This window comes from Shinella sumterensis (assembly GCF_004514425.2).
Lineage (GTDB): Bacteria > Pseudomonadota > Alphaproteobacteria > Rhizobiales > Rhizobiaceae > Shinella > Shinella sumterensis.
The window spans coordinates 166,147-221,405 of the sequence record NZ_MYFN02000006.1 but is presented as its reverse complement, the minus strand read 5'-3'; the positions used below and the strand labels follow the sequence as shown (position 1 = coordinate 221,405).

Annotated in this window: 57 protein-coding genes and 2 tRNA genes (2 of these 59 only partly in view); 36 read left to right on the top strand and 23 right to left on the bottom strand. The window is 63.6% G+C overall.

What is annotated here, in order from left to right:
- On the top strand, positions 1–369 hold the 3' end of the coding sequence (locus B5M41_RS13750) for an ATP12 family chaperone protein (protein WP_134649074.1). 417 nt of this gene lie to the left of the window's left edge; only the last 369 of its 786 coding nucleotides appear in the window; its start codon lies off the left edge, out of view; it ends in the stop codon at positions 367–369.
- A gap of 135 nt (positions 370–504) precedes the next feature.
- Positions 505–2,037: an acyl-CoA carboxylase subunit beta gene (locus B5M41_RS13745; RefSeq protein ID WP_134649075.1), complete on the top strand. Its 1,533-nt coding sequence runs from the start codon at positions 505–507 to the stop codon at positions 2,035–2,037.
- Positions 2,038–2,090: 53 nt separating this feature from the next.
- Here B5M41_RS13745 and sugE read toward each other — a convergent pair whose 3' ends face one another.
- The 7 genes from sugE to B5M41_RS13710 form a co-directional block, all read right to left on the bottom strand.
- Entirely contained in the window at positions 2,091–2,405 is a 315-nt protein-coding gene (gene sugE, locus B5M41_RS13740; protein WP_134649076.1) for a quaternary ammonium compound efflux SMR transporter SugE, read from the bottom strand.
- Between the two features lie 162 nt (positions 2,406–2,567).
- The gene (fghA, locus tag B5M41_RS13735) at positions 2,568–3,401 is read right to left on the bottom strand and encodes an S-formylglutathione hydrolase (RefSeq protein ID WP_134649077.1); all 834 of its coding nucleotides are present in this window, start codon (positions 3,399–3,401) and stop codon (positions 2,568–2,570) included.
- Positions 3,402–3,415: 14 nt separating this feature from the next.
- Positions 3,416–4,072: a DUF1345 domain-containing protein gene (locus B5M41_RS13730; protein WP_134649078.1), complete on the bottom strand. Its 657-nt coding sequence runs from the start codon at positions 4,070–4,072 to the stop codon at positions 3,416–3,418.
- The gene (locus B5M41_RS13725; RefSeq protein WP_134649079.1) at positions 4,069–4,542 is read right to left on the bottom strand and encodes a YaiI/YqxD family protein; all 474 of its coding nucleotides are present in this window, start codon (positions 4,540–4,542) and stop codon (positions 4,069–4,071) included. The genes B5M41_RS13730 and B5M41_RS13725 overlap by 4 nt, the downstream gene beginning before the upstream one ends.
- Positions 4,543–4,555: 13 nt before the next feature.
- Positions 4,556–5,029, bottom strand: a complete 474-nt coding sequence (locus B5M41_RS13720; RefSeq protein ID WP_134649080.1) for a GNAT family N-acetyltransferase — start codon at positions 5,027–5,029, stop codon at positions 4,556–4,558.
- On the bottom strand, positions 5,029–6,156 hold the full coding sequence (locus B5M41_RS13715; protein WP_134649081.1) for an S-(hydroxymethyl)glutathione dehydrogenase/class III alcohol dehydrogenase: 1,128 nt from the start codon (positions 6,154–6,156) through the stop codon (positions 5,029–5,031). Before B5M41_RS13715 ends, B5M41_RS13720 begins: the two co-directional genes overlap by 1 nt.
- A gap of 78 nt (positions 6,157–6,234) precedes the next feature.
- Positions 6,235–6,639: a helix-turn-helix domain-containing protein gene (locus B5M41_RS13710; protein WP_134649082.1), complete on the bottom strand. Its 405-nt coding sequence runs from the start codon at positions 6,637–6,639 to the stop codon at positions 6,235–6,237.
- Positions 6,640–6,793: 154 nt separating this feature from the next.
- Here B5M41_RS13710 and B5M41_RS13705 point away from each other — a divergent pair, with 154 nt between their 5' ends.
- The 3 genes from B5M41_RS13705 (at position 6,794) to B5M41_RS13695 (ending at position 11,084) form a co-directional block, all read left to right on the top strand.
- On the top strand, positions 6,794–7,744 hold the full coding sequence (locus B5M41_RS13705) for a DMT family transporter (RefSeq protein ID WP_230640084.1): 951 nt from the start codon (positions 6,794–6,796) through the stop codon (positions 7,742–7,744).
- A 75-nt stretch (positions 7,745–7,819) separates the two neighbouring features.
- Complete coding sequence (locus B5M41_RS13700) at positions 7,820–9,772, top strand: acetyl-CoA carboxylase biotin carboxylase subunit (protein WP_134649083.1); 1,953 nt, start codon at positions 7,820–7,822, stop codon at positions 9,770–9,772.
- Positions 9,773–9,839: 67 nt separating this feature from the next.
- A complete protein-coding gene (locus tag B5M41_RS13695; protein WP_134649084.1) occupies positions 9,840–11,084 on the top strand; it encodes a hypothetical protein in 1,245 nt (414 codons plus the stop codon).
- Here B5M41_RS13695 and lipB read toward each other — a convergent pair.
- Positions 11,057–11,803, bottom strand: coding sequence for a lipoyl(octanoyl) transferase LipB (gene lipB, locus B5M41_RS13690; RefSeq protein WP_134649085.1), 747 nt, complete (start codon positions 11,801–11,803; stop codon positions 11,057–11,059). The two genes, B5M41_RS13695 and lipB, sit on opposite strands and share 28 nt — an antisense overlap.
- A gap of 45 nt (positions 11,804–11,848) precedes the next feature.
- Between lipB and B5M41_RS13685 the strand changes: the two genes are divergently transcribed.
- The 3 genes from B5M41_RS13685 to exoR all read left to right on the top strand — a co-directional run bounded on the left by B5M41_RS13685 (position 11,849) and on the right by exoR (position 13,332).
- Positions 11,849–12,034 carry a hypothetical protein gene (locus B5M41_RS13685; RefSeq protein WP_134649086.1) on the top strand — a complete coding sequence of 62 codons (186 nt, stop codon included), beginning with the start codon at positions 11,849–11,851 and terminating at the stop codon, positions 12,032–12,034.
- Positions 11,999–12,083, top strand: a tRNA-Leu gene (locus B5M41_RS13680). Before B5M41_RS13685 ends, B5M41_RS13680 begins: the two co-directional genes overlap by 36 nt.
- 463 nt (positions 12,084–12,546) lie before the next feature.
- Positions 12,547–13,332 (top strand): exopolysaccharide production regulator ExoR, encoded by a 786-nt coding sequence (gene exoR, locus B5M41_RS13675; protein ID WP_202402267.1) that lies wholly within the window; start codon positions 12,547–12,549, stop codon positions 13,330–13,332.
- A 27-nt stretch (positions 13,333–13,359) separates the two neighbouring features.
- On the opposite strand, the gene xth is transcribed toward exoR, so the two are convergent.
- Entirely contained in the window at positions 13,360–14,151 is a 792-nt protein-coding gene (gene xth, locus B5M41_RS13670; protein ID WP_134649242.1) for an exodeoxyribonuclease III, read from the bottom strand.
- Between the two features lie 64 nt (positions 14,152–14,215).
- A complete protein-coding gene (erpA, locus tag B5M41_RS13665) occupies positions 14,216–14,548 on the bottom strand; it encodes an iron-sulfur cluster insertion protein ErpA (RefSeq protein WP_134649087.1) in 333 nt (110 codons plus the stop codon).
- A 217-nt stretch (positions 14,549–14,765) separates the two neighbouring features.
- Here erpA and B5M41_RS13660 point away from each other — a divergent pair, with 217 nt between their 5' ends.
- From B5M41_RS13660 to B5M41_RS13590, 15 genes are all read left to right on the top strand, one after another.
- A complete protein-coding gene (locus B5M41_RS13660) occupies positions 14,766–15,986 on the top strand; it encodes a deoxyguanosinetriphosphate triphosphohydrolase (RefSeq protein ID WP_134649088.1) in 1,221 nt (406 codons plus the stop codon).
- Between the two features lie 68 nt (positions 15,987–16,054).
- Positions 16,055–17,815 (top strand): arginine--tRNA ligase, encoded by a 1,761-nt coding sequence (gene argS / locus B5M41_RS13655; protein ID WP_134649089.1) that lies wholly within the window; start codon positions 16,055–16,057, stop codon positions 17,813–17,815.
- Between the two features lie 62 nt (positions 17,816–17,877).
- Positions 17,878–21,183 (top strand): SPOR domain-containing protein, encoded by a 3,306-nt coding sequence (locus tag B5M41_RS13650; protein WP_134649090.1) that lies wholly within the window; start codon positions 17,878–17,880, stop codon positions 21,181–21,183.
- A 129-nt stretch (positions 21,184–21,312) separates the two neighbouring features.
- Complete coding sequence (gene nagZ / locus B5M41_RS13645; protein WP_134649091.1) at positions 21,313–22,332, top strand: beta-N-acetylhexosaminidase; 1,020 nt, start codon at positions 21,313–21,315, stop codon at positions 22,330–22,332.
- 108 nt (positions 22,333–22,440) lie between these two features.
- On the top strand, positions 22,441–23,250 hold the full coding sequence (locus B5M41_RS13640; protein ID WP_134649092.1) for a segregation and condensation protein A: 810 nt from the start codon (positions 22,441–22,443) through the stop codon (positions 23,248–23,250).
- Positions 23,243–23,947, top strand: coding sequence for an SMC-Scp complex subunit ScpB (scpB, locus tag B5M41_RS13635; RefSeq protein WP_134649093.1), 705 nt, complete (start codon positions 23,243–23,245; stop codon positions 23,945–23,947). The genes B5M41_RS13640 and scpB overlap by 8 nt, the downstream gene beginning before the upstream one ends.
- A gap of 63 nt (positions 23,948–24,010) precedes the next feature.
- A complete protein-coding gene (locus B5M41_RS13630; RefSeq protein ID WP_134649094.1) occupies positions 24,011–25,114 on the top strand; it encodes an ABC transporter ATP-binding protein in 1,104 nt (367 codons plus the stop codon).
- Between the two features lie 42 nt (positions 25,115–25,156).
- Complete coding sequence (locus B5M41_RS13625) at positions 25,157–25,351, top strand: twin-arginine translocase TatA/TatE family subunit (protein WP_134649095.1); 195 nt, start codon at positions 25,157–25,159, stop codon at positions 25,349–25,351.
- 50 nt (positions 25,352–25,401) lie between these two features.
- On the top strand, positions 25,402–26,025 hold the full coding sequence (tatB, locus tag B5M41_RS13620; RefSeq protein ID WP_134649096.1) for a Sec-independent protein translocase protein TatB: 624 nt from the start codon (positions 25,402–25,404) through the stop codon (positions 26,023–26,025).
- Entirely contained in the window at positions 26,022–26,852 is an 831-nt protein-coding gene (tatC, locus tag B5M41_RS13615) for a twin-arginine translocase subunit TatC (RefSeq protein ID WP_134649097.1), read from the top strand. Before tatB ends, tatC begins: the two co-directional genes overlap by 4 nt.
- Positions 26,853–26,918: 66 nt before the next feature.
- Entirely contained in the window at positions 26,919–28,202 is a 1,284-nt protein-coding gene (gene serS, locus B5M41_RS13610; protein ID WP_134649098.1) for a serine--tRNA ligase, read from the top strand.
- A gap of 14 nt (positions 28,203–28,216) precedes the next feature.
- Positions 28,217–28,987 carry a 5'/3'-nucleotidase SurE gene (gene surE, locus B5M41_RS13605; protein ID WP_134649099.1) on the top strand — a complete coding sequence of 257 codons (771 nt, stop codon included), beginning with the start codon at positions 28,217–28,219 and terminating at the stop codon, positions 28,985–28,987.
- Positions 28,984–29,640: a protein-L-isoaspartate(D-aspartate) O-methyltransferase gene (locus B5M41_RS13600; protein WP_134649100.1), complete on the top strand. Its 657-nt coding sequence runs from the start codon at positions 28,984–28,986 to the stop codon at positions 29,638–29,640. Before surE ends, B5M41_RS13600 begins: the two co-directional genes overlap by 4 nt.
- A 246-nt stretch (positions 29,641–29,886) precedes the next feature.
- Positions 29,887–30,492, top strand: coding sequence for a biotin biosynthesis protein BioC (locus B5M41_RS13595; RefSeq protein WP_134649101.1), 606 nt, complete (start codon positions 29,887–29,889; stop codon positions 30,490–30,492).
- A gap of 139 nt (positions 30,493–30,631) precedes the next feature.
- Positions 30,632–32,191: a peptidoglycan DD-metalloendopeptidase family protein gene (locus B5M41_RS13590; RefSeq protein ID WP_134649102.1), complete on the top strand. Its 1,560-nt coding sequence runs from the start codon at positions 30,632–30,634 to the stop codon at positions 32,189–32,191.
- A gap of 69 nt (positions 32,192–32,260) precedes the next feature.
- Here B5M41_RS13590 and B5M41_RS13585 read toward each other — a convergent pair whose 3' ends face one another.
- Positions 32,261–33,145 (bottom strand): ATP-binding protein, encoded by an 885-nt coding sequence (locus tag B5M41_RS13585; RefSeq protein ID WP_268998341.1) that lies wholly within the window; start codon positions 33,143–33,145, stop codon positions 32,261–32,263.
- Positions 33,146–33,312: 167 nt separating this feature from the next.
- On the opposite strand from B5M41_RS13585, the gene yajC reads away from it, so the two are divergent.
- The 5 genes from yajC (at position 33,313) to B5M41_RS13560 (ending at position 38,062) form a co-directional block, all read left to right on the top strand.
- Complete coding sequence (yajC, locus tag B5M41_RS13580; RefSeq protein ID WP_134649104.1) at positions 33,313–33,651, top strand: preprotein translocase subunit YajC; 339 nt, start codon at positions 33,313–33,315, stop codon at positions 33,649–33,651.
- Positions 33,652–33,738: 87 nt separating this feature from the next.
- Entirely contained in the window at positions 33,739–36,246 is a 2,508-nt protein-coding gene (gene secD, locus B5M41_RS13575; RefSeq protein WP_134649105.1) for a protein translocase subunit SecD, read from the top strand.
- Positions 36,239–36,625, top strand: coding sequence for an Mth938-like domain-containing protein (locus B5M41_RS13570; protein ID WP_134649106.1), 387 nt, complete (start codon positions 36,239–36,241; stop codon positions 36,623–36,625). Before secD ends, B5M41_RS13570 begins: the two co-directional genes overlap by 8 nt.
- 21 nt (positions 36,626–36,646) lie before the next feature.
- Complete coding sequence (locus tag B5M41_RS13565; RefSeq protein WP_167719047.1) at positions 36,647–37,498, top strand: phytoene/squalene synthase family protein; 852 nt, start codon at positions 36,647–36,649, stop codon at positions 37,496–37,498.
- 114 nt (positions 37,499–37,612) lie between these two features.
- Positions 37,613–38,062 (top strand): hypothetical protein, encoded by a 450-nt coding sequence (locus tag B5M41_RS13560; RefSeq protein ID WP_134649107.1) that lies wholly within the window; start codon positions 37,613–37,615, stop codon positions 38,060–38,062.
- Between the two features lie 9 nt (positions 38,063–38,071).
- Here the strand turns inward: B5M41_RS13560 and trmFO are convergent, their stop codons facing one another.
- From trmFO to B5M41_RS13540, 4 genes are all read right to left on the bottom strand, one after another.
- On the bottom strand, positions 38,072–39,481 hold the full coding sequence (gene trmFO / locus B5M41_RS13555; RefSeq protein WP_134649108.1) for a methylenetetrahydrofolate--tRNA-(uracil(54)-C(5))-methyltransferase (FADH(2)-oxidizing) TrmFO: 1,410 nt from the start codon (positions 39,479–39,481) through the stop codon (positions 38,072–38,074).
- Between the two features lie 157 nt (positions 39,482–39,638).
- Positions 39,639–39,782 carry a DUF1127 domain-containing protein gene (locus tag B5M41_RS13550; RefSeq protein ID WP_134649109.1) on the bottom strand — a complete coding sequence of 48 codons (144 nt, stop codon included), beginning with the start codon at positions 39,780–39,782 and terminating at the stop codon, positions 39,639–39,641.
- Positions 39,783–40,122: 340 nt separating this feature from the next.
- Positions 40,123–40,266 carry a DUF1127 domain-containing protein gene (locus tag B5M41_RS13545; protein ID WP_134649244.1) on the bottom strand — a complete coding sequence of 48 codons (144 nt, stop codon included), beginning with the start codon at positions 40,264–40,266 and terminating at the stop codon, positions 40,123–40,125.
- 139 nt (positions 40,267–40,405) lie between these two features.
- Entirely contained in the window at positions 40,406–40,771 is a 366-nt protein-coding gene (locus B5M41_RS13540) for a hypothetical protein (protein WP_134649110.1), read from the bottom strand.
- Positions 40,772–41,129: 358 nt separating this feature from the next.
- Between B5M41_RS13540 and B5M41_RS13535 the strand changes: the two genes are divergently transcribed.
- The 4 genes from B5M41_RS13535 to tig all read left to right on the top strand — a co-directional run bounded on the left by B5M41_RS13535 (position 41,130) and on the right by tig (position 44,700).
- On the top strand, positions 41,130–42,233 hold the full coding sequence (locus tag B5M41_RS13535; protein ID WP_134649111.1) for a DUF2157 domain-containing protein: 1,104 nt from the start codon (positions 41,130–41,132) through the stop codon (positions 42,231–42,233).
- Position 42,234: 1 nt separating this feature from the next.
- Positions 42,235–42,825, top strand: coding sequence for a GDYXXLXY domain-containing protein (locus B5M41_RS13530; protein WP_134649112.1), 591 nt, complete (start codon positions 42,235–42,237; stop codon positions 42,823–42,825).
- Between the two features lie 134 nt (positions 42,826–42,959).
- Positions 42,960–43,044: transfer RNA gene (locus tag B5M41_RS13525), tRNA-Leu, on the top strand.
- A 180-nt stretch (positions 43,045–43,224) separates the two neighbouring features.
- On the top strand, positions 43,225–44,700 hold the full coding sequence (gene tig, locus B5M41_RS13520; RefSeq protein ID WP_134649113.1) for a trigger factor: 1,476 nt from the start codon (positions 43,225–43,227) through the stop codon (positions 44,698–44,700).
- Between the two features lie 101 nt (positions 44,701–44,801).
- Here tig and B5M41_RS13515 read toward each other — a convergent pair whose 3' ends face one another.
- Positions 44,802–45,239, bottom strand: coding sequence for a BA14K family protein (locus tag B5M41_RS13515; RefSeq protein ID WP_134649114.1), 438 nt, complete (start codon positions 45,237–45,239; stop codon positions 44,802–44,804).
- 284 nt (positions 45,240–45,523) lie between these two features.
- Between B5M41_RS13515 and B5M41_RS13510 the strand changes: the two genes are divergently transcribed.
- Complete coding sequence (locus B5M41_RS13510; protein WP_134649115.1) at positions 45,524–46,498, top strand: GlxA family transcriptional regulator; 975 nt, start codon at positions 45,524–45,526, stop codon at positions 46,496–46,498.
- Between the two features lie 75 nt (positions 46,499–46,573).
- On the opposite strand, the gene B5M41_RS13505 is transcribed toward B5M41_RS13510, so the two are convergent.
- From B5M41_RS13505 to B5M41_RS13485, 5 genes are all read right to left on the bottom strand, one after another.
- Entirely contained in the window at positions 46,574–47,350 is a 777-nt protein-coding gene (locus tag B5M41_RS13505) for an amino acid ABC transporter ATP-binding protein (protein WP_134649116.1), read from the bottom strand.
- A 16-nt stretch (positions 47,351–47,366) separates the two neighbouring features.
- Positions 47,367–48,521, bottom strand: a complete 1,155-nt coding sequence (locus tag B5M41_RS13500) for an amino acid ABC transporter permease (RefSeq protein WP_134649117.1) — start codon at positions 48,519–48,521, stop codon at positions 47,367–47,369.
- Between the two features lies 1 nt (position 48,522).
- Complete coding sequence (locus B5M41_RS13495; protein WP_134649118.1) at positions 48,523–49,731, bottom strand: amino acid ABC transporter permease; 1,209 nt, start codon at positions 49,729–49,731, stop codon at positions 48,523–48,525.
- 94 nt (positions 49,732–49,825) lie between these two features.
- Entirely contained in the window at positions 49,826–50,854 is a 1,029-nt protein-coding gene (locus tag B5M41_RS13490; protein WP_134649119.1) for an amino acid ABC transporter substrate-binding protein, read from the bottom strand.
- Positions 50,855–50,972: 118 nt separating this feature from the next.
- Entirely contained in the window at positions 50,973–51,146 is a 174-nt protein-coding gene (locus tag B5M41_RS13485) for a hypothetical protein (RefSeq protein ID WP_160871469.1), read from the bottom strand.
- A gap of 71 nt (positions 51,147–51,217) precedes the next feature.
- On the opposite strand from B5M41_RS13485, the gene B5M41_RS13480 reads away from it, so the two are divergent.
- On the top strand, positions 51,218–52,408 hold the full coding sequence (locus B5M41_RS13480) for a cystathionine beta-lyase (protein ID WP_134649120.1): 1,191 nt from the start codon (positions 51,218–51,220) through the stop codon (positions 52,406–52,408).
- Between the two features lie 67 nt (positions 52,409–52,475).
- Here the strand turns inward: B5M41_RS13480 and B5M41_RS13475 are convergent, their stop codons facing one another.
- The gene (locus tag B5M41_RS13475) at positions 52,476–53,636 is read right to left on the bottom strand and encodes an FAD-dependent monooxygenase (RefSeq protein ID WP_134649121.1); all 1,161 of its coding nucleotides are present in this window, start codon (positions 53,634–53,636) and stop codon (positions 52,476–52,478) included.
- 22 nt (positions 53,637–53,658) lie between these two features.
- Entirely contained in the window at positions 53,659–53,907 is a 249-nt protein-coding gene (locus B5M41_RS13470) for a zinc-finger domain-containing protein (protein ID WP_134649122.1), read from the bottom strand.
- A 216-nt stretch (positions 53,908–54,123) separates the two neighbouring features.
- On the opposite strand from B5M41_RS13470, the gene B5M41_RS13465 reads away from it, so the two are divergent.
- Entirely contained in the window at positions 54,124–54,909 is a 786-nt protein-coding gene (locus tag B5M41_RS13465; RefSeq protein WP_134649123.1) for an alpha/beta fold hydrolase, read from the top strand.
- A gap of 90 nt (positions 54,910–54,999) precedes the next feature.
- On the top strand, positions 55,000–55,259 hold the beginning of the coding sequence (gene cysE, locus B5M41_RS13460; protein WP_134649124.1) for a serine O-acetyltransferase. The gene runs 574 nt beyond the window's last position; only the first 260 of its 834 coding nucleotides appear in the window; its start codon is at positions 55,000–55,002; its stop codon lies beyond the right edge, outside the window.

Here is a 55,259-nt window from a genome sequence, read left to right as displayed (position 1 = left end):
GGCTGGGATCCGATCCTGCGCTGGGCGGCCGACGCCAAGGGCGCCCGGTTCATCCTCGTCGAAGGCGTGATGCATCAGGAGCAGCCGGCACCGGCGATCGATGCTTTTGCCGCAGCACTTTCCGCCCACACCGATCCGCTCGCGCTGGCCTGCCTGCACACGGTCACGACGCTGACCGGATCGGCGCTGCTGGCGCTGGCGCTGGCGGAAGGCGTTATCGACGCAGAGACGGCCTGGTCTCTCGCCCATGTGGACGAAGACTGGCAGATCGAGCATTGGGGCACCGACGAGGAAGCCTTCCGGCGCCGGGAATTGCGGCGCGAGGAGATGGATGTCGCCGCCTCTGTTCTCGCCGGCATTCCGCGCTGACCTAAGAGTCCGTTTGGAAACCCTCCGCCACCGGGTTTCCAAACGGACTCTGAGACCATCGATCTAGGCAAATCCTCTTCAAGCCCCCGGTTCCCCGTGCTAAGCCGTTGTCTGAACGGGAGGAACCGAGGGATCATGAAGGAAATTCTCCACGAGCTCGAAGTCCGGCGCGAGCGCGCCCGCATGGGTGGCGGCCAGGCGCGCATCGATGCGCAGCACAAGCGCGGCAAGCTGACGGCGCGCGAGCGCATCGATGTCTTCCTCGACGAGGGCTCGTTCGAGGAGTTCGACATGTTCGTCGAACACCGGTCCACGGATTTCGGCATGGAGAAGACGAAGATCGCCGGCGACGGCGTCGTCACCGGCTGGGGCACGGTCAATGGTCGCACCGTCTTCGTCTTCGCCAAGGATTTCACGGTCTTCGGCGGTTCGCTTTCCGAGACCCATGCCCAGAAGATCATGAAGGTCCAGGACATGGCGCTCAAGAACCGGGCGCCGATCATCGGGCTGTACGATGCCGGCGGTGCGCGTATCCAGGAGGGTGTGGCGGCGCTGGGCGGTTATGCCGAGGTCTTCCAGCGCAACGTGCTGGCCTCCGGCGTCATTCCGCAGATTTCCGTCATCATGGGACCGTGCGCCGGCGGCGACGTCTATTCCCCGGCTATGACCGATTTCATTTTCATGGTGCGCGACACGTCCTACATGTTCGTGACGGGTCCTGATGTCGTGAAGACCGTGACGAACGAGACGGTGACGGCCGAGGAACTCGGCGGCGCCTCCGTGCACACCACGAAATCCTCGATCGCCGACGGCGCCTACGACAACGATGTCGACGCGCTTCTGCAGGTTCGTCGCCTGGTCGATTTCCTGCCCCAGTCCAACACGTCGCCCGTGCCCGAGATCGAATGCTTCCAGTCCGTGGAGGAGATCGACGCGTCGCTCGACACGCTTGTGCCGGCCAATGCCAACAAGCCCTATGACATCAAGGAACTGATCCTCAAGACCGTCGACGAGGGCGACTTCTTCGAGATCCAGGAGAGTTTCGCCCGCAACATCGTCTGCGGCTTCGGCCGCATCGAGGGCGCAACGGTCGGCTTCGTCGCCAACCAGCCGATGGTGCTGGCGGGCGTTCTCGATTCGGATGCCAGCCGCAAGGCCGCACGCTTCGTGCGCTTCTGCGACTGCTTCAACATCCCCGTCGTGACCTTCGTGGATGTCCCGGGCTTCCTGCCGGGCACGGCGCAGGAATATGGCGGCCTCATCAAGCACGGCGCCAAGCTGCTCTTCGCCTTTGCGGAGGCGACGGTGCCGAAGGTAACGCTCATCACGCGCAAGGCCTATGGCGGCGCCTATGACGTCATGGCCTCGAAGCACCTGCGCGGCGACATCAACTATGCCTGGCCGACGGCCCAGATCGCGGTAATGGGAGCCAAGGGCGCGGTGGAGATCATTTTCCGGAAAGATATCGCCGATCCCGAAAAGATCGCCGAGCACACGAAGATGTACGAGGACCGGTTCCTCTCACCCTTCGTGGCGGCCGAGCGCGGCTATATAGACGAGGTGATCATGCCGCACTCGACGCGCAAGCGTATTGCCCGCGCGCTCCGCCTGTTGCGCAACAAGGACCTGGAAAATCCCTGGAAGAAGCACGACAACATCCCGCTGTAGGGGAACGTTCGACAGCGTGCCGGGAGCTTCGCCCCCGGCCGTGCTGGCGGCGTCTAGGCGACGAATTTCAGGCCGAGAATGCCGGTGACGATAAGGGCGATGCAGCCGATCCGCATGGCGGTGGCCGGCTCGGCGAACAGGACGATGCCGAGAATGACGGTGCCGACGGTGCCGATGCCGGTCCAGATCGCATAGGCCGTGCCCATGGGCAGCGTCTTCACGGCTAGGCCGAGAAGCACGATGCTGACCAGCATGGAACCGGCGGTGAGAACGGTCGGCACGAGCTTGGTGAAACCATCGGTATATTTGAGACCGACGGCCCAGCCGATTTCAAAGAGACCTGCAAGGGTGAGGAGAATCCAGGGCATTTTGCCTACTCCGTTTGAAAGGAGCGAGGCCGTCCCCGCGATCGTGACCGGATTGCCCGGCGGTAGCCGTCTACCGGGTGGGAATATCGCGCATTGGCAGGCCGATCGCAAGAGCGGGGACGGCATGTCAGCCATGCGCCCCCGCCATGGGAAGCCGTTCCGTCATCCGAGGCGTTCGGCGTGCCACTTCAGATGGTCGTCCATGAAGGTCGAGATGAAGTAGTAGGAGTGGTCGTAGCGCTCGTGCATGCGCAGCGTGAGCTTGATGTCCGTATCCTTGATCGCCTCCTCGAACAGCCAGGGGCGAAGGCCGTTGTCGAGGAAGCCATCCGCCTTGCCCTGATCGATGAGGAATTCGGGAAAGCGGGCGCCATCGGCCACCAGCGCGCAGGCATCGTATTCGCGCCAGGCGGCCTTGTCGGCGCCGAGATACTTTTCGAAGGCGGGTGCGGACCAGTCGGCCGTCGAAGGCTCCACGATGGGGGCGAAGGCGGAGCAGCTCTTGAACCGGTCTGGATGCTTGAGCGCGATGGTCATGGCGCCGTGTCCGCCCATCGAGTGACCGAAAATGCCCTGGCGCTCCATGTCCATGCGGAAATGCTGGCTAAGGAAATTCGGCAGCTCTTCCGTCACATAGCTGTACATCTGGTAGTTTTCCGCCCAGGGCGCCTCCGTGGCGTCGAGATAGAAGCCGGCGCCCTTGCCCATTTGCCAGTTGGTGATCTCGTCGGGCACCTCATTGCCGCGCGGGCTGGTATCGGGGCAGACGACGATCAGGCCAAGCTCCGCCGCCATGCGGCGATATTCGCCCTTCTCCACGACATTGGCATGGGTGCAGGTGAGGCCGGAGAGATACCACAGCACCGGGCGCGGCTCCTTGATCGCCTGCGGCGGCACGAAGACGGCGAAGGTCATTTCCGTCTTGCAGGCTTCGGAATCGTGGGCGAATACGCCCTGCATGCCGCCGAAGGCGGTGTTCTGGGATAGCACTTTCATGGAAGCTCCTGAAGTCAGGTGGCGAGCGACACGGCCGCGTTCACCGCGGCTGCGACCAGCACCGTGTTGAAGAAGAAGGAGGCGATGGCGTGCAGCAGGTTGACCTTGCGCATCGCCGTCGAGGTGATCGCGACGTCGGATGTCTGCGCCGTCATGCCGATCACGAAGGCAAAATACAGGAAGTCGAACACCCCCGGCTTCGTATCGCCGGGGAAGGAGAGGCTGCGGCCGCCGCCGCGATCCATCTCCGTGTTCGACGGCCGCCAGTAGACATGGGCGTAATGCAGTGCGGCCATGGTGTGGATGGTAAACCAGCCGAGGGCGACCGAGGCGAAGGCGAGAGCGAGCTCGAGACCGCCGGCGCCCTTCCGATTGAGCACGACGAACAGCGAGCCGATCGAAATGGCGGCGGCGGCGAAGGTGACGGCGAAGATGATCCAGACCGGTTCGTCGGCGTCGGTGGCATGATGCTCGAGATAGGCCGCGGTCAGATAGGGCAGGCGAATGACCGTCATCACCAGGTAGCAGGAGAAGAACATGACGGCCGCGATGTCGATTGCGAAATCCGGCTTGAGCCAGATCGCCGGCACGCCACAGACGATGGCGGCGCCGATACCCGCATAGAAGGGCACGTGCCGGCCGTAGATCCTGCCTGCCGGTGCCCTCGTCATGATCCCGCCCGCGCATTCTTCGCCCGGCGGCAAAGCCGGTCCAGGGTTTCCAGGAAGGCGGAACGGTCGCGCGGCGAGAAGGCGGCATTGTAGCCCTTGCTTTCGCCTGTCTCGCGCAGATGCGCGCCGAGATCGCGCATCGCGCTCGCCATGCCGATATTCGTCTGGTCGAACAGCCGTCCGGTCGGGCCGGTCACATGCGCGCCTTTCGCGACGGTGCGCCCGGCAAGCGGCACGTCGGCGGTGATGACGATATCGCCTTCGCGCACGTTGTCGACGATCCAGTTGTCGGCCGCGTCGAAGGCCCCGGAGACGATGACGTTGCGGATCATCGGGTCACGAGACGGCCGCAGCCCCGAATTGGCGACGAAGGTCACCGGCAGGCCATGCCGCTCGGCAACCTTCAGCACCTCGGGCTTCACCGGGCAAGCATCCGCATCGACAAAGATGGTAGGCTGGTTTTCGCTCATACGATCCGTCTTTTCAGCTCGCCCGCTCCTGGCCCTCGGCCGGCCGCACCATGTCGACATGCGGAATGCCGTCTTCGACATATTCTGCCGACGTCGGCATGAAGCCAAGGGACCGGTAGAAGGGTTCGAGATGGCTTTGCGCCGAAAGCGCGATCGGCTGGCCAGGAAAATGCGCCCCGCAGGCATCGATCGCCGTGCGCATCAGAACGCCGCCAAGCCCGCTGCCGCGATGGGCCGGCGCGACGATGACCCGGCCGATGTGCGGGAAATCGTCTTCAGTCTTCAGCAATCGCGCATAGGCCGCGGTCTCGCCGTCGATCAGCAGGCGCAGATGCAGCGCGTCTGCGTCCTTGCCATCCAGCTCCGGATAGGCGCACGCCTGCTCGACCACGAAGACATCGACCCGCAGCTTCAGCAATGCATAAAGCTCGACGGCGGAGAATGCTTCCATCCTCCGCACATCGACGCTGTAGGCGGTTGCCGTCATCAGTAGACGACGACGCTGCGGATGGACTTGCCCTCATGCATGAGGTCGAAGCCCTTGTTGATGTCTTCCAGCGGCATGGTGTGGGTGATCATCGGATCGATCTGGATCTTGCCTTCCATGTACCAGTCGACGATCTTGGGTACATCCGTGCGGCCGCGTGCGCCGCCGAAGGCCGTTCCCATCCAGTTGCGGCCGGTGACCAGCTGGAACGGACGCGTCGAGATTTCCTGGCCCGCGCCGGCGACGCCGATGATGACCGACTTGCCCCAGCCGCGATGGGCCGATTCCAGCGCCTGGCGCATGACCTTCGTATTGCCCGTGCAGTCGAAGGTGTAGTCGGCCCCGCCGATCGTGTCGCCGTTGCGCTTCGTCATGTTGACCAGATAGGGCACGATGTCGTCGCCGACCTCCTTCGGATTGACGAAATGCGTCATGCCGAACTTCTCGCCCCAGGCCTTGCGGTCGTTGTTGATATCGACGCCGATGATCATGTCGGCGCCGGCAAGGCGCAGGCCCTGCAGCACGTTGAGGCCGATGCCGCCGAGGCCGAAGACGATGGCCGTCGAGCCCACTTCCACCTTGGCCGTGTTGATAACGGCGCCGATGCCGGTGGTCACGCCGCAGCCGATGTAGCAGATCTTGTCGAACGGGGCGTCCGGGTTGACCTTGGCAAGCGCGATCTCCGGCAGGACCGTGTAGTTCGCGAAGGTGGAGCAGCCCATATAGTGGAAGATCTTGTCCTTGCCGATGGAGAAGCGCGAGGTACCGTCGGGCATCACGCCCTGGCCCTGCGTGGCGCGGATGGCGGTGCAGAGATTGGTCTTGCGCGACAGGCAGGAATAACATTCGCGGCATTCCGGCGTGTAGAGCGGAATGACATGGTCGCCCTTCTTCAGCGACGTGACGCCCGGGCCGACATCGACGACGATGCCGGCGCCCTCATGGCCGAGAATGGCGGGGAAAAGGCCTTCCGGGTCGGCACCCGACAGGGTGAACTCGTCCGTATGGCAGATGCCGGTCGCTTTCACCTCGATGAGCACCTCGCCGGCGCGCGGGCCTTCGAGCTGCACGGTCATCACTTCCAGCGGTTTTCCTGCCTGAACGGCAACGGCGGCACGTACGTCCATAGTCGTCTCCCTATGCGGATTCTCTTGCGGCCAGACCATTGCAGAGCCGGGCCGCCGTCTCAAGTCTTGGGGGTGAAATCAGGCCTGATCTTTTTGTATCAGCCTGGCGATCTCGGCTTCGAGTGTGGCGATCGCCTTGCCCGTCCGCTCGTGCAGCTGGTGCACCTCGCGGAGCTGGCGAAGCAGCGGATGGAGGTGTTCGTCGCCGGCGGGATCGCTCGGCGCATCGCCGATGCCGGCGATCAGCCAGGACGGCGAGACCGACAGCACGCCCGCCAGCATGAAGAGCGCCTTGGTGTCCGGCTCGGCGCGATCGCTCTCCCAGCCGCCGATCGTGTCTTGCGGCAGGCCGAGCCGGGCCGCGAGGTCTTCCAGGGAAAGGCCGATGGCATCGCGCGCGCGCCAGATGCGGCCGCCCAGCGTGTCGCCGTCGGTGCGGATGGCAGGAAAAGGAATGGTGTTGTTCTCGCCGGCAATGGTCATCGCGGCCTCCAATGTGTTTCCGGCAAGTTTACAGGCAGAGGGGGTCTTGTTTCTACCTCAAATGCGCCGCTTCGCGCCGCCCTTGCAGGGCCTGAAATCCGGCATTGCCAGTTGGGCGAAAAGGTCTAAGGAGAAGGTAACGAGGAGACAAACCATGAATGCAGGCGCAGGCCCTGCCGGCCAGTCCGGCGCAAACACCATGCAGGGCGTGGCGCTCATGGCCGCCGCCATGCTGCTTCTGCCCTGCATGGATGCCATCGCCAAATACATGGCCAATTTCGCCGGCATGTCGCCGGGGCAGGTCACGTTCTACCGCTTCTTCTTCCAGCTGGTCTGCACCGTGCCGTTGATCTTCACGGCGGCCGGTGCCGCGACGTTGCGCCCGAAGCGTCCTTGGCTCAACCTCTTGCGCGGGGCCATCCACGGTGCCGCAAGCCTGCTGTTCTTCGCCGCCGTCAAATACATGCCGCTGGCGGATGTCTTCGCGATCTACTTCGTCGAACCCTTCATCCTGACCGCGATGTCGGCCGCCTTTCTCGGCGACAGGGTCGGCTGGCGGCGCTGGCTCGCCATCATCATCGGCTTCGGCGGCGCGCTCATCGTCATCCAGCCGAGTTTCGTGCTGTTCGGCTGGACGGCGCTGCTGCCGGTCGGCTGCGCCTTCCTGTATTCGGTCTATCTTTTCATGAACCGGGCGATCGGCGATGCCGATTCTCCCCTCACCATGCAGACCATCGCCGGCTTCGGCGGAACGCTGTTCATGGGCCTGGCCCTGATGATCGGCAACAATGCCGGCATTGCGGACTTCGAACTGTCGCTGCCGCCATCGCTTTTCACACTCATTCTGCTGCTCATTCTGGGGGCGCTGTCGGGCTATGCGCATATGCTGGTGGTGCGCGCTTTCCGCATGGCGCCGCTCTCGCTGCTGGCACCCTTCCAGTATTTCGAGATCATCTCGGCCACCGTGCTCGGCTATGCGATCTTCGGCGATTTCCCGACGCCGTCGAAATGGCTCGGTATCGCGATCATCGTCGCCTCAGGCCTTTTCATCATCTGGCGCGAACAAACGAGCCGAAAGGCGAGGGCGGACATCGCCTTCGACTAAAGTGCCCGCGCGCCGCCGTTGAACGGCCGGCGCTTTTGTGGCTACAACGCCTGACAAGACTGCCGGGAGGAAAGCATGTTCACGAAAATCCTGATTGCCAATCGCGGCGAGATCGCCTGCCGCGTGATCAAGACGGCACGCAGGATGGGCATAGCCACCGTTGCGGTCTATTCCGATGCTGATCGGGATGCGCTGCATGTCGAAATGGCCGACGAGGCCGTTCTTATCGGCCCCGCGCCGGCGGCCGAAAGCTACCTGGTCGCAGACAAGATCATCGCGGCCTGCAAGGAGACCGGCGCACAGGCGGTTCATCCCGGCTACGGCTTCCTGTCCGAGCGCGCCAGCTTCTGCGAGGCGCTGGAGGCGGAGGGCATCGTCTTCATCGGCCCGAAGCCCAAGGCGATCCGCGCCATGGGCGACAAGATCGAATCGAAGAAATTCGCCAATGCCGCGAAGGTCCCGACGGTGCCGGGCTTCCTCGGCGTCATCGAGGACGCCGCCCATGCCGAGCGCATCGCCGGCGAGATCGGCTATCCCGTGATGATCAAGGCCTCGGCGGGCGGCGGCGGCAAGGGCATGCGCATCGCCTGGAACGAGGAAGAGGTGCGCGATGGCTTCGACCGCGCCCGCTCGGAGGCGAAAAGCGCGTTCGGCGACGACCGCGTCTTCATCGAGAAGTACATCGTCGACCCGCGCCATATCGAGATCCAGGTGCTCGCGGATGCGCATGGCACGACGCTCTATCTCGGCGAGCGCGAATGCTCCATCCAGCGCCGAAACCAGAAGGTCGTCGAGGAGGCGCCGTCGCCGTTTCTCGATGAGGCGACGCGGCGTGCCATGGGCGAGCAGTCGGTGGCGCTCGCCAAAGCCGTCGATTACCAGAGCGCCGGCACGGTGGAGTTCATCGTCGACCGCGACCGCAATTTCTATTTCCTCGAAATGAACACCCGCTTGCAGGTCGAGCATCCGGTCACGGAACTCGTTACGGGCATCGACCTCGTGGAGCAGATGATCCGCATCGCCGCCGGCGAAAAGCTGACGCTGGCGCAGGACGATATCCGCCTGGACGGTTGGGCCATCGAAAGCCGTCTCTATGCCGAGGACCCGTATCGCAGCTTCCTGCCGTCCATCGGCCGGCTCACCCGCTATCGCCCGCCCGCGGAAGGGAAAACCGGTTCGACCATCGTGCGCAACGATACCGGCGTCTACGAGGGCGCCGAAATCTCGATGTATTACGATCCGATGGTCGCCAAGCTCTGCACCTGGGCGCCGAGCCGCCTGGAGGCGATCGACGCCATGAGCGACGCGCTCGATGGTTTCACTGTCGACGGCATCGAGCACAATGTTCCCTTCCTCGCCGCGCTGATGCGGCATCCGCGCTGGCGGGAGGGACGACTTTCGACCGGTTTCATCGCCGAGGAATATCCCGACGGCTTCATGCCGATGGCGCCGAGCGCCGACGAGGCGCAGGTGTTGGCCCGTATCGCCCTGTCGGCCCATTTGACCGATGCCGCGCGCCGCGCGAAACATCTTGACCGTCTGCGCCCGGCGCAGGCGCTGCGATCCGGCTGGGTGGTGAAGATCGGCGATGATTATTACGCGCTCACGACGGCGGATGCGGTCGAGAGCGACTGGCGGCCGGGCGATGCCGTCTGGCGCGGCGCGGTCGACGGCCAATCGGTGACGGCGCAGGTGCGGCCGCTGCGAAACGGCATGCGCATCGACTGGCAGGGGCTGTCCGTGCTGACCCGCGTCTTCACGCCGCGCCTTGCCGAACTCGATGCGCTGATGCCGGTCAAACTGCCCCCGGATACCTCGAAAATGCTGCTCTGCCCCATGCCGGGCCTCGTCGTGTCGATCGCCGTGCAGGAAGGGCAGGAGGTCAAGGCGGGCGAGACCCTGGCCGTCGTGGAGGCGATGAAGATGGAGAACGTGCTGCGCGCCGAGCGCGACCTGACCGTCGGCCCGATCCGCGCCCGGCCCGGCGAAAGCCTGGCCGTCGATGCCGTCATCATGGAATTCGCCTGAGTCTCGAAATTTGTTAGGAAATCGCCGCTAGCCTGAAATCTCCGGTCACGAGGCCGGGGAGGACGCCATGTCGACATCGGTTTCGGTGATCTTGCTGCTGGCAATCAATCTCGGCCTGATCTGGCTGTTGATCGCTGCCCCGGTCGGCCGCCGCACCCTGCGGCTCAGCCGGGTGGTGAAGGCGTCGCCGTCCCGCCTCGCCGGGCTGGTCAGCCCGCTCGGGAGGGAAGCCGACTGGCATCCCGCGATCCTGTCGAGCGAACCGCTTTCCGCAGATCGTGTCCGGCAGACCTTTCGCTATCCCGACCGGCGGGGCGAGCCGATCACGCGCACCGTGTCGGTGCGCGAAGCGCGCGACGGCGACGGCATCGCCTGCGAGACGCGCGTCATCGAAGACAGCGCGCTGGATGCGTCCTTCTGGCATGACTACATCGATCGGCGTTTCCTGCGTCCGGTGCCGGGCGGCACGCTGATGACGGTCGAACAGACGGATCGTTATCGCGGCTTCGCCTTTCTTCTTTTCCGCTATGTGCAGCTGCGCCGGGAAATGAAGGCGCTCGACCAGTGGCTCGCCACGGGCCAGGGCGAAGTGAGGGGTGTTCTGGAACGGCCGGCGACGCAGGTGGCGCTCGCCGTCCTGTCCACGTTGCTGCTCTGGCCATTCTTCGGGCTCAACGCCCGCGGCCTGTTGCTGTCGTCTTTTCTGACCGTGGTGATCGTTCTGCACGAATTCGGACACATGGCCGCCTACCGGGCCTTCGGCCACAAGCGCGTGCGCATGATCTTCGTGCCGCTGCTCGGCGGCATCGCCGTCGGCGGGCGGCCTTACAATTCACGATTCGAGGTGGCGGTCTGCGCGCTGATGGGCGCGGGCATGTCCGCCTTCCTGGTGCCGCCGCTGATCGCGCTGCACGATGCCGGCTCGCGCGCGACAAGTGCGGCCGTGCTGGTCTTCCTGCTGATCCTCGGCGCGTTCAACCTGCTCAATCTGCTGCCCATGCATCGCTTCGACGGCGGGCAGGTGTTGCGTCAGGTTTTCCCCAGTCGAAGCGGCCTGCTTTCGGCGAGCTTTCTCGTGACGCTTGCCATCGTATTCGTCGGCTGGCGTATCGGCCTGCCGTTCATGCTTCTCATCGCCGGCCTTGCCGTCTTCACGCTGTTGAGCCTGATCGGTGCCGGTGGGGTGAAACCCCGCCGTGCGCTGGAGCCGATGACGCCGCCGCAGCGGCTGCTGGCGGGCTTCGGCCTCTATGCAGCCCTTTCCCTGCACGGCTACGCCATCGTCTATGCCTGCGACGCGCTCATGGCCTGACCGTCGGTGTCGGGAGTGGTTTCACCGAAGACCCGCTCGAACGACTCGCGGATGCGGACATCCACGTCGCTCATCATGACCGGCAGGCCGAGATCGACGAGGCTCGTCACGCCGTAGCCGCGGATACCGCAGGGCACGATGCCGCTGAAATGCTCCAGATCCGGATCGACATTGAGGGAGAAGCCATGAAAGCTCACCCAGCGGCGCAGGCGAATGCCGATGGCGGCGATCTTGTCCTCGGCCGGCGAGCCATCCGGCAGCGGCGGGCGTTCGGGCCTGCGCACCCACACACCGACACGATCCTCACGCCGCTCGCCACGGACGTTCATGGAATCGAGCGCATCGATCACGACGGCTTCGAGTGCCGCCACGAAGGCGCGCACATCCTGCCGCCGGCACTTGAGATCCAGCATCACATAGACGACGCGCTGACCCGGCCCGTGATAGGTGTACTCGCCGCCGCGTCCGGTCGAAAACACCGGAAACCGATCGGGGGCCACGAGGTCATCCGGCACCGCGCTCGTGCCGGCGGTATAGAGGGGGGGGTGCTCGACCAGCCAGACGAGTTCGTCGGCCTCGCCGCGGGCAATGGCCGCGGCCTCGCGCTCCATCGTTTCGACCGCCTCGTCATAGGCGACAAGTCCCGGGGCGACGCGCCAGCGCACCGGCGGGGAGCCGGGAATCGCTAGAAGGGATGTCTCGATGTCCTGACGCTGCATGACGGCCTTCCTTTCGGGTTCCTTGTGCCAGATATAGGAGCGATCATGCAAGGATTTCAGGGGTTTCCGGGGCTTCTCGAAGGGGCTGTTGAAATTGTTTCGCTTTCCCTCATTTTTCTTGTCACGCGGCCTTGTGCACCCCAAATCCTTTTGCTACATGCACCCCCGTCGCCGCAAGACGACATCTACCACGATGCGGTCGTGGCGGAATTGGTAGACGCGCAGCGTTGAGGTCGCTGTGGGGCAACCCGTGGAAGTTCGAGTCTTCTCGACCGCACCAAGAACCCGGCCTAGTGCCGGGTTTTCTCGTTTCAGGGCTTCTGTTTTCCCATCCCTCCGCACAGCCGTTCCCGCAGCTTTCGCGCGGCGCCCATCGGGCGCGCCTAAATGGTGCTCAAATCATCTGCGACAAGCGTTATAGTTAATGTTTCCTTACTGTTGAGCGCTTGCGGTGGGGAAATCACAGCGTTGCCGGAAATTCTGTGACAGAATCGCAACACATTTTTTTCCAGAGTTTGCTACACCCTCTGGCAAGCGACGAAATGTCCATTTCCCGCCACAAACGGGGCGCAGCGATGGGGACATGCAGATGCGGGCGACCGCGCTCAAGGGAAACGATGAGCCAAACGATGTCATTGCCGCCGGAATTGTCGGAAAAGCGTACGAAAACCGTACGCTCCCGGTTTCGTCGTCGAAGACCGGCCGGCCGCGGAATAGTTGAAGTGATACCCAGGTCTGAGTTGATGCCGATGAAAGTACTTGTAATGGGTCTTTGCCTTTCGCTCTCCTACGGGATGGCGTCGACGGCTCTGGCATTCGATCCCGATGCGGGCATTACCAAGGAAAGCGGGCCCTTCGATCTCTTCAAGTTCGGTTTCTTCTCCTACAAGGAAGGTCGCAAGGGCGATGCCGTCGAGGCCTATCGCTACGCCGCGGAAAAGGGGCATACGGGTTCGCGCTGGGCGCTCGCCAATATGTATGCCGACGGCGATGGCGTACCGGAAAATGATCTGGAAGCCTTCAAGATCTATAGCGAGATCGCCCGCGCCGGCGTCGAGCCGGGCTCTGAAGACACGGGTTATTTCGCGAGTGCCCTGATTTCGCTCGCCAGCTATTATCGCCGCGGCATTCCGGACAGTCCTGTCCGGATCGATTTGGCGCAGGCGCGTCAACTCTATTTCCAGGCTGCATCCACCTTCGGCATCCCGGAAGCGCAGTTCCAGCTTGGCCGCATGATGCTGCGCGGCGAGGGTGGCAATGTGTCGGTGCACCAGGCCAAGAAGTGGCTGAACCGCGCGCGCAACAAGGGCCATGCCGGCGCCATGGGCCTGTTCGGTAACATTCTCTTCCAGGAAGGGGACACCGCCCGCGGTCTCGCCTTCATGACGGCGGCGCTGGACCATTGCCCGCCCAAGGACTGTGGCTGGCTTCAGGCGACGCAGGAGGAAGCCTTCTCCGTCGCCACCGAGGAAGACCGCCGAAAAGGCGTCGCGCTCGCCCAGAGCATCCGTTTCAACCCCAACGAATAGCCTGATCCGCAAGCGATCAGGCGTGTATTACGCCGCGTAGTCGAGCACGGCCACAACGGGCACGTGGTCCGAGGGCTTTTCCCAGTTGCGCACATGCTTTTCGACGCCAGTCGAGACCAGACGGTCCGATGCCTCGGCCGACAGCATGAGATGGTCGATGCGGATACCGTAGTTCTTCGGCCAGCACCCGCCCTGATAATCCCAGAACGTATAGAGCGGCGCGGCATCCGATGAGGCGCGCACGGCATCGGTGAGGCCAAGATTTTCCAGACGCCGGAAGGCCTGCCGGGTCGGCGGCAGATAGAGCGCGTCCCGCTCCCAGACCTTGACGTCCCAGCAGTCGTGCGGCTCGGGGATGACATTGTAGTCGCCGGCAAGCACCAGGGGTTCCTCCAGCGCCAGGCGATCCTGCGCGAAGGCGAAGAGGCGTTCCATCCACGAAAGCTTGTAGGGGTATTTGACCGGGTCGTCGGCGGGGTTGCCGTTCGGCAGGTAGATCGAGCAGACGCGGATCGCGCCGCCGTCAACGGAAAAGACGCCCTCGATGAAGCGCGCCTGTTCGTCGGCCGCGTCGCCGGGAAGGCCGCGGTTCACCTCGTCGGGGCGGATCTTCGACAGAAGCGCGACGCCGTTGAAGCCCTTCTGCCCGTGTGTCTCCACATGATAGCCGAGCGCTTCGATCTCAAGGCGGGGAAAGGTCTCGTCGACCGTCTTGATTTCCTGCAACGCGACGATGTCGGGGTTCGATTCCTTCAGCCACGCGACGAGGTTTTCGATCCGGGCCCGCACGCCGTTGATGTTCCAGGTGGCAATCTTGATCGGCATGAGGTTTCCGTTTCGTGTGTGGTTCCGGCCAGCCTGGTTGGCCGGGTTCAAAGTGGGATCAGATCGAGAAGCTGGTGCCGCAGCCGCAATTGGCGACGGCGTTCGGGTTCTTGATCTGGAAAGACTGGCCGAGAAGGTTGTCGACGAAGTCGATCTCCGAGCCATCCATATAGACGAGCGAAAGCTGATCGATCAGCACGCGCGCATTGTCCTTCTCCAGCACGAGATCATCGTCCTGCTGGTCTTCGACGAGATCGAACTTGTAGGAAAAGCCGGAACAGCCGCCGCCTTCGACGGAGACGCGAAGCGCCTGCTTTTCGGGAGAGGAGCCGAGAATGCTCGCAATGCGCCGGGCGGCGGCATCGGAGAGGGTTACGGGTTGGTCGTTCATGTCTGCCTCCTGCCGGGGTCAAGATCCGGAGAGAATCGCTTGTTCGCACAGGCCGGCGCGGCTGCGCCGTGAGGACCGGCTGCGGGCGGAACCGTCGCCAGATCATTGAAAACGCTGATCTTTAAGACGGAGCTTGCGGCCGGACTTGCTGCTATGCACACTATAGGTATGAAGGCATTGAGGCCGCGTCAATGGGCGGCGTGAATGCAGGTGACGAATGACACTCGACAGACATGCGCTGGGTTTCGGCGCCGGACAGCGCGCCATCTATGCTTCCGATCCCTGGACAAGCCGTGGACGGCTGTTTCCCGAAAGCGAAAGCCCGACGCGATCGGATTTCCAGCGCGACCGCGACCGCATCGTGCACACGACGGCGTTCCGGCGCCTCAAGCACAAGACGCAGGTGTTCATCGCCGCCGACGGGGACCATTACCGTACGCGGCTGACCCACACGATCGAAGTGGCGCAGATCGCCCGCGCCCTGGCGCGCGCGCTGAAGCTCGACGAGGATCTCGCCGAAGGCGTGGCGCTGGTTCACGATTTCGGCCACACCCCCTTCGGCCATACCGGGGAGGACGCGCTGCAGGAGGTGCTGGAGCCCTTCGGCGGCTTCGACCACAACGCCCAGTCCCTGCGCATCGTCACCAAGCTCGAGCGGCGTTATGCCGAGTTCGACGGGCTGAACCTGACCTGGGAAAGCCTGGAAGGCCTGGTCAAGCACAACGGTCCGCTGATCGGCCCCAACGGGGAGTGCACCCATGGCAAGGAGGTGCCGCGGCCCATTCTCGAATATTGCGCGCTGCATGACCTGGAGATCGGCAGTTTCGCAAGCCTGGAGGCGCAGGTCGCCGCCATCGCCGACGATATCGCCTACAACACCCATGACATCGACGACGGTCTGCGCTCCGGCTTCCTGACCTTCGACATGCTGGAGGATGTGCCGTTCCTCGCGGGGCTGATGAAGGAAGTGCATGACCGCTATCCCGGTCTGGAGGCCTCGCGCTTCACCCATGAGATCATGCGCCGGCAGATCACGGCGATGGTGGAGGATGTGATCGGCTACGCGCAACGCGCGCTGCTGGACGTTCGCCCCGAGAGCGCCGACGATGTGCGCAAGGCGCGGCGATGCATGGCGACCTTTTCCGAGGCGATGGGGGAGACCGATCGGCAGATCAAGAAGCTCCTGTTCTCGCGGATCTACCGGCACCCGGAAGTCATGCGCGTTCGGGCCAATGCCGCCTCGATCCTGACCGATCTCTATCACGCCTATATGGATGACCCGCAGCTCATGCAGGGGCACTACTGGGTCGATCGCATCGCCACCATGCCGGAATCGGCGCGTGCTCGCCACGTCGCGGATTATCTGGCGGGCATGACCGACAATTACGCGATCAACACCCATCGCCGGCTGTTTGACCATACCCCTGAATTGCGATAGTCAGCCGGCACCCCGAATTTCTTCGCAGAAAAGCCCCCGATGCGGGTCTCTGCGCGCGGATGGATGAGATGAACCTTTTTACAGACTTCGACAGCAGAATCAAAAACGTACTCGAAGGACTTCAAATCGTCCGTGAGAAGCGCGCCGAACTCGATTTCGGCCGTATCTCCGTCGAGCCGCCGCGCGATCAGAGCCATGGCGATGTCGCGACGAATGCGGCGATGGTTCTCGCCAAGCCGCTCGGCCTCAATCCCCGCGCGCTTGCCGATCTCATTGTCGCCGAACTGAAGAACGATCCGGAAGTCGCCGATGTCGGCGTGGCCGGGCCGGGCTTCATCAATGTGCGCCTGTCCGTCGCTTACTGGCAGAAGCTTCTGGCCGCCGTCGTTACGGCTGGCGCCGACTACGGCCGCAGCACGGTCGGCACCGGCCGCAAGGTCAATGTGGAATATGTGTCGGCCAATCCGACCGGGCCCATGCATGTCGGCCATTGCCGCGGCGCGGTGGTTGGCGATGCGCTTGCCAATCTTCTTGGCTTCGCCGGCTATGACGTCACCAAGGAATACTACATCAACGATGCCGGGTCGCAGATCGACGTGCTGGCGCGGTCGGCCTTCCTTCGCTATCGCCAGGCGCTCGGCGAGACCATCGGCGAGATCCCGCCGGGCCTCTATCCCGGCGACTACCTGATTCCGGTCGGGGAGGCGCTTGTGGCCGAGCACGGCACGTCGCTGCGCGCGATGTCGGAGGCGCAGTGGCTGCCGATCGTCAAGGAAAAGGCCATCGAGATGATGATGGCGATGATCCGTGAGGACCTTGCCGCCCTCAATGTCGTGCACGACGTCTTCTTCTCGGAGCGTTCGCTGCATGCCGGAAACGGTGCGCCGATCCGCACCGCGATCAACGACCTGACCTTCAAGGGCTATGTCTACAAGGGTGTCTTGCCGCCGCCGAAGGGCCAGCTTCCGGAAGACTGGGAAGATCGCGAGCAGACCCTGTTCCGCTCGACCGAGGTGGGCGACGATATCGACCGCCCGCTGATCAAGTCCGACGGCTCCTATACCTACTTTGCCGCTGACGTCGCCTACTTCAAGGACAAGTTCGATCGCGGCTTCGACGAGATGATCTATGTGCTCGGCGCCGACCATGGCGGTTACGTCAAGCGCCTGGAGGCGGTCGCCAAGGCCGTTTCCGATGGAAGCTCGAAGCTGACCGTCCTGCTGTGCCAGCTCGTCAAGCTGTTCCGCGATGGCGAGCCCGTGAAGATGTCCAAGCGCTCCGGCGATTTCGTCACCCTGCGCGATGTCGTCGAGGAGGTCGGCCGCGATCCCGTCCGCTTCATGATGCTCTATCGCAAGAGCAGCGAGCCGCTCGACTTCGACTTTGCGAAGGTAACCGAGCAGTCCAAGGACAATCCGGTCTTCTATGTCCAGTATGCCCATGCGCGTTGCATGTCGGTGTTCCGCCAGGCGGCCGAGGCGCTGCCGGACCTCGATGTAAGCGCGCTCGATCTTGCCGGTGCGATCGCCGGAAACATCGCGGATCCGAGCGAGTTGCAGCTTCTGGCAAAACTGGCAGAATATCCCCGTGTCATCGAAGGTGCGGCGGCGGCGCAGGAGCCGCATCGCATTGCATTTTATCTCTATGAACTTGCCAGCGCATTCCACGGACACTGGAACAAGGGTAAAGAACAACCGGAATTACGGTTTGTTAACGATAAAAATAGAGAATTGACCATCGCCAGACTTGGGCTGGTGCACGCTGTCGCTTCCGTTCTCAAGTCGGGTCTGTCCATTACAGGCACCGCAGCACCGGATGAAATGCGATAACGTCACCATTTACCCATAATAAGCTGGCAATGCGTCTTTGTAGCTTATGAGTGGGAAGCAGTATGGCTGACAAGAACTTCGCGCGAAGCGGAACCGGTGATGCGGGCCTCTTGGCGGATGATGATCCGCTGAGCGAGCTTACCCGTCTCGTGAACTTCGATCCGCGCCCGGTGCAGGGCGTGACGCAATCCTTCTCGGAGACCGCGCAGCCGGTGTCCCGGCGCGAGAATGCCGTTCTCGCGCTTGAGGACGAGCTGATGCGCGCCTTCGAGCAATACGATGCGCCCGCAAGCCGCGTTTCGGCGCAGCCGCTGGTGGAGCCGGTCGCCGAGCGCCATGTCGAGCCCGTCTTCGACGTGCCGGCACCGGTTGTCGAGGACCGCGCCGCGATCATCGACGAGATTCCCGCGCGGGAAACCTTCGTGAGCGCCCCGCGCCATCAGGAGCCCGCCTTCGAGGCGCCGGCAGAGGTCTATCAGTCCCCTGTTTATGCCGAGCCCGTTTTCGAGCCGGAAGTCACCGATGCGTTCGTCGCCAGCCCTGTCGAGGATTTTTCGGCGCATGGCGTCCATGCCGACGCGGCCGGCGACTGGGAGCCGTCGTTCGAAGAGGTGCCGGTAGCAGTCGATGCTCCGGTCTTCCAGGCCGATGAGCCCTCTGACTCTGCACTCCTGCTGGCCGATGAGCTCGAAGGCGCCGTTCAGGACGTGCCGCCGGTTTCCGTCGAAGCGGAGGCGCATGCGGGCCTGCAGTTCGCCGACCGGTTCGAGCCGCATTTCGAGGCGCCGCCGCAGATTTCGCCTGTTACGGAACACGAAACCTATGTCGCGCCGGAGCCGACATTCCTCGGCCTGCAGCCGGTGGAAGGTGACACGATTTCCGATCTTGGCGTGGACCTCGAGCGCGAACTGGAACTGTCGCTCGGCGATGCTTTCACGGATGGCGATCAGGGGTACGACGCGAGCGCTGAGGCAGCCTTCGTCCAGCCGCTGCCGGCTGCCGCGATAGCGGTCGAAAGTGGCGTGGAGCGTGTTGTGGACACCTGGATGCCGGCTGACTTGGGTGTCGAGCATGCCGAGCCCTTCCACGCCGAGACTGCCTACTACGCCGGTGAGGAACCGCATTTCGTTTCCGACATGGCGGTCGAGACCGCCGAAGATCATGCACGCGCTGTCGCCGAAGCCCGGCAGTCGTGGCAGGCGGAGCCCGTGCATGAAGCGGAGCCGGATTATCAGGTGCAGTCCGTCCAGAAGGGGCAGGGCTACGATCGCGATTCGCTACTGGCCGAAGTCGAGCTTTATCCGGTGCCGGAAGCAAACTCGCCCTTTTCCGCCGCCACCGCTGCTGCCGCTACGGCTGCAACGGCTGCAACGGTGAGCGCCGCCGCCGCTGCGCAGCGCAATTCCTTTGCGAACGTTTCGGCCATCTTCGGGCGTGCGACCCCGACGGGACGCCGCGAGACCGTGGCCGAGAAGGCCGTCACGTCCGCCACGCCGACATTCACCGAGCCCGCCTTCACTGCGCCGGCAGCTGTCGTCGAAACCCGTCACGAGCCGGTTTCCAGCCCGATACCGGCCGCCGAGCCGGACGTCGATTTCGACAATCTGGACTTCGACCTCTCGGACATCGATCTGGATCTGTCCGATTTCTCGCTGGACGAAGCGCCGGTCGCCACGACGCCGGTGGCCCGTGCGGAGGTCGCCCCGGCAGAGGTGGTGCGTCCGGTCGACGCGGAACGCCCCGTGCGCCGCGAGCCGGCTGTCGCCGTTCCCGTGTCGACCTACACGGCGCCGCAGCCGATCGTCGCGGAAACCGCTGACGGCTCCCTGCCGTTCGACCCGACCATGATCGCCGACACCGATGTCGGCGTGGCGCCGGTCACGGAACTGGACGTGCCGCAGCTTCCCGTTGTCGAGAAGGAAAAGCCGCAGGCCTACCAGCCCGATTTCGATTTCGACCTCGATGCCGAGATGGCCCAGCTCTTTACCGAGCCGGCTGCTCCGGTGCGAGCGGAAGATCTGTCGCGCGGCGCTGCCACGGGTGCGGGTGCGGGTGCGGTCGGCCAGCCGGCGGCGCAGATCAACGATGTCGATGATTTCGAACGGGCGCTCGAAGAGGATTTCCGCCGCTCGCTGCACCAGCCGGAACGCATGGCCATCCCCGTCGATCCCGGCCAGGCCAACACGCTTTACGCGGGCGACGGCTATGATGACGAACAGTCGCGGCCACGCCGCGGCATGCTGATTGCGGCGTCCGTCGCGGCCCTGCTGCTTGTCGGCGGCGGTGGCGTCTACGCATGGTCCTCGTTTACGGGCGGCGGCGCGGCGAGTTCCGGTGAGCCGCGCGTGATCCTCGCCGACAAGGAGCCGATCAAGGTCGTGCCCGAGGAGCGCGGCGGCAAGACCGTGCCCAACCAGGACAAGGCTGTCTATGATCGCGTGGCAGGCGATGGCGCCAGCACGCCGCAGCAGGAGCAGCTCGTCACCTCGTCGGAAGAGCCGATCGATGTCGTCCAGCGCACGCTGACCCCGGAAACCCTGCCGTTCGACGATGCCGATGACGGACAGGAGACGGCTGGCGCTGACGATGACAACCGCCTGCTTCCGGGCGTGGACGAGCCGGAAAAGGCGACCGCCGATACCAACAAGCCGCTCGTGTCGCCCCGCAAGGTACGCACCATGATCGTCAAGCCTGACGGCACGCTGGTCGCCCGCGAGGATACGCCGGCGACACAGGAAACCGCCCAGCTCGACGCGAAGCCGACGGCGACCACCGGCCGCACGGCAGGTGAAGCCGCCACCGCCGAGGCCGAGGTCGATCCCAACGCCTCGCTGCGTGCCGAACAGGCTGCCACCAGCACGCAGCCGCGTTCGGCGCTCGCCGAAGTGGCGAATGCGCAAGTCGACGACACGGCGCCTGTCCGCACCGTGAAGACGACGACCTTCGGCGCGGAAACCGCAACGACGGCCGGCAACAACACGCCGACGCCGGAAAGCCGTCCGGTCGACCAGCCGGTCAACGTCGTCGGCACCGTCACCGAAAACGGCAATGTCCGCGGCCAGCAGGCCGCTGCTGCAACGACGGCGCAGGCTGCCGAGACGACCCAGGTCGCCGCCGTGACGCCCGGCAGCTACGTCGTGCAGATCGCCTCGCTGCCATCGGAGGCGGAAGCGCAGAAGACCTACAATTCGCTGTCTGCAAAATTCGGCAGCGTCATCGGCGGTCGCGGCGTGGATATCAAGCAGGTGGCGATCCCCAACAAGGGCACGTTCTACCGTGTCCGCATCCCGGCCGGCTCGCGTGAGGAGGCCAACAGCCTCTGCAATCGCTACAAGGGCGCCGGCGGCAGCTGCCTCGTGACCCGCTGAGGCAGACGGTCAGCATCATGGAGGGCGCGGATCCTGTCCGCGCCCTTTCGATTCCGTCGCGAGGCGCATCGCGGATAGCCGGCAGAGCAGGGCCTCGTCTTTCTTCCCCGAACCAATAAGATTGCCGATATGAGCGAATCGAAATCCTTCATTTCGGGCTGCAAGGGCCTGAGTCTCACCGCCGACGAAAAAGCCTTCTTCCGCAATGAGCGGCCATGGGGTTTCATCCTGTTCGGCCGCAATATCGGTGAGCCCGCGCAGGTTGCCGATCTCACTGCCGAAATGCGCGATTGCGTCGGCGGCGATGCCGATATTCCCGTGCTGATCGATCAGGAAGGCGGGCGCGTTCAGCGCATCAAGCCGCCGCATGTCCAGCAATATCCGAACGCCGCCGCGCTCGGCGCGATCTATCGTGCCGATGAGGCAAAGGGCCTGCGCGCCAGCTGGCTGATGTCGCGCCTTCACGCCTTCGACCTGCTGCGCCTCGGCATCAATGTGGATTGCCTGCCGGTGCTGGACGTGGCCGTTCCCGGCGTGCACGATGTCATCGGCAATCGCGCCTATGGCCAGGAACCGGAAATCGTGTCCGCCATGGGCAAGGCCGCGGCGGAAGGCCTGAAGGCCGGCGGCATGCTGCCGATCATGAAGCACATGCCCGGCCACGGCCGCACGATGGTCGATTCCCACCATGACCTGCCCGTCGTGCAGGCAGGCCTGGAAGAACTCGACGCCTGCGACTTCGTGCCGTTCCGGCGCATGAACGACGAGTTGATGGCGATGTCGGCGCATATCGTCTTCACGGCCATCGACCCCGACAATCCGGCTACAACGTCGCCGACGGTCGTGCGCGAAATCATCCGCGAGAGGATCGGTTTCGACGGTCTCCTGATGTCCGATGACGTCTCGATGAATGCGCTGCGGGGCGATATTGCCGAAAGAACACGGGGAATCATCGCCGCGGGCCTCGACATGGTGTTGCATTGCCATGGCATCATGGACGAAATGCTGGCAGTGACCGAAAACGTTCCGCCCCTTTCCGGCGAGAGCCTGCGGCGGGCGAAAGCGGTCCGTGCAGGCTTCCAGGCGCCCGACGGCGCGGACGAGCAGGCGCTGCGAGAGGAATTCAACGCCATGATCGCGGTGGCCTGATCTGCCGCATCGCGGCGTGCGTCGGGAACTGCGTTCGAACACGAGAGGCGCGACGTGCAGGCAACGGGCGGCAAGACACCGAGGAAAGGACGCGGCGCGGATGCGCCGATGGACGACCTGTGGCAGGACGATGCCTCGGGGCGGGGCCTGCACGAGGAAAGCCTCGTCGTCGATCTCGCCGGCTTCGAAGGGCCGCTCGACCTGCTCCTGCATCTTGCCCGCACGCAGAAGGTCGACCTCACACGTATCTCCGTGCTGGCGCTGGCCGAGCAATATCTCGTCTTCATCGACCGGGCGCGCAAGATCCGCATCGAGCTAGCCGCCGATTACCTCGTCATGGCGGCATGGCTTGCCTATCTCAAGTCGCGCCTCCTCATTCCCAGGCAGGCGAAGGATGACGGGCCTTCGGGCGAGGAGATGGCGGCGAGCCTTGCCTTCCGTCTCAAGCGGCTGGAGGCGATGCGCGATGCCGCGACGAAGCTGGTCAACCGCAACCGCCTCGGCCGCGACGTGTTCGCGCGCGGCATGCCCGAGCATATCCCGACGGAGCGTCGCTCGGCCTTCGAGGCGTCGCTCTACGATCTGCTCACGGCCTACGCGTCACTGCGCCAGCGCCATGCGATCACCCAGGTCACCATCGAAAAGCGCAGCGTCTGGTCGCTGGCCGACGCGCGCGAGATCCTGCAACTGCTCGTCGGCGATTTCGACGATGACTGGACTGCGCTCGATCATTTCATGCTGCGCTACCTGAGCGATCCGGCCGAACGGACCACGGCGATTGCCAGCGCGTTTGCCGCGACGCTGGAGCTGGTCAGGGAAGGGCGGCTGGAACTGCGCCAGGACGGCGTCTTCCAGCCGATCTATCTGCGCCGGGGCCAGAAGGCCGCAGAAGGCAGCGGGGGCGAAGAAGGTGGCTGACGACGTGGGCGCCAACACGGAGAACGCGACGGTCGTCGATCCGCGGCGGCTATATGAGGCCACGCGCATCGCCGAGGCGCTGGTGTTCGCGTCCGCGGGTCCCGTTTCCTCAGCCTATATCGCCGAGCGGCTGCCGCGCGGTGTCGACGTCCTGCATGTCATGCGCGAACTGAAGGCGTTCTACGCGGGGCGTGGTGTCAATCTCGTGCAGATCGAGGACAGCTGGGCGTTCCGCACGGCGCCCGATATGTCCTTCGTCATCCGCACCGACGAGACGGAGGTGCGCAAAGTGTCGCGCGCCGCGCTCGAGGTGCTGTCGATCATCGCCTACCACCAGCCGGTTACGCGTGCCGAGATCGAGGATATCCGCGGCGTCCAGACGTCCAAGGGCACGCTCGACGTGCTCATGGAGGCCGGATGGGTGCGCCTGCGCGGCCGCCGCCGCTCGCCGGGCCGTCCCGTGACATTCGGCACCACGCGGGATTTTCTCGATCATTTCGGGCTGGAAGAGCTGCGCGACCTGCCAGGCCTCGACGAACTGAAGGGGACGGGCCTGCTGTCTGGCCGTATTCCCTCCAATTTCCAGATCCCCATGCCGCTTGGCGAGGACGAGCTTGCGGAGGACGAGGATCCGCTGACCCAACTCGACCTTGAGGAACTCGGACTCTTGACACCGGGCGGAAAAGCGGACGAATAGACGAAGGTTTATGCAAGACTGCATCGTCGACCTCCGCGCCGGCGACAGGGAAAGACTTCGGCAATGGCTTCGGACCCGTCAGGTTCCAACGGCATCGAGGCGAGACGGGCTTCGGCGGTGACCTTCGCGTCTCGCCTCGTCTTCGATGACATTCATCACAGCTATCACAACAAGGACACCATTCGTGGCCTCTCGCTGACGGCGGAACCGGGTGAGGTCTTGTGCCTGCTCGGACCGTCCGGCTCGGGCAAGACGACGCTGCTGCGCATCGCCGCCGGCATCGAGGCGCAGACGCGTGGTCGCGTCCTGCTCGACGATCGCGAGATCGCGGGCCCGGATGTCTTCCTGCCGCCGGAACGACGCGGCGTCGGGCTGATGTTCCAGGATTTTGCGCTCTTCCCGCACATGTCCGTGCTCGACAATGTACGCTTCGGCCTGACGGCGCTTCCGCGTGCCGAAGCGGAGGCGGAAGCGAACGTGGCGCTGGACCGCGTCGGTCTGTCGCACTACGCCGCGAAGTTCCCGCATATGCTGTCGGGCGGCGAGCAGCAGCGCGTGGCGCTTGCGCGCGCCCTGGCGCCCCGTCCGAGCGTTCTCCTGATGGACGAGCCGTTCTCGGGCCTGGACTCGCGGCTCAAGGATTCCATCCGTGCCGATACGCTCGCCATCCTGCGCAAATCCCGCGCCAGCGCGATCGTCGTCACGCACGACGCCGAGGAAGCGATGCGCATGGGCGACCGCATCGCGCTCCTGAAGGACGGCAGGCTCGTCCAGGTCGGCACCGCCGAGGACCTCTATCTCAAACCGAAAGACATATTCGCCGCGGCGTTCTTCTCGGAGATCAACGAATTTCCGGGCCACGTTCGCGGCGGCGTGGTGGAAACGCCGCTCGGCAATGTCGATGGCAAAGATTTTACCGATGGCCAGAAAGTTCATGTCGCGGTGCGTTTGACAGGCATTCGGGTGCAGGAAACCGGCGGCGACACGCCGGCGCGCATCCTTTCGCGGCGTTTCCTCGGCGTGGTGGAGCTTTTGGAGCTCGCCGTTAACGGAGCCGACCGGCCCGTCCGGGCGCGGGTGAGGGCCGATCAACTGCCTGCCGGATTGCGCGACGTCACGCTTTCGGCTAACCAGCGCGACATACTTGTGTTTGAAAAAGACGGCTGAACGTCTTACATCGGGATCAAGGTTCAAAAGGGAGTCAAGCGAATGGGTTCTTTCAGCATCTGGCATTGGCTGATTGTTCTGGTGGTGGTGCTGCTGCTGTTCGGCCGCGGCAAGATTCCGGAACTGATGGGCGATGTCGCCAAGGGCATCAAGAACTTCAAGAAGGGCATGACGGACGAGGAAGCCAACGCCGAGCAGGCGAAGACCGTCGACCACAAGGCCGACGAGGTCAAGTAACCGGCATTCGGCTGCGGACGGTGGTGCGCGGCTTCTGAGGACAGTACCCAATGCTTGATGTCGGCTGGACCGAGATACTCGTCATCGCCATCGTCCTGATCCTGGTGGTGGGCCCGAAGGACCTGCCGCCCATGCTCAGGACGTTTGGCCGCATGGTGACAAAGATGCGCGGCATGGCGAGCGATTTCCGCCAGCAGTTCGACGAAGCGCTGCGCGAAGCCGATCTCGACGATGTCCGCAAGACCATCGGCGACGCCCAGAAGCTGAACCCGCTCAACACCATCCGCGATGCGGTCAATCCGTTGCGCCAGGTGGGCGACGAGATCAAGTCCGACCTTCAGAAGTCCGTCAATTCGTCGACCTCATCCGTCTCGACGCCGGTTTCTGCCGTTTCGGCCGTGCCATCGGAAGCGAACAAGCCCGCCTCTGCAGAACCGGTCGCCGCCGAGCCGCTGAAGAAGGGGCCGACGCGCAAGACGGCGGCGAAGAAGGCCGAACCCGCCACGGCCAGCACCGAGAAGGCTGCGCGCAAGCTGGCTGCCAAAGCGAAGGCCGAGCCGAAGGCCGTTGCCGTCAAGCCGGCCGCGAAAGCCTCGAGCGCGAAGAACACGGTCGCCGCCAAGACATCCACGGCAAAGGCCAAGACTGCGAAGACCCGGAAGGATGAGGCATGAGCGGCGATATCGAAGACAAGCCCCAGCCGCTCCTCGAGCACCTGATCGAACTGCGCCAGCGCCTGATGTGGGCCGTCGGCGCATTCTTCGTCGCCTTCCTGGTGTGCTTCTATTTCGCCAAGCAGCTCTTCAACATCCTGGTGCTGCCGTTCAAGTGGTCCGTCGAATGGGCCGGCCTGACGCATCGCAACGTCGAGCTTATCTATACGGCGCCGCAGGAGTTTTTCTTCACGCAGATCAAGGTCGCCATGTTCAGCGCCCTTGTCATCGCCTTTCCGGTCATTGCGCAGCAGGTCTACAAGTTCGTGGCGCCCGGCCTCTACAAGAACGAGCGCGCCGCCTTCCTGCCGTTCCTCATCGCGTCCCCGATCCTGTTTCTTATCGGCGCTGCACTCGTCTACTTCTTCTTCACGCCCATGGTCATGTGGTTCTTCCTCTCCATGGAGCAGGGCGGCGGTGAAGGGCAGGTTTCCATTCAGCTTCTTCCGAAGGTTTCGGAATATCTCAGCCTCATCATGTCGCTGATCTTGGCCTTCGGTCTGGTGTTCCAGCTGCCCGTCATCTCGTCGCTCCTGGTGCGCGCCGGCTTCATCACGTCGCAGACGCTTGCGGAGAAGCGCAAATACGCAATCGTCATAGCCTTCGTCGTGGCGGCCGTGCTGACCCCGCCCGATCCGGTGTCCCAGATCGGCCTTGCACTGCCGGCCATCCTTCTCTACGAGATTTCCATCTATACGGCCCGACTCATCGAACGGCAGCGGGCGAGCGCCTCGAACGCGCAGGATGCGGAAAACGAGGTCGCTGCAACGCAGGGCGAGGCTGAATAAGCCTTCGCCTGCGGGTCGCTGCCGGGCGTGGATGGGCCTTCATCCACGGAAGAGCCTGGAACGACAATGCTTGATATCAAATGGATCCGCGACAATCCGGCCGCCCTTGACGCTGCTCTCGCCAAGCGCGGCGCAAGCCCGCTCGCGCAGGCGCTGATCGACCTCGACGAGAAGCGCCGCGCCGTCATCCAGACCGCGCAGGACATGCAGTCGCGCCGCAATGCCGCCTCCAAGGAAATCGGTGCGGCCATGGCCGCCAAGAACACGGACCTTGCCGAGAAGCTGAAGGCGGAAGTCTCCGCTATCAAGGACCGGCTCCCCGCCGCCGAGGAGGAAGAGCGACAGGTCACGGCCGAGCTCAACGACGCCCTTGCGCGCCTGCCGAACATTCCCTTCGAGGACGTGCCCGTCGGGGCGGATGAAGCGGGCAATGTCGAGAAGCACCGTTGGGGCAACAGGCCCGCCTGGAACCACAAGGCGCTGGAGCATTACGAGATCGGCGAAGCCCTCGGCTACATGGATTTCGAGGCCGCGGCGAAGATCGCCGGTTCGCGCTTCACCGTGCTGAAAGGGCAGCTTGCCCGTCTGGAGCGCGCGCTCGGCCAGTTCATGATCGACGTGCACACGCAGGAGCACGGCTATACGGAAGTGCATGCGCCGCTCCTCGTGCGCGACGACGCCATGTTCGGCACGGGCCAGCTGCCGAAGTTCTCCGAAGACCTTTTCCGCACCACCGATGGCCGCTGGCTGATCCCGACGGCGGAGGTCTCGCTCACCAACCTGGTGCGTGAGGAAATCCTTGAACAGGAGAAGCTTCCCCTGCGCTTCACGGCGCTGACGCCGTGCTTCCGCTCGGAGGCGGGTTCGGCGGGGCGTGACACGCGCGGCATGCTGCGCCAGCACCAGTTCATGAAGTGCGAACTCGTCTCGATCACCGATGCCGAAAGCGCCGTGGACGAGCATGAGCGCATGACGGCCTGCGCGGAAACGATCCTCCAGCGCCTCGGCCTGCATTACCGCGTCATGACGCTCTGCACCGGCGACATGGGCTTCGGCGCCCGGAAAACCTACGATCTGGAAGTCTGGCTGCCGGGGCAGGATACGTTCCGCGAAATCTCGTCCTGCTCGGTCTGCGGCGATTTCCAGGGCCGGCGGATGAATGCCCGCTACCGCGGCAGGGACGACAAGGCGACGAAGTTCGTGCATACGCTCAACGGTTCGGGAACGGCCGTTGGCCGCGCGCTGATCGCCGTCATGGAAAATTATCTCAATGCCGACGGTTCCGTAACTGTGCCGGAAGCGCTGCTGCCCTATATGGGCGGTCTGACGAAGATCGAGAAGGCCGCCTGAGGGTGGGACGGGGCATGCGCATTCTCCTGACGAACGACGACGGTATCCACGCCGAGGGCCTGGCGGCTCTCGAAAGGATCGCGCGCGAACTGACCGACGACGTCTGGGTCGTCGCGCCGGAGACCGACCAGAGCGGCCTTGCCCATTCTCTTACGCTCTCCGAGCCGCTGCGGCTCCGGAAGATCGATGAGAAGCGTTTCGCGCTGCGCGGCACGCCGACCGATTGCGTCATCATGGGCGTGCGCGAGGTGCTTGACGAAAAGCCGGATCTCGTTCTGTCTGGCGTCAACGCCGGCGCCAACATGGCTGACGACGTCACCTATTCCGGCACCATCGCCGGCGCCATCGAGGGCACGCTTCAGGGCATCAAGTCGATCGCGCTCAGCCAGGCCTACAACCACGCCACTGGCCGGATCGTGCCATGGGAGGTTGCCGAGACCTTTGCGCCCAAGCTCATTCGCCAGCTGATGGATGTCGAGCTCCCGGACTGGACGTTCTTTAACCTCAACTTCCCGAATTGCGCGCCGAAGGAACTCCAGGGCGTCGAAGTGACGAGCCAGGGCAAGCTCGATTTCGGGCTGACCATCGACGAGCGCGCCGACGGCCGCGGCTTTCCCTATTACTGGCTGCGCTTCGGCGAGCGGAAGGGCGATTTCCGCGCGGGCACCGATATCCATGCGGTGAAGAACCACAAGATTTCCGTCACGCCGCTCAAGCTCGACCTGACGGACTATACGGTACTGGACCGCGTGAAGCGCGCCCTGATCAGTGAGGATGCCGATTGAGCACGGGACGGGTGATCGAGAAGGAAGGTTTTGCTGCGCTGGCGCTGCGCCTGCGGGGGGAGGGCATCAACAATCTCGAACTCCTGACAGCCGTGGAGCAGACGCCGCGCACGCTCTTCGTTCCCCCGCAGTTTGCCGGCGATGCCTATTCGAGCCGCCTGCTGCCGCTCGAATGCGGCTCCTTCGCCGAAGGCATCGATCTCGCCGTGCGCCTGCTGCACATTCTGAACCTCAAGGCCGGGCAGCGCGTGCTGGAAGTCGGCACCGGCAGCGGCTTCACCGCCGCCGTGATGGGGCGCCTGACGGAGCGCGTGCTGACCATCGACCGCTACCGGACGCTGGTCACGAACGCCCAGCAGGCCATCGAAAAGGCGGGCACCCGCAACGTCATCGTCCGCCAGGCCGATGGCAGCAACGGCATGCCGGGCGAGGGCACCTTCGACCGCATCCTCGTCACCGCCGCCTTTCCCGCCCTGCCGCGCTTCTTCGCCGAGCAGCTCGTCTCCGGCGGCGTTCTCATCGCGCCCGCCATGGTCAGTGAAACCGAGTGTCGCATGCTGAAGCTCACCAAGACCGGCAGCCGCTTCGACCGTGAGGATCTCTTTGCGGTGCCCTATCTGCCCATCGTTCCGATGATGGCGCAGGCGCTCTGAGCGCCCGAACGTTTTATCCTGCTTCCATGCCTGCGTTACCGGCCGAGTCGTTTCGGCGGTTTTTCGCGTTGTCGCGCGCGTTTCTGTGCGCCTTCCTTCCGGCCGTCCCGAAAAGTGCAACGTTAACCATTTGTTAACCGACGTAAGTTTCGCGCAAGCTTCGGCGCGTAGGCCGGTAACGAAGCAGCAGTTTCCACGCAGGATGCCGGTTTTCCAACCTTTCCGGCCATTCCGATGGAGAGGGAAATGTACGTCTCAAACAGGATAGCCAGCGGCTCGACGCATGAGGGGCTCGCTTATCTCGCGACCAAGGCGGCGGGAAAAGTCGCCGAGGATGCCACCGAGACCGCATCGTCAGCGAATCTCGCGGGCGGCACGACTGATCCCTCATCCCATGTCGGCCTTTCGGTCGATGCGCTTCTCGTCCTCAGCGTCGCCAAGGAAGAGGCGGTCCACAGCCAGCCGGCCTTGACGGATGCCGAGCGCAACAACCTGGATACAGCCGCACTGGAGGCCCGTGAATACGGCGCCTACGGCCATTTCCTCGATGCCGGCGACCGCAAGGCCTACTACCGCGCCTATATCGAATATTTCGACAGCATGCCGGCGCAGGACCAGCGCAGCGCCCGCTATCTGGGAACACGCGAGGCCGCCGTGTCTGCCCTGCGGGCCATCGCCTATAATGAAAGCGCGCTCGACATGAGCGAACCAGAAGCGGTCATCGAAGGCGCGGCGCGGCGCGCGACGCCCATCTCCGCGATCCTGCAGCCGGGCCAGGGCGCCATCGAGAATGGTGCCCATATCGGCGCGCGTATTTCCCGCGCCGACAGCATGTACGCGGCCGGCTTCTGACGCCGCCGGCGCTTCCGACCTTGCGCCATGGTTATCAATTCATCAAAAAACCTTCGCGGATAAGCCGGCCTTAACCGGGCAGTAACTCTAACGCGCTTTAATCGGTTCACTTCAAGTAGCGTACCGATTGGGTAGTCTCATGCGTCAGAGTGTATCGCCGAGTTTTGGCAGGACCGCGACCCGCCTTATTGCAGCAGCCCTGCTGGCCAGTGTCGCAACCGGGTGCAGCTCGGATGCGTCCCGTTTTGGCGGTCTGTTTTCCAGCTCCGGGCAGGACAACATGACGACCAGTTCGGTTCCGCGCCGCACGCTGTTTGGCAGCAACAGCGTCGTGCCTCGCGGAACGGTCGGCAACGGTCAGGAACAGTTCGCATCGGCAAATCAGATGGGAACCCGTGATCAGGCGCTCAACCAGCCCTTCCCGGATCAGGGCGGCGTTTCCTACGATCCCATCAACACATCAACGACGACCGGCTCGGGTTCGCGTCTGGCGACGACACCGATGACCGTTCAACGCGGTTCGCTCAGCGACCCCACGGATGGCGGCACCCGGCCGGCCGAGCGCGAGACCTTCGGTGGGCAGCGACAGGCAAAAGCGGTTGCCGACAATACGGATACGCTCTCGACCGGAACCGTGCAGAAGGCCAAGGCCGGCTGGTCGACGAACAATGCCCCGGTCGTCATGCTGCGCCAGGGCGAAAGCGTGAAGACGCTCGCCAACCGTTATGGCGTGCCGGAGAAGGAAATCCTTGCCGCAAACGGACTGAAGCGTTCGACCGACGCCGAGCCCGGCCAGCGGATCATCATCCCGACCTTCAGCACCACGGCAAGCGCTGCCAAGGCCGCGACGGACCACACGCTGAAGGTCGACAACAAGCTGCCGACGCCCGAGCGCAAGACGGAACAGAACGTTGCCATCCTGCCCGGCACGTCGAAGCGCGACAAGGTGAAGTCCGAAGCCGATCAGGCCAACACCAACCTCGCCAATGCCGGCGAAGGCACAGGCGGCTATGAGGTCAAGCCCGGCGATTCGCTCGCCAAGATCGCCCGCAGCAATGGCGTGTCGGTCGACGCCCTGAAAAAGGCGAACGGCATCGATACCGCCGCGATCCGCATCGGCCAGAAGCTGGTGATCCCGGCGGGCGGCGCGGCCGTCGAGACAACGACGGACAAGACGACGACGGCCTCCGTTCCGGTCAAGGAAAAGAAGGTCGAGACGGCGGAGAAGAAGCCGGAGTCCTACAAGGCGCCGGTCAAGACCGTCTCGGTCGCCGAGGTGACGCAGAAGTCTGACGTGACGGACGAAGCGCCCGAATCGACTGGCATCGGCAAGTATCGCTGGCCGGTTCGCGGCGCGGTCATTGCCGGCTATGGCTCCAACGTCAACGGCAGCCGCAACGACGGTATCGATATCTCGGTGCCCGAGGGCACGCCGATCAAGGCGGCTGAGAATGGCGTGGTCATCTATGCCGGCAGCAGCCTGAAGGAACTCGGCAACGCGGTTCTCGTCCGCCACGACGACGGCACCGTTACCGTCTACGGCCATGCCGGCGACCTCAACGTGCAGCGCGGCCAGAAGATCCAGCGCGGCCAGACCGTCGCGACCTCGGGCATGAGCGGCAGCGCCACCCGCCCGAAGGTTCACTTCGAGGTGCGCAAGAACGCGACCCCGGTCAACCCGATGACCTATCTGGAATAGGCGGGCGGACATCGCCGATAAAAAGAAGGGCGGTTCCTAGGGGACCGCCCTTTCGTCATTGAGGTGGTTTCAGCGGTTGAGCGGCTTGCCGAGACGCCCGGCAAGATCCTGGACATACTGCCAGGCCACGCGCCCGGAGCGGGAGCCGCGCGTGGTTGCCCATTCCAGTGCCTCCGCGTGAAGTTGTTCCACCGGGATGTCGAGCGTGTAGTGGCTCGCATAGCCGTCGATCATCTCGAGATATTCCGCCTGGCTGCATTTGTAGAAGCCGAGCCATAGCCCGAAGCGATCGGAAAGGGAGACTTTCTCCTCGACGGCTTCCGACGGGTTGATCGCCGTGGACTGCTCGTTTTCCATCATGTCGCGGGGCAGGAGGTGGCGCCGGTTGGAGGTGGCGTAAAGCAGGACATTGTCCTGCCGGCCCTCGACACCGCCGTCCAGCGCCGCCTTCAGCGACTTGTAGGACGTGTCGTCATGGTCGAAGGACAGGTCGTCGCAGAAGATGATGACCGGATGGGGCGCTTCCTTGAGGATGTCCATCAGCGCGGGCAGGCTGGCGATGTCTTCGCGGTGCACCTCGATGAGCTTCAGGTTGCTGCCGGTCTCCCTTGCCGCCAGCGCATGGACAGACTTGACCAAGGAGGACTTGCCCATGCCGCGTGCGCCCCACAACAGCACGTTGTTGGCCGGAAGGCCGCGTGCGAAGCGCACCGTGTTGTCGACGAGAATGTCACGAACATGATCGACGCCGCGGATAAGATCTATGTCGATGCGGTTGGGGCGCTTCACCGGCTGCACCTGGAGACGCGCGGGCGACCAGACGAAGACGTCGGCCGCATTCCAGTCGTTGACGGCGGGCGCCGGGCCGGCAAGGCGCTCCAGCGTTGCATTGATGCGGCCGATTTCGGCCAGCAGAAGCTTGACGTGATCTTCCTGCACTGTGTCTCTCCTCATGCTCTCTGCCGGGTAGCATGGCGGGAAGGGGGGCGAAAAGGGGGAAAACACTTGAAAAACGAGAGCTTCTCGGTCTCGTGTGTTGCATTGGATGTGTGCTTGCCTATATTCCGGCATCCGAAATGGGTCTACAGGCCTTATAAATCCAAGTTTTCAAGGAGTAGCTGATGTTCATTACCGAGGCCTTCGCCCAGACGGCGGCACCCGGCGGTTCAGCAGGCGGTGCAGACATCCTGATGTCTATCCTCCCGTTCCTGCTGATCTTCGTGGTGATGTATTTCCTCATCATCCGCCCGCAGCGTGCAGCCATGAAGCGTCGCGAAGAGCTTCTGAAGAACATCCGCCGCGGCGACCAGGTCGTCACGGGCGGTGGCATTGTCGGCAAGGTGACCAAGGTCGTCGACGACAGCGAGCTCGAAGTCGAAATCGCAGAAGGCATCAAGGTGCGCGTCGTGCGCAGCGGCGTCAGCGAAGTCCGCGTCAAGGGCGAACCCGTCAAGGAATGACTTGGCTTGCCGTTCGGCCGAGGGTAACCTCGGCCTGCGGCCCGACTGGTTTTCAGCGGCGCTGGCGCCGTTTTTGTCGAGATCGCAATGCAGCAATCCGCCCGCTGGAAAACATTCCTTCTCTGGTCCGCGTTCCTGGCCAGCCTTCTCGTCCTGTTGCCGAGCCTTGTGCCGGCCCGCATGGCGGCCGGCCTTCCGGACTGGGTCTCCGCGCATCGGCTGAAACCGGGCCTGGACCTGACCGGCGGCTCCCGCCTCGTTCTCGATATTTCCCGTGACGACATCGTCGATGCGCGCCTGCGTGGTGCCGTCGAGACGATCGGCAACGCCTTGCGGGCAGCGCAGATCCCCTACGGCAATCTCAACGGCGCTGACGATCAGGTCGATGTGACGATATCGGCAGCCGGCGACGCCGATAGGGCAAGGCAGGCGCTTGAAAGCCTTGGGCTCGGTACGCTCAATACCGGCGAAAACGGCGAATTCAGCATCGTGCTGTCCGATGCCGCCGTCGATGAAGCCGTGGCGGCTGCATCGCTCGGCGCGGTCGATGCCGTGCGCCGGCGGGTGGAGAGCCTGGATATTCCCGCGCTGACCGTGGGGCGCGGCGACCGCGGCCGCATCGTCGTGTCGATGCCCGGTCTGACCGACCCGCAGCGCGTGAAGGATATGCTGGCGACCGTCGGCAAGCTTTCTGCACGCCTGATCGACGACAGCGTGCCGGTCAATACGGCCATCGAGAACGGCGCGCCTGCCGGTTCCGAAGTGCTCTATTCCGCCGACGAACCGCCGACCGGTTATCTCGTGCGCCAGGATGACCTTTTCACCGCCGCCGACGTCGCATCTGCGCGGGCATCGGCAGATGGCGAACCCTTCATCGAATTCGTGCTGCGCAAGGAAGCCGCCGACAAGCTCGCCGCCTTCACGCGCGACAACGCCGGCCGAACGATCGCGATCCTGCTCGATGGACAGGTGATCTCGACATCGCAGATCCAGGGCGCCATCAGCGATGGCGTCGGCCGGCTTTCCGGTGATTTCGATGCCGAAGGCGCGGCAAACCTCGCCCGCATCGTCGCCAGTGGTCCGCTGCCGGCCGCGCTTACCATTCTGGAGGAGCGATCGATCGAGCCGGTACTCGGCACGACGTCGGTCGGCTCCATCGCCCTGGCGCTCGTCGTTGCCGTCGTGGCGGTCGTGGCCTTCATCACGTTCTTTTACGGCGTGCTCGGGGTCATCGCGTCGCTGGCGCTGTTCTTCAACGTGCTGCTGACATTCGCCGCGCTCGCGCTGATCGGTGCGCCGATCTCCCTCTCCATGATCGCGGGCGTCGTGCTGACCGTCGGCCTTGCCGTCGATGCGAGCGTTCTGATCTTCGAACGCATCCGCGAGGAGGTAAAGGCCGGGCGTCCGTTGTCGCAGGCGGTGTCGGTCGGTTTCGGTCGCGCCCGCACGACGGTTCTGGATGCGTCGGTGACGATGCTGATCGCCGTCGCCGTCCTGTTCCTCTTGTCGGCGGCGCCCGTGCGCGGCTTCGCGCTGGCGGTCGGCGTCGGCATGGTGGCGACGCTGTTCACCACATTCGGGCTGACACACCGCCTTGTGCGCATCTGGCTCGGCCGCAGCCATGCCATGCGCCTTCCCAAAGGCGTGCGCAGCGGATTTTTCGACAGCCTGAACCTCCGCTTCATGGCGGTGCGCAATGCCGTTTTCCTGGCGACGGCCGCCCTGTCGCTCGTGATCGCGGGCCTGCTTGCGCTCGGCGAGCTGCGGCTCGGGATCGATTTCACCGGCGGCGCGGCGGTCGAGGTCCAGGCGAAATCGGGCAAGGCCGATCCGTTCGACATCTCCGCGCGCCTTGCCGATGCCGGCGTCGCCATCCAGACCGTCGATACACGCGCGGACGAGCGCCGCGCCATCGTACGGCTGACCTCGCAAGGGGATGGCGAGAACGCCGAGCAGACCTCGGTCCTCGTCGCACGCGGTGAACTTGAGGACGACTACGATTTCCGCCGCGTCGAGGTTGTCGGCCCGTCGATATCGGGAGAGTTGATCGATACGGCCTCCCTCGGCTTCGTCGCCGGGCTTCTCGCGCTGATCGCCTATATCTGGGTGCGCTTCGAATGGCATTTCGCCATCGGCGCCGTCATCGCGCTGGCGCATGACGTGTTCTTCACGCTCGGCTTCCTCGCCATCGCCAATATCGAGTTCAACATCAGCGCTGTTGCCGCGCTCTTGACGGTCGCCGGCTACTCGCTGAACGACACGATGGTCGTTTACGACCGCATCCGCGAGAATCTCCGACACTTCAAGCAGATGCCGCTGCCGATCCTGATCGACGACGCGATCAATCGCACATTGTCGCGCACGGTCCTGACCTCCGCGACAACGCTGATCGCGCTTGCCGCTCTTGCCCTCTTCGGCGGCGAGGCGATCCGCACATTCGCGCTGACGCTGCTCTTCGGCGTGGCGGTCGGCACCATATCCTCCATCTACATTGCCGGGCCCATCCTCATCCTGTTCCGTCTGCGGCCGGAGCGCTACCGCCCCGGCAAGGGCGGTGCGGTGACGGCCCCGGAAGCGACGGGAGCCAATGGCTAAGGGAATTGAAATACGGGAGGCGCACTTCCCCGGACGCGCGCCGATTGATGCATACGGCAATGGTGGCTTCCGTTTTGCCGACATGTCACACCGCGGCTCCATCCTCTGCCTGCCCTCGGGCATTCATGGCTGGGACAAACAGGATGGCAGTCCGGTGACGCTGGACGACCTGCAGCGCGTGCTGGACGAGGCCGGCGATATCGAGGTCCTGCTTGTCGGCACCGGCAAGGAGATCCGCCCGCTTGCGCCGGAAATCAAGGCGGCCCTGCGGGAGCGCAGAATCAGTTCCGATCCGATGAGCACGGGTGCGGCCGTGCGCACGTTCAATGTCATGCTGGCGGAGAGCCGTGCGGTTGCCGCCGCGCTTATCGCCGTGTGACGGACGAGGCGGTTTTTCGACGTGAGCGATAACGATACCCATTATGCGCACTGCCTGGCGGTGCTTCGCGACACCGATCGCGACCGCTATCTCGCCTGCCTTCTGGCGCCGGCTGAAAAGCGTGGCGCGCTTGCCGCCCTCTATGCCTTCAATGCCGAGCTCGCACGGGTGCGCGACGTCGTGCGCGAGGCACTGCCGGGCGAAATCCGCCTGCAATGGTGGCGGGATCTTCTGGAGGGGCAGGCGGATGGCGATGCGCTGGCCAACCCGCTGGCGGCGGGCCTTCTCGCCTGCGTGCGGGATCATTATCTGCCGGTCGCGGTGCTGACCGATATGATCGAGGCTCGCATCTTCGACGTCTACAACGACCCGATGGAGAGCCGTTCGGCGTTCGAAGGCTATGCGGGCGAAACGGCCTCGGCGCTCATCCAGCTTGCGAGCCTCGTGCTCGATCCGGTCAATGCGCCGAAGTCGGCCGACGCGGCAGGGCATGCCGGAGTCGCGCAGACCGTTGCCGGCGCGCTTCTGATGCTGCCCATCCATCGCCGGCGTGGTCAGGTCTATCTGCCTGCGGACCTGCTCGCGGCGACGGGCCTGTCGCCGGAGGCGCTGCTGCGGGGAGACGACAAGGCCGCCGCCGGGCGCGCCATCGAGGCTTTTGTGGGCCTGGGGCGGGAGCATCTGGCCAAGGCGCGTGCGGCGGGTGGAGTCTCGACGGGCAACCGCCCGGCCTTCCTGCCTGTGGCGCTCGTGCCGCACATCCTCGACGCTGCCGAAAAGGCCGGTGCGGACGCACTCGAACGCGTGCTGCAGCCGGCTCAGTGGCGACGGCAATGGTGGATGTGGCGGGCCCTGCGACGCGGTCCTTTCTGAGCCGCCCGGTGGAACCGCTTGGCCCGGGCCTCGTTTGACGAGCGACACGCAAAACTGGCGCAAGCCTCGTTTGTTAGGGAGGCCGAATGTTATCGGCGCGGGGGAGTTCACGCCATGCTCTGGACAATCACGATCGTGTGCCTGTTTCTGGTGGGCCTGATCTTTCGCCAGGCGTTTCAACGGGACGAGCGTGAGAAAGCCGAGAACGATTCGGGGCTGGCGATCCTGGAGTTCGGCCGGGCCTTTCCCGACGAGGCCATCCGAGATGTCGTGACCACGGCAAACGGCAAGACCGTGTTTCTGCGGCTGCATGACGGCAAAGCCGGTTGCATGAACGCACACGGCCTGCACTACACCTGCCATCTCATCGAGCCGGGCACGGTGCGCGTCGAAAGTGCCGGTCCCCGCCGGCTTTCCGTGACATTCGCCAATGCCGCCTTCGAGGGCGGAACATTCGAATTCCGCAATGAGCAGCAGGCCGCGGAAGTTTCGCTCTGGCTGCTCGGCAGCTTCAGGCCGATGACCGCCGTTGCCGGCGACCGGATTCAGAAACAGCCTAACTGAGGCCGAAGATCAGCCTTTCAGCCAACGGGCGCAATCTTCCAGCGCGCGCGCGGCCGTTGCGTGCTTCTTGGCGAGCGCCTTGTCCTTGCCGCGGAAGCGCTTCACCCCGTCCGGCTTCGTCACGGTGCCCGGCTCAAGCGGCGGGAACAGGCCGAAATTGATGTTCATCGGCTGGAAGGAGCGCTTGCCCGGCTCATCGTCCGACACGATATGCCCGCCGGTAATGTGGTTGAGCAGCGCGCCGAAGGCGGTGGTCTCCGGAGGCAGGATAGGCGTGGCGCCCTGGCGCTCGGCGGCCGCGAAGCGTCCCGCCAGCAGGCCGATGCTGGCACTTTCGACATAGCCTTCGCAGCCGGTGATCTGGCCGGCAAAGCGAAGTCCCGGACGACCCTTCAGCGTCAGCGATCTGTCGAGCAGGGTGGGGGAGTTGATATAGGTATTGCGGTGCAGCCCGCCGAGGCGCGCGAATTCGGCGGTCTCCAAGCCGGGAATCAGCCGGAAGATCTCCGCCTGTGCGCCATATTTCAGCTTCGTCTGGAAGCCGACCATGTTGTAGAGCGTGCCGAGTGCATTGTCCTGGCGCAGCTGCACGACGGCGTAGGGCTTTACTGTGGGATTATGCGCATTGGTCAGCCCCATCGGCTTCATCGGCCCGTGGCGCAGCGTCTCGCGGCCACGTTCCGCCATCACCTCGATCGGCAGGCAGCCGTCGAAATAGGGCGTGCCTTCCCATTCCTTGAAGCCGGTCGTGTCGCCGGCGATCAGTGCATCGATGAAGGCGTTGTATTGCGCCTCGTCCATCGGGCAGTTGATATAGTCCTTGCCCGTACCGCCGGGCCCGACCTTGTCGTAGCGCGACTGATACCAGCAGATATCCATATCGATGCTGGCGGTGTGCACGATCGGCGCGATGGCGTCGAAGAAGGCGAGCGAATCGGCGCCGGTCCGCGCCTGTATGGCCTCCGCCAGCGATGGGGCGGTCAGCGGACCGGTGGCGATGATGGCCTGGTCCCAGTCCTCGGGCGGAAGCCCCGTCACTTCCTCGCGCGTGACGGTAATGAGCGGATGATCCTCGATGGCGGCCGTCACGGCGTCGGAAAAGCCGTCGCGGTCTACCGCGAGCGCGCCGCCGGCCGGAACCTGATTGGCATCCGCCGAGCGCATGATGAGCGAACCGGCCAGCCGCATCTCCGCATGCAGCACGCCGACGGCATTGCTCGTCGCGTCGTCCGAGCGGAAGGAGTTCGAACAGACGAGTTCGGCGAGGCCATCGGTCTTGTGCGCATCCGTGCCGCGCACGCCGCGCATTTCATGCAGGATGACGGGAATGCCGCGTTCGGCGATCTGCCAGGCGGCTTCCGAGCCGGCGAGGCCGCCGCCGATGACATGGATGGGAGTGTGCGAAGAGGTCTTGGTCATGGCCGGTTCGTTACCATGGGCCACGCCGCAATTCCAAGGAAAAGCATGGAAGCGAGGCAACATGCCCGCGGAATCAAAAACGGCACCATATGGTGCCGTTTGAAGCGTTCCTCGCGCGTCGCCGTTTCCGGCCGCAGCGGCGGAAACCGGCTATGAATTAGCGGAAGGAACGGGAAGCGATGTCACGGATGTCGTAACGGGTCAGGCCGATGTCCGAGAGCGTGTGGTTCGACAGGTTGCCGAGTTCGTTCAGGGTGCGGCGGTAGGAAATCCAGTTCTTAGCGATGCGGAGCGGGTTCATGGTCGTGTCCTAGAAGGTTTACCCGGAGGCTTTCCCCCGGCGTTGACGCTCATATACGCGACATCCCCGTTAATGTGCAGTGCAAAGAAAATGCAGCTGCTATGCATTTGTGCAATAAGACGATCAAGGATAAGGCAACTGCCGTCACTGCATGCAAAAAAGGCAGATAAGGGCGCTATATCAGGCAGATACAGCAATGCATCTGCGTCACTTCACCATCTGCAGGATGTCGCAGCCTGTAATCTGCGACATTGTGCGGCGCAAAAAGACCGGGAAACGAAAACGCCCTTCGGCGGAGGCCGAAGGGCGTTCAATTTGCGACCCGTGGGGTCCGCTCGGCTTAGATGGTTGCCTTGCGTGCGATATACGGGATATCGCTGCGGCCGATGCCGAGGTCACGAAGCTCGCGGTCCGACATGCGGCCGAGTTCGGTGACGGTCTGACGATACTTGCGCCAGTTGTTGAAAGAGCGTGCCAGGTTCATTTTCATACCCCTTTCTTGGGCTTCGTACTGAGCGGCCGCTCGTCGTTGGCGCCGCCCTGATCTGTTGAGCCGGACTATACGCTCGAGCGGCAAAATGAACAGCGCTCGATTGGCACGGCACCCATGCATTTCTTGCATGTCAAGCAGAAATTTTGACAAAATTCTGGCCAAAAAAGGCCGCCTCGCCACACTGGTAAACATTCGCTATGCAAATCCGGAATAGGCCGGCCCGAATGGCGAGGGGCGATGCGCAGCGCTCTGAAGAAAGGCGCCGGCGCCGCCACGGCCACGGGATATGGATCTTGGAAATCACGGGGAGCTCAAAAGAATAACGCCCGCTGGGGGAGGAGATCCAGCGGGCGTCATTGATATTGATTGGCAACTGGGAGGAGGAGTGTTGCCAATCGATCGAAGGGGCGCTGGGAGGAGGAGTGCGCCACTCCGAATTCCATCGATCACCGTTTCCGGTAACCTGATCTTTCGGCGTCATGCCGGGCCCGATCATCTGGCCTTTCCGCAACCTGTCGCCTTAAAGCAGCGCCTCGTTGCGGCTGGATCATCATTGATCCGATGCTTGTAATATAACCGGGTCATTCGGTTTTGTGCAGTGCAATATGGTCATGGATGGTATGCGCTGCCTGCATGCCGTCTGGACCGGATCGTTACGGCCAAATCTCTCATGGTTTTCTTTATGTTTTGTTAATCCTGATTGCGTGTCCGCAGAAAACGTCGCGATTTTGCTGCCGCATTGACGGTTTTCTTCACTTTTGCCGTGACCGGGCATTTTCGGCCAGCCTATAGTGCGGCCGTTGACAGGGCCGGAATCGCGGCGAAGGCGCATTTTTGAAGGGGACGGCGGGGCAATGTACAGGAGCTGGCTGGAACGAGACCTGAAAATGTGGGCGGCGCAGGGCCTGATCGACGCGAAAACAGCAACCGTGCTGCTCAACGAGTACGATTCGCGTCCCAGCGCCTTCAGCGTGGGGCGCGTGCTTCTGATCATCTCGGCACTTCTTTTTGCGGCCGCCGTCCTCCTGCTTGTCGCGGCCAACTGGGAAGCCATTCCGCGGCTCGTGCGCCTGGCAGGCATTATCGGCGTCATCTGGGCGGCCTATTTCGGCGGCGGTGCGCTTCTGGCGCGCGGCGCAGAGCGTCTTGCGGCCGCTTTCCTCGTTCTGGGAGCGCTGTCCTTTGGCGGGGCCATCGCGCTTGTGGGGCAGATGTACCATCTCTCGGGCGACGCGCTCCAGGCGGCGCTCGTCTGGTTCGGCGGGACGGTGGCGGCGGCCGTGCTGTTCCGGTCGGGTGCCGTCACCGTCGTCGCCGGCTTTCTCGCCTTCGTCGTCTCGGGTACGGACTGGACACAATCCTACGCGGCCGATCAGATGCTGCTGCTCTGGCTGATGCCGCTGATGGCGGTCATCGTCATCGCGCTTGCGCGCTACACCGGCGCCGGGCGTGCACGCCACCTCGGCTATCTGCTGTTGGTCGCCTGGCTCGCCTTCATCTACAGCGAATACTCCACTGCAACGACGGCAATCGCCATCGTCGTTTTCGGCGCCGTTGCCTATCTTGCCGCCGCGCTGCCGCAGTCGCCATTGCATGCCATCGCCCGCAGCGCCGGTTCGGCGCCCGCTTTCTACGCCTATCTCGTGCTGATGCTCGGGCTCGTGGTCCTGCATGTCGAGTTCGATGCGGTGGGCGAGCGCCTGGCTGTCGGTATCGTCACGCTCGGCGCGGCGATCGCCGGCATCGCGCTTTCGGGGAAGGAGAACGGCGCGGTCCGGTATTTGGGATACGTGGCCTTCGCGGCGGAGACACTCTATCTCGCGTCGGAAACCATCGGCTCCATCATCGGCACCTCCGGTTTCTTCCTCGTCTCCGGCCTCGTCGTCGCCGCCATCGCCTGGGCGGTGATCGCACTGGAGCGCCGGCTTGCGTCCAATGAAGACAAGGTGGAGGCCTGATATGACCCGGACGCGTTCCTTCCGCCTGTCGCCGCTCGTTGCAGCACTTATCGTCGCCGTGCTCCAGACCGCCGTGATCGGCTATATGGTCGAAAGCCGGGCGTCCATCCTGCGCAACGGCGCGGATATCCGCCTGAAGACCAGCCCGGTCGATCCGCGCGACCTGCTGCGCGGCGACTACGTCATTCTGTCCTACCCGATCTCGACCATTCCGAGCTCAATCGTTGCCGGCGACATTCCGGAAGATGGAACGCGTGCGCGTCTCTCCGTGCGCCTGAAACCTGATGCGGACGGCCTGTGGAACGCAACGGAAGCACGCTTCGAAGACATGGCGCCCGAGGAGGGCTCGGTCATCCTGCGAACACTGCCCTTCATTATCAATACATACGGGGCCGGCGTCCTGGCTGACACGCTCTTCGTGCAATACGGCATCGAGCGCTACTATGTGCCGGAAGGCGAGGGCAGGGCGCTGGAAAATGCCCGCAATGCGCAGGAGCTGGATGTGGAGGCGCGGGTGTCGAGCGATGGCACGCCACAGATCGCGCGGCTGCTGCTGCGCGGGGAGCCGGTCTACGACGAGCCGCTCTATTGAGCCGAAGCGCCGGAGAACGGTCATTTTCCTGTCATTTTTCCTTTGATCCCTTGGAAACGGATGATATAGAGACGCCGCGCTCGGAAGGCGCCACTGGAGCGGCCCGGCCGCCTGTGGACAGCGGTTTCTGAGACGCGGGTATGGTGAAATTGGTAGACACGCCAGATTTAGGTTCTGGTGCCGCAAGGCGTGGGAGTTCAAGTCTCTCTACCCGCACCAGAGCCACCAAACGTGGAAACCGGACGTTTCCGCGGGGTGTGGAATGTTAGAGCGCGCCATTTTGCTTGCCAAAAGGCCACCGAATTCAGTAAAGCCACTGCCGGCAAATGGACCGGCGGGGTGTTCGCCATAACCGGCAGCCCGGTTTGAACACCGCCAACTCGAAATAAAGGTTTGAACATGCAGGTTATCGAAACGCTCGCTGAAGGGCTGAAGCGCGAAATCAAGGTCGTCATCCCGGCCAAGGACATGGAAGCTCAGATGAACGAGCGTCTTGAGGACGTGAAGGGCCGTGTCCGCATCAACGGCTTCCGTCCGGGCAAGGTGCCGTTCGCACATCTCAAGAAGATGTACGGCAAGTCCGTCATGGCCGAGCTGGTCAACGAGATCGTTCGCGACCGCCCCTCCGCAATTCTTTCCGAGCGCGGCGAAAAGTCTGCCACGCAGCCGGAAGTCGCGATGACCGAAGACCAGGCCGAGGCCGAGAAGATTCTCGCCGGTGAAGCCGATTTCGAGTTCACGCTGGCCTATGAAGTCATTCCGGCCATCGAGCTGAAGGACAATTCGGGCATCGCGGTCACGCGCGAAGTCGTGGAAATCGACGCCAAGGAAGTCGACGACCAGATCCTGCAGATCGCCGAAAGCGCTCGCTCCTACGAAACCAAGAAGGGCAAGGCCGCCAATGGCGACCGCGTCACCATCGATTACCTCGGCAAGGTCGACGGTGAAGCCTTCGACGGCGGCAAGGACGAAGACGCAGAACTGGTTCTCGGTTCCAACCGCTTCATCCCGGGCTTCGAAGAGCAGCTGGTCGGCTTGAAGGCTGGTGACGAGAAGGTCATCACCGTGACCTTCCCGGCCGATTACCCGGCTGCAAACCTCGCCGGCAAGGAAGCCACCTTCGACATCAAGGTCAAGGACGTCGCTGCTGCCGCCGACATCGAGATCAACGACGAGCTCGCCAAGAAGCTCGGCCTCGAATCGGCCGACAAGCTGCGCGAAATCGTCCGCGGCCAGATCGAAAGCCAGTACGGCTCGGTCACGCGCCAGAAGGTCAAGCGCCAGATCCTCGACCAGCTCGACGAGATGTACAAGTTCGACACGCCGGAGCGCCTGGTCGACGCCGAATTCGAAAACATCTGGCGCCAGATCAACACGGACCTCCAGCAGTCCGGCAAGACCTTCGCTGACGAAGACACGACGGAAGAAGCCGCGCGCGAAGAATACCGCAAGCTGGCCGAACGCCGCGTCCGCCTCGGCCTCGTTCTCTCGGAAATCGGCGAAAAGGCCGGCATCCAGGTTTCCGACGAGGAAATGCAGCAGTCGCTCTACCAGCAGCTGCGCCAGTTCCCCGGCCAGGAAAAGCAGATCCTCGAATATTTCCAGAAGACCCCGGGTGCCGCCGCTTCGCTGCGCGCGCCGATCTTCGAAGAAAAGGTCGTCGATCACCTGCTCGGCGAAATCAAGGTGACGGACAAGACCGTCTCCAAGGACGAGCTGATGGCTGACGACGAGGAAGGCTCCGAGAAGGACGCCAAGAAGGCTGCGCCGAAGAAGAAGGCTGCTGCCAAGGCCGACGCTGCGGAAGGCGAAGAAGCCGCTCCGAAGAAGAAGGCCCCGGCCAAGAAGAAGGCCGCTGAAGGCGACGCCGAGTAAGTATCCGGAGGAGGGTTTCGGTCCTCCATAATGCCTAAGCAATGCAAAACGCCCGCGATATCCATCGCGGGCGTTTTGTTTGTAGGGAAGAGGTCTGCGGCTTATCGCGAATAGGGCGAGACGCAGCTTCGGCGCGGACCGTTGTTCGGCTGGAACGTGTTGTCGTAGGCGCGGTATGAACGATAGCGGTTGGAGCACCAGCTGACATGCGAGCCGCTCACGTCGCGGTCACGGGTCACAGCACCGCCGATGGCCGCACCCAGGCCGAAGGCAGCCAGCGGGTACCACCAGCCATCGGAATGGCGGCGATAGCCGGGACGGCGGTCGCGGTAACCGCGATGGCCGTGCCAGCGCCGCTCCGCCCGGTCGCGGCGATGCATGCGTTCACGACGCTCATAGCGATACTGCACCTGCTCGACGGCCGACGCCGACGGAACCGGAACGTTCGGGAACGTAATGGCCTGTGCCGGGACGAAGGACGTCAGCGCCACGGCGATGGAGAGCGCACCCGTGGCAAAGATGGACTTGAGCTTCTGCATGATAGAACCTTTCCTGCTTGGTTGTCGCTTCAACGCGCAAGACAGGTGTAGGTTCCGGGCGACCGCAACCTGATGAGCGAAACGGTGCGAAGGACAGCGCAAAAAAAACGGGCTGGTCCGCCCTCGGGCTCGCCAACCCGTTCCGATAAAAAGCGGATCAGGGTTCGGGGTACAGGGGCTGTCGCCATGACCCGGCTGCATCTCCGGATCACCTGTGAGAGGGATCATGCCGGATTTATCTTTTCCCGATTGACATAATACGTCTGTTTTTTGACAATTTCCGCATGACCAGAGAAATGCCGCGGTCGGGCCCGCTCGACGTCACGATTGTTTTGCTGCCGGAATCGTCGATCATGTCGCTTGCCTCCGTGCTCGATCCCATGCGCGCGGCCAACCGCGTGGTGCCCGAACCGGTCTTCCGCTGGACGATACTCTCGCCGGAGGGGCAGCCGGTGCTCCTGACCTGCGGAGTGGAGGTTCGTGTCGACGGCGCGTTTGCCGATGTGACGGGCGGCGATGCCTTGCTCCTGATCGCCGGCTTCAACCAGGATTGCTACGCCGGGCGACCGTTCGTTGCGCGGCTGAAGAAGGTGGCACGGCGTTTCGGGATCGTGGCCGGCATCGAATCCGGCTGCTGGCTGCTGGCGCGCTCCGGCCTGTTGGACGGCCGCGACGCGACGGCGCATTGGGAGGAACTGGAGGACTTCGCGGCAGCCTTTCCTGCGCTCAACGTGCGCGCCGACCGCTTCGTCACGGACGGCCCGCTCTGGACATCTGGCGGGGCCTCGCCGACCTTCGACATGATGCTGCATCTGGTGCGCGAACGGTTCGGCTCGGCGGTGGCGCTCGATGTGGCCAGCGTGTTCGTCTACGACGAGACGCATGCCGCGACGGACGCACAGCCGCTCGTCTCATTGGGGCGCCTGGGCGAGCACAGGCCGGAGCTTGCTGCCGCGATCCGCCTGATGGAGCGCACGATCGACCGGCCGCTGACCATTGCGGCGCTGGCGCGCCGCCTCGGCTTCTCCACGCGAAAGCTCGAGACGCTGTTCGTCGACGGGCTCGGCGCAGCGCCCGGGAAATATTACCTGCGCCTGCGGCTGACGGCGGCGCAGCGTCTGGTGCGCGATACGCCGCTGTCCATGCAGGAGGTGGCGCTGCGCAGCGGCTTCGACAGTCTCTCGGCCTTCTCGCGCGCCTTCCGCAATCATTTCGGCGCAAGTCCGCTCAAGTTCCGGATGGGGCTTCGGACGAAATGAAGGGCATGACCAGCCAGACGGACGAAAAAAGGCGGGCACTCCGCCCGCCTTTTCCAAACCCGGATTTCGATCCGCTCAGTGCAGGATCTGGCTGAGGAACAGCTTGGTGCGCTCGTGCTGCGGATTGTCGAAGAACTCGGCGGGTGCATTCTCCTCGACGATCTGGCCCTGGTCCATGAAGATCACGCGGTTGGCGACCTGGCGGGCGAAGCCCATTTCGTGCGTCACGCACAGCATGGTCATGCCTTCCTCAGCCAGCGAAACCATGGTGTCGAGCACTTCCTTGACCATTTCCGGGTCGAGCGCCGAGGTCGGCTCGTCGAACAGCATGATCTTGGGCTTCATGCAGAGCGAGCGGGCGATCGCCACGCGCTGTTGCTGGCCGCCCGAGAGCTGACCCGGATACTTGTTGGCCTGTTCGGGGATCTTGACGCGCGTGAGGTAGTGCATCGCGATCTCCTCGGCCTCCTTCTTCGGCATCTTGCGCACCCAAATCGGCGCGAGCGTGCAGTTCTCGAGGATGGTCAGGTGCGGGAAGAGGTTAAAGTGCTGGAACACCATGCCGACTTCGCGACGCACCTCGTCGATCTTCTTGAGGTCGTTCGTCAGCTCGATCCCGTCGACGATGATCTGGCCCTTCTGGTGCTCTTCCAGCCGGTTGATGCAGCGGATCATCGTCGACTTGCCGGAACCCGACGGTCCCGCAATAACGATGCGCTCGCCCTTCATCACCTTGAGATTGATGTCGCGCAGCACATGGAAATCGCCGTACCACTTGTTCATGTTGACGATCTCGACGGCGACATCGGTCGCTGAGACGGTCATCTTCTGTGCGTTGGCTTGGTTGGCCATTGTTGTTTCCTCTCAGTTATCTTTTGTGGCCCTTGTCGAGCCGGCGTTCCACGAAGGCCGAGTAGCGCGACATGCCGAAGCAGAAAATCCAGAACACGAAACCGGCGAAGATCAGGCCCGTCAGCGGGGTGACCGGCGTGATCCAGCCCGAATCGCCAAAACTTGCCTTCACGATCCCAAGCAGATCGTACATCGAGATGATGGTGACGAGCGAGGTGTCCTTGAACATGCCGATGAAGGTGTTCACGATGCCCGGAATGACCAGCTTGATGGCCTGCGGAAGCACGATGAAGGTCATCTTGTGGAAGTAGTTCAGGCCAAGCGCATCGGCCGCTTCGTATTGCCCTTTCGGAATGGCCTGAAGACCGCCGCGGATAACCTCCGCCATATAGGCGGATGCGAAGATCGACACGCCGATCAGGGCCCGCAGGAACTTGTCGATATTGTTGCCCGGTTCCAGGAACAGCGGCAGAAGCACGCTGGCCATGAACAGGACGGTGATCAGCGGCACGCCGCGGATCAGCTCGATGAAGCCGATGCACACCATCTTCAGGATCGGCATGGATGACCGGCGCCCCAGCGCCAGCAGGATGCCGATCGGCAGCGACATGACGATGCCGACAAAGGAGATGATGAGGGTGACCATGAGGCCGCCCCACAGCGACGTTTCCACATGGCGCAGGCCGAAATAGCCGCCCAGCAGCAGGACATAGGCCACGAGGGGCAGCGCCACGAGCAGGAGGAGGGCATTGAGGCCCTTGCGCGGCACCCGCGGTATGAGGAACGGCACGAGCAGCGCGACGAACAGGCCGGCGACGAGCAGCGGACGCCACAGCTGATCGCGCGGATAGGAGCCGAACATGAACTGCACGAAGCGGTCGTTCACATAGGCCCAGCAGGCGCCGCTCCACCCGGCCGGCAGTTGGCCGCCCTGATCGGTGGTCAGGCAGGCCGTTCTGTCGGTCCCGGTCCACACGGCCGACACGAACAGCCAGTCGATGGCCTTCGGAAGGTAGTAGACGAGCACCGCAAGCGCGATCACCGTCAGAAGGCTGTCCTTCCAGGAGGCGAAGAGGTTGTGACGAATCCAGGCAAACGCGGACGAATCCGAGGTCGGCGGCTTTTCCGCCTCGATGAACCCGTCACGGACATAGGTAATGCTTTGGGACATCTCAGCGCTCCACCAGGGCCATCTTGGCATTGAACCAGTTCATGAACAGCGACGTGATGAGGCTGATCGAAACATAGACGAGCATCCAGATCGCGATGATCTCGATGGACTTGCCCGACTGGTTGAGGATGGTCCCGCCGACAGCCACGAGGTCGGCGTAACCGACGGCGACGGCGAGCGACGAGTTCTTGATGAGGTTGAGATATTGCGAGGTGAGGGGCGGGATGATGATGCGCAAGGCCTGCGGCAGGACGACGAGACGCGTCGTGTGTCCGCCCCGCAGCCCGAGTGCGAAAGCGGCCTCCGACTGGCCCTTCGACACGCCACGGATGCCTGCCCGCACGATTTCGGCGATGAACGACGCCGTGTAGAGGGAAAGTGCGAGGTAGAGCGCCAGGAATTCCGGCCCGATGGACATGCCGCCGCGCATGTTGAACGACCCCGGAACGGCGTAGTCCAGTGACAGCGGGCTTCCCATGACGAGGAAGACGAGGATCGGGAACAGCACGATCAGGCCGAGATTGACCCACAGCACCGGCGGACGCTTGCCCGTGGCCCGCTGGCGGGCATTGGCCCAGATCGTAAAGGCGATTGCCGCGACGATACCAAGGACGAAGGCCCCGACCACCATGCCGAATCCCTCACCGAAGATCGGGGCGGGCATGTAGATGCCGCGGTTGGAGATGAAGAAGATCGCGTCCGGGTTTTCCTCGAGATGCTGGAAGATCGTGCGGATCGACGGCAACAGGGCGAGAACGCCGAGATACCAGAAGAAGATGACGAGAAGCGGCGGAATGTTGCGGAAGATTTCCACATAGACCGTGCAGAGCCGCGCAATCAGCCAGTTGTTCGACAGGCGCCCGACACCGATGAGAAGGCCGACGATCGTCGCGGTGACGATACCGGCGGCGGCGACCACCAGCGTGTTGAGCAGACCGACCTGCAAGGCACGGAAATAGGTCGAGTCACTCGAATAGGCGATCAGCGTCTGCGCGATGTCGAAACCGGCGCGGCTGTTCAGGAAGCCGAAACCGGCGGACATGTTGGCGCGGGCGAGGTTCTGGACGACATTGTTCCAGGCGTACCACACCGCACCGACGATCACGACAAGTGTAACGACCTGATAGAGCACGCTTCGCAGCGCAGGATTGTAGAGAAGCGAAACCTTCGGCGGTTCGCTGGACCCGGTTCGGGTGTCCGCAAGAGCCATGCAAGTCCCCTGACATTGTGTTCGCCCTGTTTTCCGGGCGTTGTTCTAAAAAGGGAGGGCAATGGCTTGCCCTCCCGAAGCGGTGTCGTCCGACTTAGCGGATCGGCGGGGCGTATTGCAGGCCGCCCTTCGTCCACTGGGCGTTCAGGCCACGGGCGATCTTGAGCGGAGAACCTTCGCCGACATTGCGCTCGAAGGATTCGCCATAGTTGCCGACGGCCTTGATGATCTGCACGGCCCAGTCCTTCGGCACGCCAAGATCCGCACCGATGGTCGAATCGGCTTCTTCACCGAGGAAGCGCTTGATGTCGGGGTTGGCGGAGGTCTTCATTTCCTCGACATTCGCCTGCGTGATGCCGAACTCTTCGGCAGCCACCATCGCGTAGTGCGCCCAGCTGACGATATCGAGCCACTTGGAATCGTTCTGGCGAACGGCCGGGCCGAGCGGCTCCTTGGAGATGATTTCCGGCAGAACCATATGGTCGTCCGGGTTGGCCATCTTCAGGCGGATCGAGTAGAGGCCCGAGGCGTCCGTCGTGTAGGCGTCGCAGCGGCCGGCATTGTAGGCGGCATCGGCTTCATCCTGCGCTTCGAAAACGACCGGCTTGAAGTCCATGTTGTTGGAGCGGAAGTAGTCGGCGAGGTTCAGTTCGGTGGTGGTGCCCGACTGGACGCAGACGGAAGCGCCCGACAGCTCGAGAGCGGACTTAACGCCGAGTTCCTTCTTCACCATGAAGCCCTGGCCGTCATAGTAGTTCACGGCGCGGAAGTCGAAGCCGAGCTGCGTGTCGCGGCTGATGCTCCACGTCGTGTTGCGTGCCAGAAGATCGATTTCGCCCGACTGCAGTGCGGGGAAACGGTCCTTGGCCGAAAGAGGCGTGAACTTGACCTTGGTGGCGTCGCCGAAGACGGCAGCGGCCACGGCCTTGCAGAGATCCACGTCGAGGCCGGCCCAGTTGCCCTGCGAATCCTGTGCGCCGAAGCCGGCAAGGTTCGAGCCGTTGACGCCGCACTGGACAAAGCCCTTTGCCTTAACGTCAGACAGTGTGTCGGCTTGAGATGCTGTTGCGCCAAACCCCAGTACGGCTGCACCAACGAGCGCCGTCACGATTTTTTTTGCCATTTTTTACGACCTTTTTCTGTTGTCTTGTCTTATCTTATCTATCCGCAGGTCACGCGGTCCGAAAGGACACCTATGCGGAACTCGCCACCCTCCCGGCGCGAGGTCGCTTATCTCATGCTCAAAATTTCGCACGGTCAAGTGACACAGCCCATTTTCCATTCACTTCTCCAAATTTAAGGAAAGTTGGCGCGGTTTTGGGCAGGAAAATGGGGGCAAGTGCAGTCAGCCGCACAAAAAAACCGCTTGTTGGAAATTTGTAGCGCTTTCGGGGTTTCGCCTTCTTCTTGCGCACGGGGTTGACCTCACCTTCATGCTGGCGAAAAGTCCGCCGGAGGTAACACATTGCATCGTTCGGATTGATCCATGAAAAACAGAGACGAAATCCTCGCCGGCGCCGGCGTGAACACCCGCCTTGCCCATGCAGGCAACGACCCCGCCGACTATTACGGTTTCGTCAATCCACCCGTCGTGCATGCGTCCACGGTTCTCTTTCCCAATGCTGCGACCATGGAAAGCCGGGCGCAGAAATACACCTACGGCACGCGCGGCACGCCGACCACGGATGCGCTCTGCGCCGCGATCGACGAGCTGGAAGGCTCGGCCGGCACGATTCTCGTGCCGTCGGGTCTGGCAGCCGTGACCGTGCCGTTCCTTGCCTACCTTTCGGCGGGCGACCACGCGCTGATCGTCGATTCCGTCTATCACCCGACACGCCATTTCTGCGACACCATGCTGAAGCGGCTGGGCGTGACCGTGGAATATTACGATCCCTTGATCGGCGCCGGTATCGAGAGCCTGATCCGGCCCAACACCAGGCTCGTGCACACCGAGGCGCCCGGCTCCAATACATTCGAAATGCAGGATATTCCGGCCATCGCCGCTGCGGCGCACCGGCATGGTGCGGTCGTCACCATGGACAACACCTGGGCAACGCCGCTCTATTTCAAGCCGCTCGATTTCGGCGTCGACGTTTCCATCCATGCTGCCACGAAGTATCCGGCCGGTCATTCCGACATTTTGTTCGGCACGGTCTCGGCCAATGCCGCCCATTGGGAACAACTGCACGATACGCAGATCACGCTGGGCACCTGCGCCTCCCCGGATGATTCCTACCAGGTGCTGCGCGGATTGCGCACCATGGGCGTGCGGCTGGAGCGTCACCAGGAAAGCGCGCTGGAATTGGCGCGCTGGCTGGAGGGCGTGGACGATGTCGCGCGGGTCCTGCACCCTGCCTTGCCGAGCTTCCCGGGGCACGAACTCTGGAAGCGGGACTTCAAGGGGTCAAGCGGCATCTTCTCGATCGTGCTGAACGGTGGTTCGCCTGATCGTTACAAGGCCAAGGCCCATGCATTCCTCGATGCGCTCGGTATTTTCGGGCTCGGCTATTCCTGGGGTGGCTTCGAATGCCTCGCGGTGCATGTGAACCTCAACGACCGGCGGATCGCCAAGGCGCCGGAAGAGGGCCCGGTGCTGCGCCTCCAGATCGGCCTCGAGGACGTGAAGGATATCAAGGCCGATATCGAACGCGGCCTGGCTGCGGCGCGTTCCGTCTGACGGCTGCAAGCGCTTGAGATCACGGCTTGCCGGGGGGGCTTCCCGGCAAGTTGGGGAACATGCCGGATCAGTCCGGCGTGCGGTAGCCGTAGAGCCAGTCGAAATCGCCGGCCAGGCTCTCCGGCTTCCGCAGCGACAGTACCAGATTGCGCGCAAGTGCGACGGGACCGCGCGCATGATAGGCAAAGCGGTTGAAGGCGCCGCGATTGCGAACCTTCGCGACCCGTTCCCGGCGCTCGGCCTCGAAGCGGCGTAATGCTGCGCCGAGGTCCGTTGCGCCGGCAAGCCGGTTTGCCAGAAGCGCGGCATCCTCGATGGCCATGGCGGCGCCCTGAGCCGCAAAGGGCGTCATGGCGTGGGCGGCGTCCCCGATCAGTACCGTCTTGCGCCCATCCGTCCAGGCACCATCCGGACAACCGAAGAGCGGCCAGACCAGCGGATCGTCTGCCGTTGCGATCAGCTTTCTTATGCCGGCATGCCAGCCGGAAAAAGCATTGGCCAGGCGTTTCTGGGCGGCGGTGTCTCCACGCCGTGACCATCCTTCCGGCGGTGCCTCAGCCTGCTGGTGGATGGCGACGATATTGAACGAACGGGTCTCGGCCAGCGGATAGGCGACGAGATGGGCCTGCGGTCCAAGAAAGGCCGTGACCGTGCGGGGATTGAGCAGGGCCGGTGCAGAATCGTAGGGTACGAGAAAACGCCAGGCGACATTGCCGGAGTATCGCGCGGGCAGGGCGCCCGGAACCGAACCGCGCAGCCTGGACCAGACGCCGTCCGCCGCAATCACCAGATCGGTGTCGGCGACGGCTGCGGCCTCTTCGGCGGTTTCGACCCGGCGGCCCGTGACGAGCGTGCACGATGGCTCCCGGCTGACCGCATCGAGAAGAACGGCCTGCAGCGAGGCGCGATGGAGAACGCCGTAGGGTGCCCCCCACCGTGCGCGGGCGGCGGCGCCGGCCGGAACCGAGGCGAGCGACGCAAGCGTATTTCCTGAGGAAAGCTGGATGTGATCCGGTTCGCTCCAGCGCCGTTCAAGGTCCTGCAGAAGGCCGAGCTCGGCCAGGACACGGGAAGCATTGGGCGAAAGCTGCAGCCCGGCCCCGACTTCCGCAAGCGTCGAAGCCTGTTCGACGATGTGCGCGGCGATACCCTTGCGGGCGAGCGCAAGCGCTGCCGTCAGGCCGGCAATGCCGGCGCCGACGATCGTGACTGATTTTACAGGGGACATGATCGTGTCGGCCTTCCGGCCGTCACGCCGCCACCACGTTGGTGAAGGTGCAGCCGACCGGATTGGTCTGCGTGGCCTTCAGGGCCGGGTTGTAGCGGTAGAGCGTCGAGCAATAGGGACAGACCTTCTCGTTGTCGTCGCCCATGTCAAGGAAGACGTGCGGATGGTCGTAGGGGATCGATGCGCCGACGCACATGAATTCCTTCACGCCGATCTCGATTGCGCTATGGCCGCCGTCGTTCTGGAAATGGGGAATGCTGTGCCCAGCCATGTCATGCTCCGTGCAGGTCTGTTTGTCGGCCGGACCATAATCGTCTTCCGCCGGAATGTGTAGATGCAAAACCGTCGCGGCGAGACGATGATCGTATCCTGCGGCGGTTTTCCTCCGATCACGCCTGGGGGAGCGTGCGAGATTTCAGCACCGGGCGTTTCCTCCGGGCGCAAACGGCGGTAAGAGCGGGGCGAGAAAACGAAAGACGGCCTCGCGATGAACATTGATCCTCCGCCCTTTTCCCGTTTCACCCACGAAGGCCTCGAACTGGCTTTCTTCGATGAGGGCGATCCCTCCGGCGATCCCGTTCTGCTGATCCACGGTTTCGCCTCGAGCGCCAATGTCAATTGGGTGTTTCCCGGCTGGCTGAAGACGCTGGGGGATGCCGGCTACCGCGTCATCGCGCTCGACAATCGCGGACACGGCGCCAGTGCCAAGCCGTATGACCCAGCGCTTTACACCCCGCCGCTGATGGCAGGCGATGCCGCGGCCCTTCTCGATCATCTCGCGATCCCCGAAGCGCACGTCTTCGGCTATTCGATGGGTGCGCGCATCACGGCCTTCATGGTGCTTGCCCATCCGCATCGGGTGCGCTCCGTCGTCTTCGGGGGCCTTGGCATCGGCATGGTCGAAGGTGTGGGCGACTGGGACCCGATCGCGGATGCGCTGCTGGCGCCGTCGCTCGACGATGTCACCCATGCACGCGGGCGCATGTTCCGTGCTTTCGCGGAGCAGACGAAATCGGACCGGCAGGCGCTTGCTGCCTGCATCATGACCTCGCGCGACCTGCTGACGCAAGCCGACATGGCGCGCATCGACATGCCGGCCTTGATTGGCGTCGGCACGAAGGACGACATTGCCGGCGCGCCGCAGCCGCTGGCGGCCCTGATGCCGGATGCCCGCGCGCTCGACATTCCCGGCCGCGATCACATGCTCGCGGTCGGCGACAAGGTTTTCAAGCGCGCTGTGCTGGATTTCTATGCGGAGATCGAAGGACGTTGAGGCGGCGTTCATGACAATGACGGCCGGGGCATTTCGCTTGCCCTTGGTTTGTTCTATATATGGACGAGAATGACGACAAGGAGTGCGGCGATGGTCGCGACGAACGAACTGCGGGCTGCCGAGCGGCTCAAGGCCATGGATCCGATCTGGGACAGCCTGCGCGAGGAAGCGCGTGTTGCCGCCCAGGCCGAGCCGCTGCTGGCGGCCTTCCTCTATTCGACGGTGCTGAACCACCACTCGCTTGAGGAAAGCGTGATCCATCGGGTCTGCGAGCGTCTCGACCATCCGGACCTGCAGGCCAATCTGCTGCACCAGATCTTCGACGAGATGCTTGAAGACTGGCCGGAATG

Bases quoted from the DNA above. Each gene is read 5' to 3' on its own strand.
- B5M41_RS13490 (WP_134649119.1), bottom strand. From the start codon at position 50,854: ATGGCAAAAAAAATCGTGACGGCGCTCGTTGGTGCAGCCGTACTGGGG.
- B5M41_RS13720 (WP_134649080.1), bottom strand. From the start codon at position 5,029: ATGACGGCAACCGCCTACAGCGTCGATGTGCGGAGGATGGAAGCATTC.
- tatB (WP_134649096.1), top strand. From the start codon at position 25,402: ATGCTTGATGTCGGCTGGACCGAGATACTCGTCATCGCCATCGTCCTG.
- B5M41_RS13595 (WP_134649101.1), top strand. From the start codon at position 29,887: ATGTACGTCTCAAACAGGATAGCCAGCGGCTCGACGCATGAGGGGCTC.
- B5M41_RS13695 (WP_134649084.1), top strand. From the start codon at position 9,840: ATGTCGACATCGGTTTCGGTGATCTTGCTGCTGGCAATCAATCTCGGC.
- B5M41_RS13630 (WP_134649094.1), top strand. From the start codon at position 24,011: ATGGCTTCGGACCCGTCAGGTTCCAACGGCATCGAGGCGAGACGGGCT.
- exoR (WP_202402267.1), top strand. From the start codon at position 12,547: ATGCCGATGAAAGTACTTGTAATGGGTCTTTGCCTTTCGCTCTCCTAC.
- B5M41_RS13725 (WP_134649079.1), bottom strand. From the start codon at position 4,542: ATGAGCGAAAACCAGCCTACCATCTTTGTCGATGCGGATGCTTGCCCG.
- B5M41_RS13540 (WP_134649110.1), bottom strand. From the start codon at position 40,771: ATGATCGGGCCCGGCATGACGCCGAAAGATCAGGTTACCGGAAACGGT.
- B5M41_RS13660 (WP_134649088.1), top strand. From the start codon at position 14,766: ATGACACTCGACAGACATGCGCTGGGTTTCGGCGCCGGACAGCGCGCC.
- B5M41_RS13570 (WP_134649106.1), top strand. From the start codon at position 36,239: ATGGCTAAGGGAATTGAAATACGGGAGGCGCACTTCCCCGGACGCGCG.
- B5M41_RS13530 (WP_134649112.1), top strand. From the start codon at position 42,235: ATGACCCGGACGCGTTCCTTCCGCCTGTCGCCGCTCGTTGCAGCACTT.
- B5M41_RS13465 (WP_134649123.1), top strand. From the start codon at position 54,124: ATGAACATTGATCCTCCGCCCTTTTCCCGTTTCACCCACGAAGGCCTC.
- B5M41_RS13535 (WP_134649111.1), top strand. From the start codon at position 41,130: ATGTACAGGAGCTGGCTGGAACGAGACCTGAAAATGTGGGCGGCGCAG.
- B5M41_RS13715 (WP_134649081.1), bottom strand. From the start codon at position 6,156: ATGGACGTACGTGCCGCCGTTGCCGTTCAGGCAGGAAAACCGCTGGAA.
- B5M41_RS13705 (WP_230640084.1), top strand. From the start codon at position 6,794: ATGAATGCAGGCGCAGGCCCTGCCGGCCAGTCCGGCGCAAACACCATG.
- B5M41_RS13685 (WP_134649086.1), top strand. From the start codon at position 11,849: ATGCAAGGATTTCAGGGGTTTCCGGGGCTTCTCGAAGGGGCTGTTGAA.
- B5M41_RS13480 (WP_134649120.1), top strand. From the start codon at position 51,218: ATGAAAAACAGAGACGAAATCCTCGCCGGCGCCGGCGTGAACACCCGC.
- fghA (WP_134649077.1), bottom strand. From the start codon at position 3,401: ATGAAAGTGCTATCCCAGAACACCGCCTTCGGCGGCATGCAGGGCGTA.
- B5M41_RS13505 (WP_134649116.1), bottom strand. From the start codon at position 47,350: ATGGCCAACCAAGCCAACGCACAGAAGATGACCGTCTCAGCGACCGAT.
- B5M41_RS13590 (WP_134649102.1), top strand. From the start codon at position 30,632: ATGCGTCAGAGTGTATCGCCGAGTTTTGGCAGGACCGCGACCCGCCTT.
- B5M41_RS13730 (WP_134649078.1), bottom strand. From the start codon at position 4,072: ATGACGAGGGCACCGGCAGGCAGGATCTACGGCCGGCACGTGCCCTTC.
- B5M41_RS13515 (WP_134649114.1), bottom strand. From the start codon at position 45,239: ATGCAGAAGCTCAAGTCCATCTTTGCCACGGGTGCGCTCTCCATCGCC.
- B5M41_RS13560 (WP_134649107.1), top strand. From the start codon at position 37,613: ATGCTCTGGACAATCACGATCGTGTGCCTGTTTCTGGTGGGCCTGATC.
- lipB (WP_134649085.1), bottom strand. From the start codon at position 11,803: ATGCAGCGTCAGGACATCGAGACATCCCTTCTAGCGATTCCCGGCTCC.
- trmFO (WP_134649108.1), bottom strand. From the start codon at position 39,481: ATGACCAAGACCTCTTCGCACACTCCCATCCATGTCATCGGCGGCGGC.
- B5M41_RS13550 (WP_134649109.1), bottom strand. From the start codon at position 39,782: ATGAACCCGCTCCGCATCGCTAAGAACTGGATTTCCTACCGCCGCACC.
- erpA (WP_134649087.1), bottom strand. From the start codon at position 14,548: ATGAACGACCAACCCGTAACCCTCTCCGATGCCGCCGCCCGGCGCATT.
- B5M41_RS13545 (WP_134649244.1), bottom strand. From the start codon at position 40,266: ATGAACCTGGCACGCTCTTTCAACAACTGGCGCAAGTATCGTCAGACC.
- serS (WP_134649098.1), top strand. From the start codon at position 26,919: ATGCTTGATATCAAATGGATCCGCGACAATCCGGCCGCCCTTGACGCT.
- argS (WP_134649089.1), top strand. From the start codon at position 16,055: ATGAACCTTTTTACAGACTTCGACAGCAGAATCAAAAACGTACTCGAA.
- B5M41_RS13640 (WP_134649092.1), top strand. From the start codon at position 22,441: ATGGACGACCTGTGGCAGGACGATGCCTCGGGGCGGGGCCTGCACGAG.
- B5M41_RS13495 (WP_134649118.1), bottom strand. From the start codon at position 49,731: ATGGCTCTTGCGGACACCCGAACCGGGTCCAGCGAACCGCCGAAGGTT.
- B5M41_RS13475 (WP_134649121.1), bottom strand. From the start codon at position 53,636: ATGTCCCCTGTAAAATCAGTCACGATCGTCGGCGCCGGCATTGCCGGC.
- B5M41_RS13650 (WP_134649090.1), top strand. From the start codon at position 17,878: ATGGCTGACAAGAACTTCGCGCGAAGCGGAACCGGTGATGCGGGCCTC.
- B5M41_RS13510 (WP_134649115.1), top strand. From the start codon at position 45,524: ATGACCAGAGAAATGCCGCGGTCGGGCCCGCTCGACGTCACGATTGTT.
- tig (WP_134649113.1), top strand. From the start codon at position 43,225: ATGCAGGTTATCGAAACGCTCGCTGAAGGGCTGAAGCGCGAAATCAAG.
- tatC (WP_134649097.1), top strand. From the start codon at position 26,022: ATGAGCGGCGATATCGAAGACAAGCCCCAGCCGCTCCTCGAGCACCTG.
- B5M41_RS13585 (WP_268998341.1), bottom strand. From the start codon at position 33,145: ATGAGGAGAGACACAGTGCAGGAAGATCACGTCAAGCTTCTGCTGGCC.
- B5M41_RS13500 (WP_134649117.1), bottom strand. From the start codon at position 48,521: ATGTCCCAAAGCATTACCTATGTCCGTGACGGGTTCATCGAGGCGGAA.
- B5M41_RS13700 (WP_134649083.1), top strand. From the start codon at position 7,820: ATGTTCACGAAAATCCTGATTGCCAATCGCGGCGAGATCGCCTGCCGC.
- sugE (WP_134649076.1), bottom strand. From the start codon at position 2,405: ATGCCCTGGATTCTCCTCACCCTTGCAGGTCTCTTTGAAATCGGCTGG.
- secD (WP_134649105.1), top strand. From the start codon at position 33,739: ATGCAGCAATCCGCCCGCTGGAAAACATTCCTTCTCTGGTCCGCGTTC.
- B5M41_RS13745 (WP_134649075.1), top strand. From the start codon at position 505: ATGAAGGAAATTCTCCACGAGCTCGAAGTCCGGCGCGAGCGCGCCCGC.
- surE (WP_134649099.1), top strand. From the start codon at position 28,217: ATGCGCATTCTCCTGACGAACGACGACGGTATCCACGCCGAGGGCCTG.
- yajC (WP_134649104.1), top strand. From the start codon at position 33,313: ATGTTCATTACCGAGGCCTTCGCCCAGACGGCGGCACCCGGCGGTTCA.
- B5M41_RS13470 (WP_134649122.1), bottom strand. From the start codon at position 53,907: ATGGCTGGGCACAGCATTCCCCATTTCCAGAACGACGGCGGCCATAGC.
- B5M41_RS13710 (WP_134649082.1), bottom strand. From the start codon at position 6,639: ATGACCATTGCCGGCGAGAACAACACCATTCCTTTTCCTGCCATCCGC.
- B5M41_RS13625 (WP_134649095.1), top strand. From the start codon at position 25,157: ATGGGTTCTTTCAGCATCTGGCATTGGCTGATTGTTCTGGTGGTGGTG.
- nagZ (WP_134649091.1), top strand. From the start codon at position 21,313: ATGAGCGAATCGAAATCCTTCATTTCGGGCTGCAAGGGCCTGAGTCTC.